Here is a 57671-nt window from a genome sequence, read left to right on the forward strand (position 1 = left end):
GGGTAGGGGGTAGGGTGGGTCGCGAGTGGGTTTGGTCTGCTGGGGTGTGGGAGTTCTGGAGGGTTGGTTGGGACGACGTGTCGTCGCCCCGCAGTTGGGTTCGCGGTTAGGGTCGCAGATAGACGTAGCCGTCGCGCTGCAATTGGCCGATGCGGGCGACGCCGCCTTGGCTGACTTCGACGAAGCCGGGCAGTAGATCATCGATCTCCATGTTGTAGATCTGGAGTGTGTTGCCGCACATCTCGAAGGCGACGCCCTGTTCGAGTAGCGCGGCGACTCCGGAGCGCACGCGATCGGTGGCCTCGATCTCATCGAGGGCACTGACGGCCGGGCCATGGGCGACGAGCACCATGTTGACGTGCTCGGGGCCGCCGAGGCCATCGATATGGTTCTGCATGTTGTTGAGCACGAAGGCGGCGCGCTCGGGCTCCGAGAGATGGTAGACGACGTCGATGGGCTCCGCCGTGGAGGCCAGGGCGGTTGCGCCGAGGCTCAAGGAGAACAGGATGGCGAACGGGTTGACTGGCATGATGTGATCCTCGCTTTGGGTTCGGGTGTCCAGCATCGAGGTGCTGGCTTCTTGGCTTCTTGGCTTCTTGGCTTCGTGGTCGCGTCACGTCCCAGCGTCTTCGCTGGTGGGGTTCGTGCTGTCCGGCTCGGGACGTCAGACGGTCCCGAGCCGTGCGCGTCTCACAGTTCTTGCGATGCGAAATCCGCAAGCCGTGAGCGCTCGCCACGCAGCAGGGTGATGTGCCCGCTGTGTGGCCAGTTCTTGAACCGATCCACCACATAGGTCAAGCCGGAGGTCGTCTCGGTCAAGTAGGGGGTGTCGATCTGGCTGATATTGCCGAGACAGACGAACTTCGTGCCCGGTCCGGAGCGTGTGATGAGGGTCTTCATCTGTTTCGCCGTGAGGTTCTGTGCCTCATCGAGAATGATGTACTTGTTGAGGAAGGTGCGCCCGCGCATGAAGTTCAACGATGAGATGCGGATGCGGTTGCGGATCAGATCATTGGTCGCGGCGCGGGCCCATTCGCCCCCATCCGGCTTGGTGAGCACCTCGAGGTTGTCCATCAGCGCCCCCATCCAGGGCGTCATTTTTTCCTCTTCGGTGCCGGGCAGGAAGCCGATGTCCTCGCCGACCGGGACCGTCACGCGGGTCATGATGATCTCGCGATAGAGATTGCGGTCGAGCACCTGAGCAAGCCCGGCCGCGAGCGCGAGCAGCGTCTTGCCGGTCCCGGCGGCCCCGAGCAGGGTCACGAAATCCAGCTCTGGATCCATCAGCATGTTGAGGGCGAAATTCTGCTCGCGATTGCGGGCGCTGATCCCCCAGACCCCATTGCGGGCGGGTCGATAGTCGTCGACCAATTCGATGATGGCTTCGGTCTCGGTCTGCTTCTCCCGCACGATCGCCTCAAAGGCGCCGTCCTCACCGAGAAAGACGCATTGGGCTGGATACCAGTCGGCGATGTCGGGTCCCTCGATCCGATAGAGGGTGCGACCTTCCTCCTTCCAGGCATCGAGTGACTTGTCGTGGTGGCTCCAGAAGTCCTCCGGCAATTCCTGCATGCCGGTGTAGAGCAGGGTGACATCGTCGAGCACCTGATCGTTGGAATAGTCCTCGGCCGGGATCCCGAGCACCGCCGCCTTGATGCGCAGGTTGATGTCCTTGGAGACCAGGATCACCTGGCGGTCGGGACGCCGCTCGCGCAGGGCTTGCGCGGTGCCGAGGATGTGGTTGTCCGAGACGGTGCCGGGCAGGGAGGGCGGCAGCTTCAGATCGAGTGTCTCGGTCTGGAAGTAGAGCCGACCGGTGGAGGGCAACTGGATGCCCCCGCCGCTTGCCGAGATGGGGCCGATGCGCAGCCCCGCATCGATCTCGGACTTATCCGCGCCGGTCATGAGTTGATCGAGGAAGCGGCTGACCTGGCGCACATTGCGCGCCACCTCCGAGAGGCCCTTCTTTCCGTGGTCGAGTTCCTCGAGCACCATCATGGGTAAGAAGATGTCGTGCTCTTGGAAGCGAAAAATCGCCGTCGGATCGTGCATCAGCACGTTGGTATCCAGGACGAAGAGGCAGGTTTGGTCGTTTTGGCGCGTGATCATCCGCACTCCTGACAGTGGTGATGCCGAGCGAGTCACGCCGTCCCTGGGCGGCCTCGAGAGCGCGGGGAGGTGGGTGTCAGGGTGCCGGTGTCCGAGCGTGGTGGCGCACGCGACACCGGGCTGACCCGCAATGGTGGCACCACTCAGCCGGTCGCGAGCGCGCGTGCCGCGCTCAAGACCTCGGCTACGTGATCCTTGACCTTCACCCCACGCCATTGCGCGCGCAACACCCCCTCGGCATCGATCAGGAAGGTGCTGCGCTCGACTCCGAGGCTTTCTTTACCATACATCTTCTTGAGCTTGATGACGTCAAAGGCTTGGCACAAGGCCTCATCGGTGTCGGATACGAGATCGAACGGGAAGGCCTGCTTGGTCTTGAAGTTCTCCTGCGCCTTCACGCCATCGCGCGAGGCACCCAGGATTTGGGTGTGCGCGGCGGCGAACTCCGCGGCGGCATCGCGAAAATCCTGGCCTTCCTGTGTGCAGCCGGGGGTGCTGGCCTTGGGATAGAAGTAGAGCACGAGATGTTGTCCCCGGTAGTCGGAGAGTTTCACCGTCTTGCCGCCGGTGACGGGGAGTTCAAGATCTGGAATGGGTTCGCCGATTGCGACGCTCATGATGGGGCCTCCAAGGTCGAGTCTAGGATCGAGGATCGTTCTGCTTGGATCGATTTGGAGGCGAGTGCGGGCGATTCATAGCCGTTGATGAGCCGGCAGCCGTTGGGTTGCCCCGTCCGTCTCCCGGCCTGGGCCCATGACCAGGGACGACTAGCCCTTGATGGGTTCGAGCACGGCGTCGAGGTTCAGGCCGTCGCAGTAGTCCATGAACTCCTCGCGCAGTCCGGCGATGTGCATATCGGCGGGGATGCCTACGGTCATGTGGACCGAGAACATGGTGGTGCCGGTATGCGCGGCGGCATAGGTCGAGGTCGCCATGTCCTCGATATTGATCTTGCGATCGGAGAAGAAGCCGGCGAGGTTGTTGACGATGCCGGGATGATCCATCGACACCACATCGACGGCATAGGGCAGCAGCGGGCGTCCGGTGGCGCGCTCGCCCGTGCGCTTGGAGATGATCGTCATGCCGAGTTGGCGCTCGAGTTCGGGCAGGGCATTTTCGATCTTGGCCAGCGTGTTCCACTTGCCTTCGACCAAAAGGATCGCCGCGAACTCGCCACCGAGCACGGTCATGCGGCTGTCCTCGATATTGCAGCCATGCTCGAGCACCGTCTTGGAGATCTGATTCACAATCCCCGGTTGGTCCTCGCCCAATGCCGAAATCACCAGGAAGGTCTTCTGTTTGCTTTTTTCCATGCCAGCGAATCGCGCCTTGTGATGAGCCAACCTGAGTGTAGCATGCGTGCTCGCGCGACTGCAGTGGGCCGGGACGCTCGGCCATCCAAAGTCGAAGCGGCTGCCAGCCGTTTGAACCGACTCGGTGGGCGTTCGCCTCAGGCGTCATCCGCACGCGCGGGCCGTTCATCCGCCGTGGACGCCGGCTGGAGCGGGTACCAGGTGTCGTCGCGCGCCGCGGGCAGGAGGTCACGACGCAGTTGCTTCAAGGCCTCGGCGGTCTTGCCGGTTCCGCCCGCGCCGAACGGGTTCTCCTGATCGAGCACGTCACCGAGTTCGGCATCGATCTGATCCGGGTCCTCGCCGGCCTCCATGCGACGGATCGCCTCGGCCATGCCATCGCCGAGTTTCAACCCGGTGCTTTCGAACAGCTTGCGCATGGTCTTCGCCGCTTGTTTGGGGTCGTCCTGATCGAGATGCTCCAACTCTCCCGCCAGCGAGGCGAAGGCGTTCATCAACTTCGTCTCGTCGAACCCAGGCGGCAGACCATCCTCATCCGTTGCTTCCGTGTCCGCTGCGCCTCCCCGTCGGATCGCGAACAGGCTCGCCTGACGGTCGAGTTGCGGGCGCTGGCAGCGCGGGCAGGACGGTTGCGTGACGGTATCGACCCGCCGCGAGAAGAAGTTGAAGATGGCATGACAGTCGGGACAATAAAATTCGTAGACAGGCATCTTGTCGTCTCCAGGCACGGCTTCGGGGAGATTCTACACCCGATATCGGATGCTGCGGTTGGCTCACCTCGACCCTGGATCCAGGGGTTGCCAATGCCCTGCGTCCACGCCAAGGATCTTGACTGGCGGTGTTGCTGGAGGCGGCTAGTGAGACGTCTTCACGGTGGCCTTCGAGGCTGTGGAGCGATCGACCTCGGTGGTCGTTCCCGGTAGCGCTTGTCATCAAAGCTTCACTAGTTGATCTGATCAACCAGATATAGACTGTCGGGCCGGGTGAATGAGGAACCGATGTCCGACTCGAGGTCGGGGGAGCGCAGATGAGTATTCGTGTTGGGATCAACGGCTTTGGACGGATGGGCAGGCTCAGCCTGCGCGCCGCGTGGGACCGGAGTGAGCGCGCCGAGCGGTTGGTGTTCACGCACGTCAATGAGATCGCCTGTGATGCGGCGGGGTCGGCGCATCTGTTGCAGTTCGACTCGGTGCACGGGCGCTGGGGGCATGAGTGTGCCGGTGCCGGGGAGCGGATGCGGGTCGATGGGGAAAGCATCGGCTACAGCCGTCACGCCGGGATCGACGACACCGATTGGTCGGACTGTCAGATCGTCATCGAGGCCACGGGTAAGCATCACAAGACCCCGGAACGGCTCCAGGCCTACTTTGCGCAGGGGGTCGAGAAGGTGGTGGTCGCCGCGCCCACCGCTGGGGCCCTGGATCTTGTCTATGGCGTCAATCACGATCGCTATGATCCGACGCGGCATCATCTGGTCACGGCCGCCTCCTGTACCACCAACTGTCTGGCCCCGGTGGTGAAGGTCATGCACGAGCAGGTTGGCATCCGGCATGGCTCGATGACGACGATCCATAACATCACCAACACCCAACGGATCGTCGACCTAGGGCACAAGGATCTGCGCCGCGCGCGGGCCTGTGGTGAGTCCTTGATCCCGACGACGACGGGTTCGGCGAAGGCCATCACCAAGATCTTCCCGGAGTTGACCGGCAAGTTGAACGGCCACGCCGTGCGTGTCCCGCTGCTGAATGCCTCGCTGACCGATTTCGTCTTCGAGGCGGCGCGCGCGGTGACGGCCGAGGAGATCAATGCCTGTTTCAAGGCGGCGGCCGCGGGCGAGCTCAAGGGTATCCTGGGGTATGAGGAACGCCCCCTGGTGTCGGTGGATTATCGCGATGATCCGCGCTCGTCCATCATCGATGCCCTCTCGACCATGGTTGTTGCCGACACCCAGGTGAAAATCTATGCCTGGTACGACAATGAATGGGGCTATGTGAATCGCCTGATCGACATCGTCGAGATGCTCGCCCGCTCGCTCGAGCGCTGACCGTCCAGATGAACGCGGCCGCACGCAATTATCTGACCGTCACCGGCGGTTACTGGGCCTTCACCATCACCGATGGGGCGATCCGGATGCTGGTGGTGCTCTATTTCCACCAGCTTGGTTATTCGCCCTTCGAGGTGGCGATGCTGTTCCTCTTCTACGAGGTGTTCGGCATCGTCACCAACCTGGTGGGAGGCTGGCTCGGTGCCCGCATTGGTCTGAATCTGACCATGCATCTGGGCATGGGGCTGCAGATCATCGCCCTGCTGATGCTGACCGTTCCCGATGTCTGGCTGACGGTGGTCTATGTGATGGCCGCGCAGGCGCTCTCGGGCATCGCCAAGGATCTGAACAAGATGTCGGCGAAGGCGACGGTGAAGACGCTCACGCGCGCGGACGGGGCGGGGGAGGATCATTCCAAGCTGTTCAAATATGTGGCGATCCTGACCGGCTCGAAGAACGCGCTCAAGGGCGCCGGGTTCTTCGTCGGCGCCCTGCTGTTGCAGGTGGTGGGCTTCCGGGGGGCGCTGCTGGCGCTGGCGGGTCTGCTGCTGGTGGTGCTGATCGTCACCGCCTGGCTGCTGCCCTCCGGGGTGGGCAAGATGAAGCAGAAGGCGACGTTCACCCAGGTCTTCTCCAACACCCCCGAGATCAACTGGCTCGCGGCCGCGCGCTTTTTTCTGTTCGGGGCGCGCGATGTCTGGTTCGTCGTCGCGCTGCCGGTGTTTCTCTACTCGGTCCTGGGCTGGTCCTACACGCAGGTGGGCAGTTTCCTGGCGCTGTGGGTGATCGGCTATGGCCTGGTCCAGGCGCTCGCGCCACGGTTGGCGCGCCGGCGCCAGCGGGAGGCGGGCCGAGGGCCGGGTGGCGCGAGCGCGCGTCGTTGGGCGCTGGTGTTGATGCTGATTCCGGCCGGTATCGCGCTGGCGTTGATCGAAGGGCCGGCGCTGGGGTGGACCCCGGGCCCGATCCTGATCGTTGGCCTGATCCTCTTCGGCATCGCCTTCGCCATCAACTCGGCGGTGCATTCCTACCTGGTGCTGGCCTACTCCGACTTCGAGAAGGTCTCGATGACCGTCGGCTTCTATTACATGGCCAACGCGGGCGGGCGCTTGCTCGGGACGGTGTTCTCCGGGCTCATCTATCAGACGCAGGGACTCGAAGGCTGTCTCTGGTGGTCGAGCGGGTTCGTGCTGGCGGCTTATCTGCTGTCGCTGCGACTGCCGGAGGTGAGCGGATCGCCGCCGTTGGGTGCGGCCCCCGTGCGCGACGGCGGCTGACGCGGATCGTCAGCCCACTGGGGTCGGGTTGCCGGCGCGGTGCGGACTCAGCCCGCCTTGGAACCACCGAGACAGGGTGGTGAGTCCGGGATGGTGCCGCCCTTGGCGAACCACTCCTCGGGTGTCCAGGTATGGAGCGCCAAGGCATGCAGACCGGCTGAGAATTCGTCGTGCAGAATCTGATTGAGGCGGCGGTGACGGGCAATGAGGGATTGGTCCTGGAAGGATTCGCTGACCACCAGCACCTTAAAGTGTGATTCGGCCCCGGCGGGCACCGCGTGCATGTGGCTTTCGTCGACGACCTCCAGGTGTAGGGGGGCGCATTGGGTGTGCAGGGTTGTTTCGATCCGGTCTTTGCGGCTCATCTCAAGAGGTCTCATGTGGGCGGCCCGCGGGGGGCGGATGAGTCTGATTTAGGGTTGCGGTGGCCGGCACGCAAGTCCGATGGCGTCTCGATGGAGCGACGGACGTGAGGGTCTCGGCGCGTGCGTGAACAGGACGCGCGTGAGTTGACGGCCGCTTGGCGGATAGTCCGTTCGCTGCCACACTGTCGGCGCCATCCTGCACGAGGTGTCAAACGATGACTCCAGCAATGACCCAGCTTGCGCTTGAGCGGGAATCCCCACCACTGTATCAGGACGCGCGCGGGATCATCCGCGTCGGGGAAACCCGAGTGACCTTGGACAATGTCATCAGGCTCTTTGAGCAAGGCGCAACCGCCGAGGAGATCGCCATGCGGTTCGATGTCCTGGATCTCCACGACATTTACGCGACCCTGGGGTATTACCTCGGTCATCGCCAGCAGGTGCAAGCCTATCTGTACCGCCAGGAGCAACACGCGCTGGCGGCGCGGCGCGAGGCCGAGTCGCGATCACCCACCACCGAGATCCGCGAGCGCTTGAACCGCCAGCGGACACGTGATGATGCTCCGCTTGCTGGCTGATGAAAACCTCGACGGGAACATCGTGCGCGGCCTCCTGAGGCGTGTGCAGGGTGTCGATGTCGTTCGGGTGCAGGACGTTGGGCTGTCCGGTGCCGATGACCCGGCGGGCTTGCCATCCGATGCGATCTTGTTGGGCTGAAGCCCGACCCACTCTTGGGATGCGGTTTCCTGGAAATCGCCCTAGGCGCCTGAGGGCGAGAGGCGTTCGGCGAGTGTCTCGTGGCCGGCGGCGCGCGCGTGCTCGGCAGGTGTGAGCCCATCGAAGTCCTTGAGGGTGCGGTCGGCTCCCTGTTGCAGTAGCAGCTCGACGGTCTCGACATGGCCCTTGCCGGCGGCCCAGCCGAGCGCCGTCCATCCCTTGGTGGCCTCTTGATGATCGATCATGGCGCCGTGCTCAAGGAGGGTCGCGACGATGGCGGCATGATTGTTCGACGCGGCCAACATCATGGCTGTGTAGCCGCCGTTGTCCTGGGCATCGATCGCGGCGCCGGCGTCGAGCAGACGCGCCACGACTGGTGCATGTCCTTGGAGCGCGGCCTTCATCAAGGGTGTCCAGTCGCAGCTGTCGCGGACATTGACCTGGGTATTGGGTTTCAGCAGCGCGTTTAAGGCCGTGAGATCACCGCGCTCAGCGATCTCGAGCAGGGCCTCAGTGTGTTCTTCCGAAGAACCAGAGGGTTGACAGGCGCTGAGCAGCAGAGTCAACACGGGAATAAGGAGCAGCAGGGTTTTGTTCATGATCCTGCATTGTCCGGTTGACTCGGATCCTTGCCAATGCGAATCAACAATCGTGCCGCGCGATCGGGGGTCCGCGGAGTACATCCGCTCGGGCGTGGACTGCCGCGGTTGGGTGAGGTCTTGGTGGCTGCGCGCTGGTCGAGGAGACGCTTGCGGCGGTCACAGGAAGGTCACGTCGACCTGGAACAGACGTTCGACCTCGGCGATGCGCGCCTTGTCCTGGAGGAAGAGGATGAGATGGTCCTCGGGCTCGATGACGGTGTCATGGTGCGCCATCAGTACCTGCTCGCCGCGCACGATGGCCCCGATGTTGGCCCCCTTGGGGAGGTTGATGCGCTCGATGCTGCGGCCGATGACCTTACTGGATTTGGCATCGCCGTGCGCGATCGCCTCAATGGCCTCTGCCGCCCCGCGTCGCAGCGAATGAACCATCACCACATCGCCGCGGCGGATGTGCTTGAGTAAGCTCCCGATGGTGGCCTGCTGCGGGGAGATGGCGATGTCGATGGCACCGGATTGCACCAGATCGACATAGGACGGGCGGTTGATCAGGGCCATGACCTTGTTTGCGCCAAGCCGTTTGGCCAGCATGGCGGAGAGGATGTTGGCCTCGTCGTCGTCGGTGACCGCGCAGAAGACATCCGTGTTCTCGATATTCTCTTCGCGCAATAGGTCGCGGTCCGCGGCATCGCCGTGCAGCACGATCGTCTTCTCAAGGTTCTCCGCGATCCGTTTGCAGCGGGCCAGATCACGCTCGATGATCTTGACCCGATAGCGCTGTTCCAAGGCGCCCGCGAGCCGGGTGCCGATGTTGCCTCCGCCGGCGAGGATGATGCGTTTGTAGGGGCGGTCGAGCCGTCTGAGTTCGCCCATGACGGCGCGGATGTGCTTGGGCGCGGCGACGAAGAAGATCTCATCATCGGCCTCGATCACGGTGTCGCCGCGGGGTTCGATCGCGCGGTCCTGGCGATAGATGGCCGCGACCCGCGCCTCCACATTGGGCATGTGGACGTTGAGCGTGCGGAGCTCGTGCCCTACCAGCATTCCACCATAATAGGCCCTGACCGCGACCAAACGGATGCGCCCACCGGCGAAATCCAGCACCTGGAGGGTTCCGGGATTCTCGATCAGGCGCAGGATGTAGTCCGTGACCAAGGCCTCGGGGCTGATCGGCACATCGATCGGGAGGGCATCGGTTCCGAACAGCTTGGGTTGGTCGAGAAAACTCTGCGCCCGCACCCGGGCGATCTTGGTCGGGGTATGAAAGAGGGTATAGGCGACCTGGCAGGCGACCATATTGGTCTCGTCGCTGTTGGTCACCGCGATGATCATATCGGCGTCCTCCGCGCCGGCGCGCTGCAGCACATCGGGATGGGCGCCGTGGCCGTCGATGGTGCGCAGGTCGAAGCGGTCCTGCAGTTCGCGCAGGAGTTCAGGATTGTGGTCGACGACGGTGATGTCGTTGGATTCGCTGACGAGGTTGGCCGCGACCGATGTGCCGACCTGCCCGGCGCCGAGGATGATGATCTTCATGGGATGGGCGCCATCGCCTTCAGCGCCGTTCCTTGATCTCGATGCCGAGCGATCTGAGCTTGCGATAGAGATGGGTGCGTTCCATGCCGGCCTCCTTCGCCATTTTGCTCACGTTGCCCACGTGCTTCTCGAGTTGATAGTCGAGATACGCCTTCTCGAATTGTTCACGAGCCTGGCGCAGCGGCTGATCGAACGACACCAGACCATCGAGGGGCTGTCCTAGGGAGGGCGGCGGGGCACCGAGTGCCATCTCGACTTCTTGCTGGCTGATCTCGTCGCCCGCGCCCAGGATCAGCACCCGCTGCACCAGGTTCTTCAACTCTCGAACATTGCCCGGCCAACTGTAGTTGCGCAGATAGTTCTGTGCGCCGACGCTGAAGCGTCGGTAGGGCAGGCGCTCGTGGGTGGCGAAATAATCCAAGTAGAAGTTCAGCAGGTCGGTGACGTCCTCGGCATGTTCGCGCAAGGGCGGGATGTTCAGTGGCACGACATTGAGATGGTAGAAGAGGTCCTCGCGAAAGCGCCCGGCGCGCACCTCGTCCTCGAGGTTGCGTTGGGACACGGCGACGATGCGCACGTCGATGCGCACCGGCTCGCTCCCGCCGACCCGAATGAATGACCCGGTATCGAGCGCGCCGAGGAGTTTCGCCTGCGCCTCCAATTCCATGTCGGCGACCTCATCGAGGAGCAGCGTGCCACCCGCGGCCTTTTCCAGACTGCCATAGTGGGTGTGCTCGCCGTCCTCGGTCCCGAACAGCTCACGCGCGGCATGACTGCCCGCGAGGGTCGAGACGCTGAGGTCCACGAAGGGGCGCTCGCGCCGCGCGCTTTGTGAGTGTAGATAGCGGGCGAAGGTCTCGCGTCCGCTGCCGGCCTCGCCGGTGATCAGCACCCAGGTGTCGTGTTGGGCGATGCGCTTGACCTGTTCGCGCAGCCGTTGCAGGGTCGCACTGCGCCCGACCGGCTCACTGACCTGAGGGGTGCGGCGACGCAGACCGATGTTCTCTTTCTGGAGTTTGTCTGCTTCCAGGGCGCGCTCGATGGTGAGCAGGAGCTTTGCCATCGACAGCGGTTTCTCAAGGAAATCGTAGGCGCCGAGTCGGGTCGCCTCCACCGCGGTCTCAACGGTACCATGTCCGGACATCATGATGACGGGGCAGGGGAGGCCGTCTTCCTCCTCCGACCACTCGCGCAGCAGGGTGATGCCATCGAGATCAGGCATCCAGATGTCGAGGAGGATGAGGTCGGGCCGGCGGTCACGCAGCGCGTGGCGCGCGGTCTCGCCGTTCTGCGCGCTGACGACGGTGTAGCCTTCATCCTCCAGGATCTCCTGGACCAGTCCTCTGATGTCAGGCTCGTCGTCGACCACCAAGACGTGTGTTGCGCTCATAGCTTATTCGTCCTGTCCTCGGGTGTCGGCCACGGGCCGCGTCTCCTGCCGAATCGGCAGATGGATTCGGATCATGGCGCCATGGCCGGTGTTCTCGACCTTGATCAGACCGCGATGCTCCTCGACGATCTTCTTCACGATCGCCAGCCCCAGACCGGTGCCCTTCGCCTTGGTCGTGACATAGGGCTCGAACAGGCGCTCGAGCAGCCGTTCCTCGAATCCCGGCCCATTATCGCGCACCCGCAATTCGACCCAGTTGCGCCCGGTCTCGTTCGCCATCACCTCGGTTGTGACGGCGATCGTGGCATCGGCACGACCGTCGAGGGCCTCCTGGGCATTCTTAATCAGATTATGCACCACCTGGCGCAACCGCAATGGGTCACCACTCACTTGCACGCCAGCGGCCCCCAAGGTGCTCTGGATCGCGCCGGCACCGGCACTGCGATAGAGATCGAGAACCTCTTGCACGAGTCGGTCCAACTCGAGGGGTTCGGCGTGCATGCGAGGGGCCCGGGCATAATCGGAGAAATCATTGACCATCGATTTCATCGCCTCGACCTGTTGCACAATGGTCCGGGTCGAGCGGTCGATCACCTTCGCGTCGGTCTCGTCGGCCTTGGCGAGCAATTTGTGGCGCAGTCGCTCGGCGGACAGTTGGATCGGGGTCAAGGGGTTTTTGATCTCGTGGGCGAGGCGGCGCGCGACCTCGCCCCAAGCGGCATTGCGTTGGGCCGTGATGAGCGAGGTGATGTCGTCGAAGACCACGACATGGCCGCGTTGGTCGTTCTCCGGGAGCGGCAGCGGGCTGCCGCGACACATCAGGGTCTGACGGGTCTCGCCGCGATCGAGTTCCACCTCGGCGCGCCAATCCTGGGCGGCCGCAAGATGGCGGCGCACGGTGTCGGTCCAGGGGGCCAGCCAGGGTAGTTCGCGCTCGATGCGGGCCAATTCTGGTTGCTCGTCTCCCGCATAGGGCAGCGTCAGGATCTGGCGCGCGGCGGGGTTGGCGGTGCGCAAGCATTGCTCGGCGTCGAAGGCGACGACGCCGGAGGAGAGTCGCCCGAGCACCGTCTCCAGATAGTTACGCTGGGCTTCGACCTCCTGTTGACTGCGCGCCGCGGCATCACGCGCGCTGGCGATGCGGCGGGTCATGGCGTTGAAGGAGGCCACCAGGAAGGCCAATTCGTCGTCCTGCTTGGGCAGCGGGAGCTGTTGTTCGTAGTCGCCGTCGGCGATTGCCCGCGTCCCGCGTGCGATGTCCGCCACCGGGGCGACCAGACGCCGTGAGGTGTGGAAGGCCGCGATCACCGCCGCCATCACCCCGAACAGCAGCACCAGCGAGAGCGTGAGCGAGAAGCTGAATTTCAGGGATTGGCGCAGATAGGCCAGTTCGGTGTAGCGGTTGTAGGCGTCCTCGAGCCGTTCGGACAACTCGGTGATGCGCGCCGAGGTCGGGAAGATCGCCTGCATCTGCATGCCCCGTCCGCGTGGGTCCATGACCAGCACGCGGATGACTAACTCACCGCCGAGTTCGCTCTCGATGCCCACATAGTTGTTGCCGGCCCGGACCCCCTGTTGGATCTCGCGCTCGGCCTGATTGGGAACGAGTTTCGTGGGGTCTTCGTTGGCATTGCCGAGCACCTGGCCGTTCTGTCCGTAGACGGTCAATTCGATCGCGCCGGCTTGGCGTCTGAGCGCATTGAGACTGAGCGCGATGGCGGTCGAGGAGCGGTCCTCGATGCCCGCGAGCAATTGTTCGGTGTAGCGCGAGAGCACCCGCTGATTGAGATCGAGCGAGGCCTGGTTCAGGACCAGTGCGTCCTGCATGGCCTGACCGATCTCGACGTCGAACCAACTGTCGATGCCGCGCAGCAGGAAACCGAGTGAAAAATAATAGACCACGCCGACTGGCAAGAGCGAAATCATCACAAATAACAGTAGGATGCGACCGGTTAGGCGTGATCCGGCCACCTGCTGGCGATAGCGGCGCGCCAGCTTCACGATGTTCACTGCCACGAGGATGGCGAGGATGGAGAGCCCGGCGAAGACCACTGAGAGCAGGGGCACGAAGGCGCGGCTCAGGGTCTCGGAATTCTCCACGGCATCGCGCATCAGCACGAGGACGACAAACAACGCCAGGATCAGCACCGCAACCGGCAGGGCCCCGAGTCCACGCAGACGGCTCATGGTCGTAACGGCCACTTCGTCCACCCGCTGGTGAGTTTCCACGACGGTTTCAGATAGGCAATGGGTCGCAACGGCAGCGGCAAGGCCTCGATATCAAGGGAGGCGCGGAGCTGCAATTCATAATCCGTGTCCGGATCCAGGCTGCTGGCGCTCAACAGATTCAGATGCTTGATCTCCCCGAGCGCGCGAATGGCGGCGTCGCGACTGACGAAGCTGCGACCCTCGCTGCTCGGCAGGCGATAGACCTCGTAGCGTTCCGAGAGCGGCTTGTAGCGAATGGCATAGCGCAGTTGAAGGTCGAGCAGACTGTCCTCCCACAGCCAGGCCCCGGCGCGACGCACTTGGACGTGCAAGAGGATGGTCAGCGGGACGCCATTTTCGAGGGCCTCGAGGGCTTCGGTGCCGAAGTTCGTCTCCAGCGCGGCGTTCATGACGAGGATGCCGCTGACCAGACGGGTGTCGACCTCCTCCACCTTGATGCTGCCCTTCTGGGCCAGCGCCGGCGTGGTCAGTCCCAGCAGGACCACCGCGCTCAGCATGAGCCGCAGGTGTTGCCAGCAGCGGAGGCTCCGTGCACTGATCATGACGCGACTTTGTCGATGAGTGCGAAATAGAAACCGTCGTTCGCCCCCGCCGCGGGCAGGAGTTGGCGACCGACCGTCCGGGCGATGCCCCAGGAGGCGTGGATGGGTCGTTCCCGGGCGTCCGTGTGTGCGGCGAGAAAGGCGCTGACGCGCGCCTCGTTCTCGTGCGCGAGCAGTGAGCAGGTCGTGTAGAGCAGCCGTCCGCCCGGTGCGAGCAGTGGCCAGGTGGCGCGCAGGATCTGGTCTTGGAGCGCGCTGAGCGCGGCGATGTCGGCATCGCGGCGCAACCATTTGATATCGGGGTGACGACGGATCACCCCGGTCGCGGAGCAGGGCACGTCGAGCAGGATGCGCTCGAAGGGGGGGGCGGCCCAGTCTCCCTCGGGTTGCGCGGCATCGGCGAGGATCACCTCGGCGCGCAATCCGAGGCGACTGAAGGTGTCGTGCAGCGATTGCAGCCGTTGCGGGGAATGGTCGATGGCCACCAACTCGAGCCGATTCGCGGCACGCTCCAGGATGCTCGCCGCTTTCCCCCCGGGGGCCGCGCAGGCATCGAGGACGCGCGTGCCGGGCGCGGCATCGAGCAGCTCGGCGGCCCGTTGCGCGCCCCCATCCTGCACGGACACCAGACCACGATCGAAGCCGGGTAGCGCCGAGGTGGGGCAGGGGCGTGCGAGTGTCAGTCCCTGAGGACAATCGGGGATCGGGTGGGCCGGCAGACCGGCCGTGGCCAGCAGCGCCTGATAGGCCTCACGATCCGTGCGCAGCGGGTTCACTCGCAGGCTCATGGGTGCCCGCCCGTTGCTGATCCGCACCAACTCCTGCCAGTGTTCGGGCCAGTCCTGGCGCAGCCGCGCGAGCAGCCACTCGGGGAACAGCCATTGCACCGCCGGCTCACGCGCGACCGCGGCGAGGAGGGGCTCGCGTTCGCGCAGAAAGCGACGCAAGAGGGCGTTCACGAGCGCGGCCTGGTGCGGTTTGCCGATCAGACGACTCGCCTCGACGGTGGCGGCGACCGCGGCATGCGCGGGCGTGTCCATCGCAATGAGTTGATAGAGACCGACCAGAATGAGGCACTCGAGGATCTGATCGCCAGGCTTCACGGGATGCTTCAGCAGTCGCGCGACCAACGCCTCAAGCTGTGGCAGCGTGCGCACGGATCCGTAGACCATCTCGTGGGTCAGGGCGCGATCGGCTGGGTTCGGATCGCCGATCCCGCTGGTCTCGAGCACGCGCGTCAGGGATTGGCCCTGGCCACGCACGGCATGCAGTGCTCGCGCCGCGGTGGCGCGCGGTGTGGCACCGATCGGGTGGCGCGTCGCTGGCCTGTTCCGCGTCCGGGCCTCAGCCAAGCCGGGCGCCATCCAGTGAGCGGGCATTGAGGAAATCCGCCGCGCTCATCACGCGTTTGCCCGTGGGTTGCAGACGCAGCACGCGCAGTGTGCCGTGCGTGGTGGCGACCTCGATGCCGGCCTTGCCGAACCCGACGACGGTTCCAGGCGGGGCATCTGGCGGTTGCTCGGGTTCGGGGACGGCCTCCCAGATGCGCAGGGTTTCGGCCCCCAGTCGTGTCTCGGCGACGGGCCAGGGATTGAAGGCCCGCACCGCGCGCGCGATCTGTTCGGCGGGCTGGGCCCAGTCGATGCGCGCCTCGTCCTTGGTGAGTTTGTGGGCATAGGTGATCTGATCCGAGCAATCCTGGTCCGTGGGACACTGGGGTTCGGCACGGGCCGATCCATCGAGGATGCCGGGTAAGGCGGCGAGCAGTGCGTCCGCGCCGAGGATGGCGAGTCGATCGTGTAGGGTGGCGGCGGTGTCCCGCGGCGCGATCGGCGTGCCGCGGCGATGATAGACGGGACCGGTGTCGAGGCCGGCCTCCATCTGCATGATGCAGACACCGGTTTCCTGATCGTCGGCGAGGATGGCACGTTGGATCGGCGCCGCCCCACGCCATCGTGGCAGCAGGGAGGCGTGTACATTGACACAACCGCAACGGGGGGCCGCGAGCACCGCGACGGGGAGCAGCAGACCATAGGCGACGACAATCATCAGGTCGGCCGCGAAGGCCTCCAGTTCTCGAACGGCCGCGGGGTCCTGCTTCAGTCGCACCGGTTGTCTGATGGCGAGCCCGGCATCCTGAGCCAGCCGTTTGACAGGGCTCGCTTGCGGTTGACGACCCCGGCCGGCCGGGCGGTCCGGCTGGGTGTAGACGGCCAGGATCTCCAGCGGGAAGGCGTCCGCGGCCGCGAGCAGGGCGCGCAGGCTGGGGACCGCGAATTCAGGGGTCCCCGCGAACAGAATACGCACGGGCGTCATGGCCGGTCAGCGGCGAGCGCGCCAGGGGCGCCCATCAGGCCACCCCGCGCCGCGGCTCGGCACTCTGGGCGCCGTGGCGTTGCTCCTTTTCGAGCTTGCGGCGAATGCGATGCCGTTTCAGCATCGAGATGTGGTCGACGAACAGCTTGCCGTCGAGGTGATCGATTTCATGCTGGATGCAGACAGCAAGGAGGCCGTCGGCGTCGAGCGTGAAGGGTTGGCCCTCCCGGTCGAGCGCCTGGACGCGCACGCGCTCGGCGCGGCGGACGGTCTCGAAGAAGCCGGGAACCGAGAGACAGCCCTCGTCCATCTCCTCCTCGCCGTCGCGGCTGAGGATTGCGGGGTTAATGAAGCAGAGCGGTGTGTCGTGGTGCTCCGAGACATCGATGACGACCACGCGCAGCGGGACGTTGACCTGGATCGCGGCGAGGCCGATGCCAGGCGCGGCATACATGGTCTCGAGCATGTCGTCGACGAGGCGTTGTACCTCCGCGTTGACCTGCTTGACCGCGGCGGCCTGACGTCGCAGACGGGGGTCGGGAAAGGTGAGGATATCGAGTTTGGCCATGGGTGTACGGAACGCTCCTGACGGGCGGTCGAGACGCGGACTCGGTCCGATCCGGGTGGCCGACTGGGGCGGCGACCCTGCGCCCATGTGGAAGAATGCCGATCGCATGCGCTAGTATCGGCTATGACTGTGAATCTTACACCTTGAATCGGGGCGGGTGAATCCCGTTTCGAGCCTCCGGGAGCCCTGATGCGCGCCTTCTGCCTTCGTTTGGCCCTGCCGGTCGTATTCATCTCGATTGGATCCCTGCTGACGGGCACGGTGGCCGCGATCGACCTGGCCGAACAGGCGCCCGAGGTCTATGAGGTGCGTCCCGGCGACACCCTCTGGTCCATCGCGGGACGGTTTCTCCGCGACCCCTGGCGCTGGCCCGAGGTCTGGGAGGCGAACGACGCGGTGGGCGACCCCAATCTGATCTATCCGGGGGAGCGCTTGCGCTTGACCCAGGTGGGCGGTGAGCCACGGGTCCGGCGTGACTGGACGCAGGGGGGTGGGGATGGGATGCGGACGGTGCGGCTCCATCCGCGGGTGCGCACCAGTGCCCTGGATGCACCGGTTCCGACCATCCCGGTCGCCTCGATCGCGCCCTTTCTGAGCCAGCCCTGGGTAGCGGATTCCGATGACATCAAGCGCGTGCCCTATGTTGTTGGATTTCCCGATGATCGCACCATCGCCGGCCCCTATGACGCGGTGTTCGTCCGGCGCATTCCCACGACCCAGGTGGTCGAGTTCGAGATCCTGCGCCCGGGTGACCCGTTACGCGATCCCGATAACAACCGCATCCTGGGGTATGAGGCCACCTTCATCGCCAACGCCGTATTGGAGCGCACGGGCGATCCCGCGATCCTGCGGGTGACGAGCGCGGAGCGCGAGGTTGCGATCGGTGATCGGGTCATCCCCGCCTCGCTCGAGGCACCGCTGGAGAACTTCCTCCCCCGGCCGGGGCCGGCGGGCACGCGTGGACGCATCATCTCGGTGATGAACGGGGTCACGCAGATTGGTCAATATGACATCGTCGTCCTCAATCTTGGCCAGCGCGACCGCCTGGTCGCGGGCAGTGTCTTTGAAATCTTCCGTGGCGGGGAGCGGACACGCGACGAAGTGCGCGATGGCACCGCGAGTTGGAATTGGCGCGAGCAGAGCCCGCTGGATGGGGCTTTCTGGATGGGCGAGGACTGGTCCTTTGCCGGCTGGTTGCGCGATGCGCCCGATCCCAACACGCCCTTACCCCTGCATGCCGAATTGGAGCATGATCGCACTACCTATGTTCGTCCCTTTCAGCGGGCTGGGATCCTGATGGTGTTTCGCACCTTCGAGCGGGTGAGTTTCGCGCTGGTCCTGAATGCGCGCACCGCGATTCGCGTTGGCGATCAGGTCGAGCCACCCGAGTCCTGAGCGTGACGGACCAGGGCGAGCCGAGGGCGCGGGTGGTCGGGTGGACATGAGCGACACCGCGCCTGTCATTGCCGACTGGGTCGCGCTCATGGCCGCCCCTGGGGTCGGGCCGCGCACCGCCGCTGGCTTGCTCGAACGGTTCGGATCACCCGCCGTGATCCTGGCCGCGGCGCGTGATGAACTGCGGCATGCCGGGCTGCGGCCCGAGGCGATCGAGGCGATCAAGCAACCGAATGGCGCGGTGATCGAGCAGGTCTTGTCCTGGCTCGAGCAACCCGGGGCCCATGCCATCGTGCGTTCCGACCCGCGCTATCCGCCCCGCCTCGGGGAGATCCCGGATGCGCCCATGCTGCTGTACGTGCGCGGTGATCCGAGTCTGTTGGCGGAGCCCCAGATCGCGATCGTGGGCACTCGCAATCCGACCCCCAATGGGATCGAAACGACCCATGACTTCGCGCAACGCTTGACCGCGGACGGGTTGCTCATCACCAGTGGCCTGGCGCTCGGGGTCGATGGCGCCGCGCATGAAGGGGCGCTCGCGGTGGGTCGCACCATCGCGGTGCTCGGGACCGGGCCGGATCTCGTCTATCCCGCGGTGCATCGCCATTTGGCACGGCGGATCGCCGACCAGGGCGCGCTGGTCAGTGAATATTTGCCCGGCCAGGGCCCCCTGGCGCGCCACTTTCCACGACGCAATCGCATCATCAGTGGTCTCAGTGTCGGTGTCCTGGTCACGGAGGCGGCCTTGAAAAGCGGCTCCTTGATCACGGCGCGTTATGCGTTGGAGCAGGGGCGGGAGGTGTTCGCCGTGCCCGGCTCGATTCGCAACCCCATGGCACGGGGGTGTCATGCGCTGATTCGCGATGGCGCGCGACTCGTCGAGGAGCCTAGTGAGTTGGTGGCCGAGTTGGCGCCGCTGTTGCGTGATCTGCTGGAGCGCAACGACTCCCCCCCAGCAGCCCCAGCGGCCCCCGCGGCGGCCGCTGGAACCCCCTCCGGCGCTCCCTCCGGAGCTGGTTTGGACGCGGACTATCTCGCCCTGCTCGAGGCCATGGGTTTCGATCCGGTTGCGCCGGACGAGTTGATCCTGCGCAGCGGACGCAGTGCCCGAGAGGTTTCGTCCATGTTATTGGTATTGGAACTCGGGGGTCATGTATCATCGCTGCCTGGGGGGCGTTTTTGCCGTCTTCGCGCGTGATCGGTCGTTGCCGCGATCATCACGGGGCGTTCGGATGTCGTGCATGCCCGTTCCCGTTGGCCCTTGGGCTGACATCGCCCACGAGGTTGTTGATGTTCGAAAACATGGTCGATGTATTGATTTACCTCTATGAGAACTACATGGATGGTGAGGTTCGGCCACCCTCGGATCAGGGTGAGCTGGAGGATGAGCTGACTCAGGCTGGGTTTACGCCCAGCGAGATTGAGAAGGCCTTCCGGTGGCTCGATGAACTCGCCGAGGGCGCCGAGCGGCCGCATTATCACGACCATGCCATTGGTTCGATCCGGGTATACAGTCCGCTCGAGTGCCGCAAACTCGACGTCGACGCGCGCGGGTTGCTGCTGTTCTTGGAGCAGACCGGGATTCTCGATCCGGTCAGTCGCGAGTTGGTCATCGACCGTGTGCTCGCGATCGACGACGGCCTCGTCAGCCTTGATGAGGTGAAGTGGGTGGTGCTGCTGGTGCTGATGAATCGCCCCGGGCGGGAGGATGCCTTCTCGCAGATGGAAGAACTCGTCTACAACCCGGAGCCGCCCGCCCTGCACTGATCGCGCTGCGTGCGGCCCCGGCCCTCGCGAGGCGCGGAGGCGACCTCGACCTGGATCGCCGACGGGGGCGATGGTTCGCGTCATCCGATGCGTGCGGCAAAGCCTCCCCAGCCGTGTGCGGGTTTGCGGCTGGGCGTGGCTGGATCCATCACGCTGGCCTGGTATGACGACAGCATACCGCGCAGTCGGCCCCTCTGCATTGCCCGCCCGACCGTCTGATCCAACGGCCCGCGGCCGTGACCCGATGAACCGAACGCTTGGTCATCGCAGACCAGACGCGTGTTCACACACTCTTCTCGCGCAGGAACTCGGCGCGCTGCTGCCTATCCGATCGATGAGGTGTCCGCGGCGGTCCTGCTCGCGCACCGCTCAAGTGGTTTGTCTTGGGCACGTCCGCGTGAGCACAACCGCCAGGATCGCGGCGCAGGCGACTGCCCGCCTGCTCCTCGGTCAAGACCGCGGCATGTCAGTGCTTGACTCGCCGCCGCGCAGTGGGTTTACCTAGATCAACGCTATCCGTTCGCCGACACATTATGAATCTCGTCATCGTTGAATCTCCGGCCAAGGCCAAGACCATCGAGAAGTATCTCGGACCTGATTTCGAGGTCATCGCGTCCTATGGCCATGTGCGCGACCTCGTGCCCAAGGAGGGCGCGGTCGATCCCGAGCATGGTTTCGCGATGAAATATCAGATCATCGACCGCAACGAGAAACACGTTCAAGCGATCGCGAAAAAGCTCAAGGGTGCCGATTCGCTCTATCTGGCGACCGACCCGGATCGCGAGGGGGAGGCCATCTCTTGGCATCTCTACGAGCTCTTGAAGAGCCGGCGTCAACTCGGTCAGCGGCCTGTCTATCGGGTCGTTTTCAACGAGATCACCAAACGTGCGGTGCAGGAGGCGATCGCCAACCCCCGCGAGCTGTCCTACGATCTGGTCAATGCGCAGCAAGCCCGACGGGCGCTCGACTACCTGGTCGGGTTCAATCTGTCGCCACTGCTGTGGAAGAAGATCCGGCGGGGGCTCTCCGCGGGCCGGGTGCAGAGTCCCGCGTTGCGTCTGATCTGTGAGCGAGAAGCGGAGATCGAGGCCTTCGTCCAGCGCGAGTATTGGAGCATCGAGGCCGATATCGAGAAGGCGGAGCGACGCTTTAGCGCGCGGCTGGTGACGTTCGCGGGCACCAAGATCGAACAGTTCAGCGTGACCGATGCCGCCCGCGCCGAGCATGTTCAGCAGGTGCTCGAGCAGTCCGCTGCCGGTTTCTTGCGGGTCGAGGAGGTCGAGCGCAAACAGCGCAAGCGCAATCCGGCGCCGCCCTTCATCACCTCGACCTTGCAGCAAGAGGCGGCCCGTAAGCTCGGGTTCACGGCACAGCGCACCATGCGCGTTGCCCAGCAGCTGTACGAGGGCGTCGATGTCGGCAGTGGCCCAATCGGACTCATCACCTACATGCGAACCGATTCGGTGAATCTCGCCCAAGAGGCCCTCGCCGAGATCCGGGCCTTTGTCGAGGAACGCTATGGTGCCGATCACCTTCCGCCTCAGCCGCGCGTCTACAAGACCAAGGCAAAGAATGCCCAGGAGGCGCACGAGGCGATCCGCCCGACCTCGGTCTACCAGGTGCCGGCACAGATCCGCGCCCAGCTCAGTGCGGATCAGTTCAAGCTCTACGAGCTCATCTGGAAGCGGACCCTGGCCTCGCAAATGACCCATGCCCTGATCAATCAGGTGGCGATTACCCTGAGCGCGGGCGCGGAGCATCTGTTTCGTGCAACCGGTTCGACGGTCGCCGAGCCGGGGTTCATGCGGATCTATCTAGAAGGCCGTGATGATGCCCAGAGTGCCGACGATGACGAGGAACGGATGCTCCCGGATCTGGCCGTCGGCGAGCGTGTCACGCTCCTGGCGATCCGTCCCGAACAGCATTTCACCGAGCCACCACCCCGTTACTCCGAGGCGTCGCTGGTGAAGGCGCTCGAGGAGTTCGGGATTGGGCGGCCATCGACCTATGCCTCGATCATCTCGACCCTGCAGGATCGTGAATATGTCGTGCTCGACACCAAGCGCTTCGTGCCGACGGATGTGGGGCGGGTGGTCAACCGCTTCTTGACCGACTATTTCACCTCCTATGTCGATTACGATTTCACGGCGCGGCTCGAGGACGAACTCGATGCGGTGTCACGCGGCGAGGGGGATTGGATTCCATTGCTCGAACAGTTCTGGAAGCCATTCAAGGAGCGTGTCGATCACACCGAGGTGTCGGTCAAACGCAGTGATGTGACCCAGGAACCCATCGACGAGGCGTGCCCGAAGTGCGGGGGGCAGTTGTCGATCCGTCTCGGTCGCAATGGGCGCTTCATCGGTTGCACCCACTATCCGGAGTGCGATTACACCCGGGATCTCAATCCGGACAAGGCCGAGGCCGAGGCGCCGGAGGTGATCGAGGGACGTGCCTGTCCGCAGTGTGGAGCGGCACTCGAGATCAAGCGCGGACGCTATGGGAAGTTCATCGGTTGCAGTGCGTATCCGACCTGCAAGCACATCGAGCCCCTAGAGAAACCGCAAGATACGGGCGTGACCTGTCCGAAGTGCACTAAGGGAACCTTGCAGAAGAAGAAGTCACGCAAAGGCAAGATCTTCTATTCTTGTTCGACCTATCCGAAGTGCGACTATGCGGTCTGGGACGAACCGATTGCCGAGCCCTGTCCACGCTGTGGTTGGGCGGTCTTGACGCTCAAGACGACCAAGACCAAGGGAAGTTCGAAGGTGTGTCCTCAAAAGGAGTGCGGCTTTCGCGAAAGTCTCGACGAGCCATCACCGCAAGAGACCGCCACCTCGGCGTGATGGATTCATCCTCCGGTGGCGGACATGAAGCGGATGACCTTCTCGGGACGATCCTTGAACTCGTGACGCTCCGGTTTGAGTGCAATGGCTCGTTTGAGATGGTCGAGCAGATCCGCGTCGCTGATGCCGTCACGCAATAAGGGCCTTAGGGCGTAGCTGTTCTCCTGACCGAGACAGAGATACAGGGTACCGTCGACGGTGAGTCGCACGCGGTTGCAGGTCTCGCAGAAGTGCTGTGAGATCGGCGTGATAAAACCGATGCGGGTGTCGGTGCCGGCGACGCGATCATAGCGCGCCGGTCCCCCGCCCGGCAGGATGTCGGGGATGAGTTCGACCTGGCGCGCGAGGCGGCGGCGCACCTGCCCGAGGTCCACATACTGATCTTGCGCGGCGCGACCCGTGGTGCCCATGGGCATCGTCTCGATCAGCCGCAGGGTGAAGCCGTGTTCGGTACAGTAGGCGAGGATCGCTTCGATCTCGTCCTCGTTGACCCCGCGCATCACCACCGTGTTGACCCGAATCGGTGCAAAACCCACCACCTTGGCCGCGGCGATGCCGGCGAGGACCTTCGCTAGATCACCACCGGTGATGGATCGGAAGACCTCGGGGCGCAGGCTGTCGAGGCTGACGTTTAAGCGCTTGACCCCGGCCCGATGAAGGGGTTCGGCCAGTTCCGCCATGCGCGTACAGTTGCTCGAGATCGAGAGATCGTCCAGACCGGGGAGGGCGGAGAGGCGTGCCGCCAGCTCCGGGAGATGACGTCGGACCAGGGGTTCGCCACCCGTGATCCGCACATGGCGAACCCCCATCAGGGTAAAGGCGCCGATGATCCGCTGGATCTCATCGAAGGTGAGCCAATGCTCGGGCACTTCGAAGCCCTTAAATCCCTTTGGCAGACAGTAATCACATCTGAGATCGCAGCGATCCGTCACGGAGAGCCGCAGATAGGCAATGCGCCGACCGAAGGGGTCAATTAGGTTGTGCTCACGCATGGGCTGATCCGATGAACCAGGTGATCGATCGAGGCCGCGATGTGGGTGACCAGCGTCCGCGCCATGTCAGTGCGTGTGGCGGCGGTCAAGTTGCCGTCAGTCGCTGCTCGGCCTCGCGGTATTTCGCGGCGGTGCGCGCAATGATGTCATCAGGAAGCATGGGGGCCGGCGGCCGCTTATCCCAGTCGAGCGTCTCAAGATGATCGCGCACGTACTGCTTGTCGAAGCTCGGTGGACTCATCCCGGGGCGATAGTGATCCGCCGGCCAGAAGCGGGAGGAATCCGGCGTGAGCAGTTCGTCGATGAGGACCAGTGCTCCGGCGTCGTCCACGCCGAACTCCATCTTGGTGTCGGCGATGATGATCCCCCGCGTGAGGGCATAGGCCGCACTCTCGCGATAGATGCTCAGGCTCATGTCGCGGACCTGAGCCGCGAGGTCAGCCCCCATCAATTCGACGGTGTGTGCGAACTCGACATTCTCATCGTGTCCGCCCACTTCAGCTTTTGTCGATGGGGTGTAAATGGGTTCGGGCAGCCGGTCGGCCTGCCGCAGACCAGGGGGTAAGGGGATCCCGCAGATCGCTCCGGTGCGCTGATACTCGGACCAGCCCGAACCGATCAGATAGCCACGCACGATGGCCTCGACGGGTAGTGGACGGAGGCGGCGCACGATCATGGCGCGATCGCCAAGGGCGGCGAGGACCGAGGGATCGTGGATGAATGCGGCGACGGGGGTGTCGCAGAGATGATTGGCAATCAGGTGGGCCGTGCGGGCGAACCAGAACCGCGAGAGTCGGGTCAAGACCTCGCCCTTGCCGGGAATCGGCTGGGGTAGGACGACATCGAATGCGGAGAGCCGGTCGCTGGCAACGATCAACAGATGCTCGGAATCGATCTCATAGAGATCGCGCACCTTGCCGCGTCCGAGCAGGCGCAGGCTGTCGATGTGGGATTGGTGAAGTGCGCTCATGGTGCTGGTCCCTGGTTCATCAATCGCAGAGTATACCCAAGGGCGTTGGCGCGTCGCCTGTCCTGTGATGGGGCCCTGGCGTCGGCCGTTCGATCCCAGGAACCCATGCCCGTGCGGTTGCGGGTCGGCCAGCGGTCGCGGGGGACGCCGTGAATCCATCCCTGGAGGCTTCACGGCGGCATCCGTGCCGCCGAGACCCCCCCCCCCCGCGACCGCTGGCCGACCCGCAACCAGCCGATCATCGAAAGTCTTTTGGGGATGGTTTCGATGGTTGGGTGCGAATGGCTAGGATCGTCATGACCTCTGCGCGGAGACCGAGCGATGCGAGCCTTCCATTCACTGCTGTGTGGGATATGCTGTCTTTTATCGAGCTTTTGGAGTGTTCAGGCGATGAGTCGAAACGTGATCAAGACCGATCAGGCGCCCGCGGCGATCGGAACCTATTCCCAGGCCGTGCGGGTCGGCGAAACCGTCTATCTGTCGGGTCAGATCCCACTTGTGCCGGAAACCATGGAGTTGGTCTCGGGGGATATGGAGGCGGAGATCCGCCGTGTTTTCGAGAATCTGCGTGCCGTGGCCCATGCCGCGAACGGCAGCCTGGCCGATGTCGTCAAACTCAATGTTTTTTTGACCGATCTGTCGTTTTTCCCCTTGGTCAACGAGGTGATGGCGGAGTATTTCGAGGAGCCCTATCCAGCACGCGCGGCCATTGGTGTGGCGTCCCTGCCGAAAGGTGCGCGGGTCGAAATGGATGCCATTATGGTTCTCGGTGATTGACTGGCGGTCGTGCCCCTGCCCTTCGGTGGGGCGGCGTGGCCCGGTCCACACCGCAAGGCTCGCCCCGGGTGAATTGATTTACGGCATGAGTCCTTTAGTATAGAGCGCCGCTGAATTCAAATTCGAGGTTGTTCATGCGACGTGCTTCCGCGATGACTCCGCTAGGGCTCTGGATGCTGATGGCCGGGATGCTGCTCACCGTTGGCTGTAGTTCGCAATCGACACGGCCCGGTGAGGTCACGGATCGTTCGAGCTATCGTGGGAGTTACCCTGTCATTCCGGCCTCCGCGACGGCCTCGTTCACGGTGGTTCAGGGGGATTTCGCGGGGTCTTCAGGGGTCGAGCCCTTCATGCGCAGGATGCAAGCACAGGGCTTCACGCCTGCTCAGGTCGCGGCGATCCTCTCCGGTGCCAAGCGCGAACAATGGATCATTGATGCCATGAACCGCCAAGCGCCGCGCCCGAGTACCGGACCCACCGGGGCCTGGATCCGCTATCGTGCCAAGTTCCTGACCGAGGCAAACATCACCAACGGCGTGCGCTTTTGGCGCGAGAACCAGGCGGCGCTCGAGCGCGCGCAGGCGCGCTACGGGGTTCCCCCGGAGTACGTCGTTGCCATCATCGGAGTCGAGACCCGCTACGGGGGCTATCTGGGGCGGACGCGGATCATCGATGCCCTGTCGACGCTCGCGTTCGCTTACCCACGACGGTCTGACTATTTCACCGATGAATTGGAGTCCTTTCTGATCATGACCCGCGATGAGGGGATCGATCCCTTCTCGCCGCGCGGCTCCTTCGCGGGCGCAATGGGCTTGGGCCAGTTCATGCCGAGCAGCTTCCGTGACTATGCGGTCGATTTCGATGGGGATGGCGACCGGGATCTCTGGAATCCGACCGACGCGATTGGCAGTGTGGCAAACTATTTCAAGGCGCATGGCTGGCAGGCGCGCCAGCCGGTGGTGGTGCGCGCTCAGGTGGGTTCCGGTGGGGTCGGTGCCCTTAAGGTGGGCTTCGATACCCGCTATGGCGTCCGGGAACTGCAGAACCTCGGGATCACGCCAACCGGGTCACTGGGGAACGCAAACCAGGCGAGCCTGATCCGTCTGGATATGGGCAGCGGCTACGAGTATTGGCTGGGCCTGCAAAATTTCTACACCATCACCCGTTACAACCACAGCAGCTACTACGCCATGGCGGTCCATCAGCTGGCGCAAGCCATCAAGTCGCGCCACCAGGGCACGGGGGCGACGCGGGTGTCGCAACAGCTCGAGGAACTGAACGAGATCCCGCTCTAGTCCCGTCCGCGCACCGCGGTTCGATCACGTCGTTCGGCCGTGAGCCGTCCCCAACAGGGGCTCGATTGCATCGGCGTCGAGCAACTCCAGCGCGTCGGGCCACGCATCGCCGCGCGACTTGCCAAGCTCGGGATCCGCACGGTTCAAGACCTGCTTTTCCACGTGCCGCACCGGTATCAGGACCGTACGCGACGGCGAGCCCTCAGTGAGCTCGCGCCTGGCGAGGAGGTGCTGATCGAAGGTGAGATCGAGCGGGTCGAGGGTGCGCTCGGGCGGCGGCCGTCACTGAAGGTGTGGCTGCGTGATAGCTCGGGAGGCGGGCTACTGCTGCGCTTCTTCCACTACGGCCGTGCGCAGCGCGAGGCCTTTCAGCCCGGGGTGCGGTTGCGTTGCTACGGTGAGGTGCGCCAGGGGCCGGCATCCTTGGAGATGGTCCATCCTGAATACCGCGTGCTGATGGATGGCCTGGCGCCGCTCGAGCAACGCTTGACGCCGATCTACCCCTCGACTGAAGGGCTCCAACAATCCTCGTGGCGCGCCTTGACCGATCAGGCGCTGACGATGCTCGCCGCGAGCCCCCTGCATGAGGGGCTTCCAGCGGAGATCCTGCGGCCCTTGGGCCTGCCATCACTGCGCGACGCACTGGTCTATCTGCATCGCCCCCCGCTCGATGCGGTCCTGGTGGATCTGAGCGAAGGCCGCCACCCGGCGTTTCAGCGTCTTGCCTTCGAGGAGTTGGTCGCCCACCAACTCAGCCTCCGGCGTCTGCGTTTGGCTCAGCAGTGTGTGGTCGCTCCCGTGCTGGCTGGGACGGGTGCCTTGCAACAGCGCTTGCGCGCAGCCTTGCCGTTTCGATTGACCGCGGCGCAAGAGCGTGTGGTCGCTGAGATTGCCACCGATCTCGGTCGAACCCGACCGATGCAGCGGTTGTTGCAAGGCGATGTCGGCGCGGGCAAGACGCTGGTCGCGGCACTCGCCGCCCTGCAAGCGATCGAGTCTGGGGCTCAGGTCGCCCTCATGGCCCCGACCGAACTGCTCTCGGAGCAACATCGACGCGGCTTCGAGATGTGGCTGACCCCGCTCGGGGTCGAGCCCCTGTGGTTGGTCGGGCGCCACAAGGGGCGTGAGCGCGCAGCCTTATTGGAGGCCGTCGCCTCGGGCCGGGGACGGCTGGTGATGGGCACGCATGCGCTCTTTCAGGATGACGTGGTCTTCGCGTCGCTTGGCCTGGTGATCATCGACGAACAACATCGTTTCGGTGTGCATCAACGCCTGCGGTTGCGAGCCAAGGGGAGCGGCGCGAACTCGGCACCGCATCAGTTGATCATGACAGCGACGCCGATTCCGCGCTCGTTGGCGATGACCCTCTATGCCGATCTCGATCTCTCTGTGATCGATGAATTGCCGCCTGGGCGCACCCCGATCGTCACGGCGGCGGTGCCCGATACGCGGCGTGACGAGGTCATCACCCGGGTGCGCCGCGCCTGTGAGGGAGGTCGTCAGGCCTATTGGGTCTGTACCCTGATCGAGGAGTCGGAGGTGTTGGAGTGCCAGGCGGCCGAGGAGACGGCGCGGCAACTCGCCGAACAGCTTCCGGAGGTGCGTCTTGGCTTGGTGCATGGACGCATCAAGGGACCTGAGCGCGAAGCCGTGATGGGGGCCTTTGCCGCCGGCGAGCTTGACCTCCTAGTCGCGACCACGGTCATCGAGGTCGGGGTCGATGTGCCGAATGCCAGCCTCATGATCATCGAGAATCCGGAGCGCTTGGGGCTTGCGCAACTCCATCAGCTCCGGGGGCGGGTCGGGAGAGGATCCGTGCAGAGTCACTGTGTGTTGCTGTTCCATCCGCCCTTGTCCCCGGCGGCACGCGCGCGACTCGGCATCATCCGATCCGCCGAGAGTGGGTTCGAGATTGCGGAGCGTGACCTGGAGATGCGTGGCGCGGGCGAGGTCCTCGGGACCCGACAGACGGGCGCGATCCAGTTTCGCGTGGCCGATCCCGTGCGTGATCAGGCCTTGGTTGCCGCGGCGCAGCAGGCGGCCGACCTGATCATCGAACAGCATCCGGATCGTGTCGCGCCCCTGGTGCAGCGCTGGCTGGGGCGTCGCGAACACTTCATCAGCGTTTGATCCCGGTTGGCCTGCCCTAATCATGGTGATGGACTCAGGTCATGGATGAGCCGGTGCCTGTGGGGCAGCGTTCGCGCCCGCTCCGTTGCTTTCGTGTTCCCGGACAGGGCCGGGTTGCGGGCGCGGATGCCGAAGGTGGCCAGTGATCTCCTTGCGGGCGGTGTGTTCGTTCGGACCGCGTTGTCTGTTCGTGGTGCCTGAGCAGTCCTTGAATAAAATGATTTAGCGATGAGATCGAGGAGGTGTTCCGATGGGAGAGCGGCATGCACAACAGGACATCTGGGTCTTCGTGACCCTGTGTCTGGGATTTGCCCTATCGTTCGTGGTTTCAGTGGTCCCCCACTACAACGGCTCATACCGTTTGGAGCCACTGCTCTTGGCGGCCTGGTTGTTGCCCTATGGGATTTTGGCCGTGCTGGTGTATTTCATGCGGGGACCCGTGCGCTGGCGGGCCGTTGCGGTCGTGATTCTGCTTCAAGTGTGCGCGACCTGGCTGCAGCGGGGGGTGTTCGACCCGCAAGGTGGAGCACTTGCTTACGGTATCGCGCTCTTGACCGCGATCGGCTTGCTCCTGATGGTGCCACAACTGCTCGGGCGCTGGGATGAAGGGCCACTTGCGCCGCTGTTTCGGCGCTACCTTCGCGCTTCTTGAATGACTCGAAGCGGGATCCCTGATCCCGTTTCCGTCAGACCAATCGGTAGCGGTCCTTCATCTCCAGATAGACCAGGTTCGACACCCGACGAATCGCATTCCCACGCCCGCTGATCCAGCGACTGTACTCGGTGGTTCGGCTCGGACGCTCGATCACTCCGATCATGGTGTAGGCATGCATGCGTCCACGGCGATCCGGAATCTCGATGATGCCCATGTCGCCGCAGAGCATGGCGGTTGATCCGGTTTTGTTGTAGACACGGGCGGCTTCGGGCAGACCCGCGACGCCACCAGACAGACGATTGCCACTCGGCAGGCCCATCAGGCGTCGTTGCTCCTGACTATTGGGCATGCGGTTGTTCCAGACCGAGAAGAGAAAACGGCTGTAGTCGTGGGCCGACGCTAGGTTGCGGTACGTGCGACCGGTCTCGGGGATCTTCTCAACGATCCGCGTTTCTTTGAAGACACCGGGCGCGCGTTGCTTCAAGACGGCCTCGACGTCCGCGGGGCCACGACGCGACTGACGTTCGCTGACCAGGTCGATGATTCGATTGGTGGCGGGATTGTTGCTGCGCTGAATCATCCGTTCCATGGTCCGACGCACGTCGTCGGAGTAGCCGAGGCGACCACGGGAGCGTTCCATCTCGAAAAAATAGGCCTGTGCCACGAAGGGCTTGATCATGCTAGCGGCTTGCCGCGGGATGCCTTCGTTGATGGACACCAGCTTTTGCCGCGCCGTGAAATCGTAGACGGACCAGGAGGTCTTCTCGTTGGGCTGGATCAATCCTTGTCGACGCATCCCCTTAACCAGATCCACGACCTTGCGCTGCAAGGATGATCCAGTCGAAGCCGCCTCGGCAAAGGTTGGGGTTCCGAGCAAAAGTCCTGCCGAGGTCGCGGCGAGCACCGCAAGAAACGAGCGACGATCCGGGCAGAAGACATGCTCGTCATCGGGGGTGGCGTTGACGCGGAAGTCGTGGGACTGATTCATAGTGGTCTCTCTTACATCCCGATCCAGTCAGAGCGGCGCTGATTGTGTCCGGCTGATGATGGCCGGCGGGGGCATCTGCGCGGAGAAACCCAGGTTGTGGGCGCGAAACGGCGACATCACAGGACGGCGGGCGCCCCGCAAAACCCAAAAATCAGCACGGTTGGATGGGGTGTAAGGATAGGCGGCCCGGCGGCGATTGGCAAGGTTCAGTGGTATAAAAAGGATCGTGGAGTCAGCGGGATTGCGCGACTTATTGAAGCCTGTTGGAACAAGCGCGCGGGGTCCTGCGCGCTCGCTCCGGTGTGGGCACGATCTGGTGATCGCCTCGGTCGATCGCCCGGTGTGCCGAGGGTCTACTGCACGCTGCCGAAGGATTTGTCGACGGCCCCGGAGGGCGCGGCGAGACCGGCGAAGCGGCACCCCTGCGCGACCGGTCCCCCGGGCAGGATTCCATAGAGGTATTTTAATCCACCACGCTCGTGGAACTGCTCTTCGAGTGCGTCATGCAGTTCGCGCACGTTTGGTTTGGCCTTGCGGTCGAACAAGGACTGTAATGCCTTGATCAGCATCCAATGATCATCGGTCAGCTCGATCTTGTCGGCGTGAGCCGCGGCGATGGCCTGCTCACGTGACCAGCCTTCGGGGGCATCCGGAAAATCGCTGTCGCGAATGATGGAATGTGGATTCATGATCTCAGCCATGCTCTGAGCCATGTGTCATCTCCTCCTCTACTCGAGTGATGTATCAGACCCGCGGTCTGATTGCGGTGTAGCCCGCTGCGCAATCGGCCCACGCCGGTATCGTGCGTGAGTCCGCTCCTGTTGCTCTCCTCAGTGCGAGTGTCGAACCTGCGGCGGCACACGTCAACCTTCCGGTCTTGCTGCATGCCTGGGTTCGGGAGCCTGGCCCGACCAGGTGGCGGTCCAGAAGGCTTCCGACGCTGGTTTGCCGATGAAATAGCCTTGTAAGAGATCACAGCCATGCTCGCGCAGAAAGCGGCTTTGGCCTTCGGTTTCGATCCCCTCGGCCACCACGCGCAATCCCAAGATATGCGCCAAGGCAATGGTTGCCACGCTGATCGCCGCATCATTGTCGTCGAATTCGATGTCGCGAACGAACTCACGGTCGAGCTTCAGCACCATGATCGGGAGGCGTTTCAGATAGGCCAGGGAGGAATAACCGGTGCCAAAATCGTCGATGGCCAGGGAGACGCCCAGATCGCGCAAGGACTGCAGTTTGACGATGGCCAGCTCGGGGCGATCCATCGCGGTCGATTCGGTGATCTCTAACTCTAGTTCATCCTCGCCCAAGCCATGCCGATGCAGGATCTCGGCGACCTTCTCGACCAGTGTGGGATCGGAAAGCTGGCTCGCGGAGAGGTTTACGGCCATCCGTTTCGGCCCGACCCCGTGTGCCTTCCAGCGCGCGAAGCATTGGCAGGCCTCCTCGATGACCCACTGACCGATGATCTGGATCAGGCCCGTCTGCTCGGCAATCGGGATGAAGTGGATCGGTGGGATCAATCCGCGCTCGGGGTGGCGCCAACGGATCAGGGCCTCCATCGCCTCGGGAGGTGAGTTGGGGGCCTGGTGAGGCTTGATTTGTGGTTGGTAGTGCAGTTCGAATTGGTGCTCGTCGATCGCGATGCGCAGTTCGCACTCGAGCCTGAGGCGTTCGGCCGCGGCGACATTGAGTTCCTCGGTAAAGAACTGGGCGTTATGACGGCCCAGTTCCTTCGCGTGATACATGGCCGCGTCGGCGTTGCGCATCAACACCCCGGCATCCGCCCCATCGCCAGGGTAGACACTGATCCCGATGCTCGGGCTGGAGTGGAGGCGTTGTCCGTTGATCTCATAAGATGTAGCGAGGAGGGTGAGAATCTTGGACGCGAGTGGCGAGGCCTCATTGGGGAAATGCAACCCGGTCAGGACGACAACGAATTCATCACCGCCCTGACGCGCGACGATATCGCTTTCACGCACCGCGGCCCGCAGTCGCTTGGCGACCTCGATGAGCAATAGATCACCGACCTGATGACCCAGGGTATCGTTGATCACCTTGAAGTGGTCGAGGTCGATCAGAAGCACGGCGAGATGATGGCCGTCCTGATGCGCGGACATGATCGCCTGGGAGAGACGAATCTGGAGGTTGTAGCGGTTGAACAGGCCGGTCAGGCTGTCGTGATGTGCGAGATGCTCGATGCGTTGTTCCGCCGCCTTGCGCTCGCTGATGTCGGTGAAGCTGGCGATGTAATGGGTGATGTCTCCATCGCGGTTGCGGATTGTCGAGATCGCCGCCCATTTGGGTGTTTCGTTGCCGTCGCGGTCATGGTCCCAAAGCTCGCCTTGCCAATAGCCGGACTCGTCGAGCGCTTCCCATAACGCTTGATAGGTCGTGGGCGCGGTCCGTTCACTCGACAGCATGCTCGGGGTCTGGCCTTGGATCTCAGCAAGTGTGTAACCGGTCTGCCGGGTGAAGGCGGGATTGATCGCCACAATGCGCTGGTCCGCGTCGGTGACGAGGATTGCCTCGCCGCTGTGCTCGAACATGTTGGCATAGAGTTGTAGGGTCTCCATGGCACGATGCAATTCGCTAATATCCTGGACGGTGCCATAGGAGCGCAGTGGCGTGCCATCCGGTGCATAGTCGCTCTGGCCGTGTTCCTGGAGATATTTGATCCGCCCGTCGTCGCATCGCAGTCGATGCTGGATGCTGTAGGGCTGACCACTGGCGAGCGAGTCGCGATAGGCTTGATCGACGCGTGCCCGGTCATCCGGATGCACGGCCTCGAGAAAGGCTTGATAGCTCGCGGCGAAGCGTCGCGGATCGATCTCGAAGATCTGAAAGACCTCCTCCGACCAGTCCAGGCGATTGGCGCGCAGATCAAGGCTCCAGTGGCCGAGTCGTGCGATGCGTTGGGCTTCACGCAAGCGCGTGAGCGACTGCTCCAAGGCAGATTCGGCGCGCACGAACCGGCGTCCCAAGAAGTCTGCCGCGAGTGCCGCAAGCAGCGCGAGCACCACGAAGGTGAGCAGGGTCGTGCGTTGCGCTTGGTAGAGCGGGGCCAGGGCTTCCTCGACATCGATCTTGACCACCATGCCCCATTGGAGGGCGGGTAGATAACGCCAGTCCGCCGCCACCGTGACGCCACTGTAGTCGGCCACGATGCCGCTGCCATGCTGTCCGGACAAGGCCGCGCGCATCGGTTGGGCGGTCTGCTCGAACGGCACCAGACGCGTGAAGGCCGCACCAGGCAGGCGTTCGAGTTCGATGGTATAGCGGGTCTGCTCCGCCTCGCGCATCGCCATGACGGTCTCGCCGGTCAGGCCTAGGCCGGTGCGATCGGCGACAACCGGCATCAAGGCCGCGAGGTTCACCTGTAGGGCGATGGCGCCAATGGGACGACGCTCCAAGAACAGCGGGGCGACGACGAACGCAGCGGTTTCTTCGCCCGAGGGCGCATAGGGTGCGAAGGGGGTGAGATCCGTCTGCAAGAAGGCCATGGCTTTGTCAAAACCGATGGCCAGCATGCTGTCACGGTAGGGCCCCGTCATGAGATTGGTCCCGAGATCGGATTCTTCGCGCAGAGAAAACAGGACGTTGCCCGCGGGATCGATCAAGAGAATGTCATGATAGTGCTTGCTCTCTCCCAGCCCGCCGAAGCGGGTGCGCAAACCCGCGACCACCTCCGGATCGAGCGGATGGGTGCCGGTCTGGTGGGCGGATATGAGATCTTCAAGGTTCGTGCGAATCCCCTCCTGTCTCGCGAGTGACTCGGCATCGGCGAGCCGTTCGTTGATGTAGACGTCGATCTGATCGGCTTTTTTATCGCCGATCCTGGTGATGCTCTGGAGCACGATCCTGGTGAGCGCATGCTCGAAGCTCAACAGATTAAACCAGGAGAGTCCGGCCAGCGGCAGCACGGAGACGATCAGGAAGCCAAAGGCGAGGTGCCGGCCGGTGTGCCGCGGTTTCATGGAGTGGGGTTCGCGGTGATGGCCGCATTGTGCATGGTCGCGGCGACGGTGGCGACGAGCGCAAGCCACTCGTCGCGTGAGCGCAGCGGGGGGAAGGGGAGCGGGCGCACCAGTCCCGCGGAGAGTTCGGCGGCGTCGAATTGACCATCGGCGCGGGCCTGTCCGACGTAGACTCGGCGCCAGGCGTGGCGCGTCCCGGCGTCGAGTACCAGGATCCCCGACGGCCCCGCCACACTCATGCGTGTGATGGTGCGATTGATCTGCCGTGGGTTGTCCGTGCCGGCCTCCGCGACGGCCGCGGCCCACAGCTTGACCCCCTGATAGCTCGCAACGAGCGGGTCACTGGTGGTGCGATCCGGGCCATAACGCTGCTGGAAGGCGGCGACGAAAGCGCGATTGGCCTCACTGGGAAGACTCTGGAAATAGCCCCAAACGGCGAAGTGCAGTGGATGGGGCGGTAGGTGCTTCATCGCCCGGAGTTCAGGTTCGGCAACGCTGAAGGAGACGACTGGGATTTGCGTCAATCCGGCCTGCGAGAGGGCGTCGAAGAAGGACCGGTTGGCGATGCCGTTCAAGGTATTGAATACGACATCCGGCATTTGCTCACCAAGGTCCGTCATGATCGCGGAAAAATCCCCCTCGTTCATCGAGACATAGTGCTCGGCGACGACCGTTCCATCGACCATATTCGTCAGATCACGGATGAACTGGTTGGCCAGTCGCGGAAAGATGTAATCGGATCCCACCAGATAGACGCGCGTGCCGAAGCGGTCCAGCGCCCAGCGTGCGCCCGGAATGATCTGCTGATTCGGCGCCGCGCCGAGATAGAGAATTCTGGGGGACTGTTCGAGCCCCTCGTACTGCAGCGGATAGAACATCAGATGCTGGTGCGCCTCGACCACGGGCTTCAGGGCACGGCGGCAACTCGAGGTCCAGCAAGCGAACAGGGCGCTGACCTTCTCCTCGGTGATGAGCCGCTCGGCGGCGGCGGCGGCGAGGGTCCAATCGGAGCGACTGTCGATCAGAATCAGCTCGAGGGGGCGTCCGAGCAGGCCACCCGCGCTGTTGAGTTCGTCGATCGCAAGGCGCAGGGCATCGACCAAGCCTCGTTCACTTTCGGCCATCGCGCCCGATAAGGCATGCACGACCCCAATCCGAATCGGGGCCGGTGTGACCGGGGCACGCGGACCGAGCAGGGACAGACTCGCGAACCCCACGCCGATCAGCGCGAGGAGTAGCAGGCCGAACCTGAAGGTGCGTGCCATCGTTGTCGATTCATCCATGCCGGACTGTCTCCAGCGCCACCTGTAAAGCGGTTCGACGCGATGGGCAGTCGGCCGAACCAAGGTGTTGCGGTCGTCCCGCCATCCCGCCGGCGACCGCGACGGTCGTCGCGGTCACGTCAGTGCTCAGTATAGACGCGGGCAGGATGCGAAAACGTGACCATGGACAGACAATGGGTCGGCTATGGAGTGCGGACGCGCCGTGAAGAGGTCAGGCCGCGCCGGTGGAGATGCGCGGCGTTGCGCACACCCGATCGCGCGCCGGCTCCAGTTCCTCGTCACCACCCGCGAGGATGCGGCGCTTGCCATCGAGCAGGAAGGTGATGGCCCGTTGCAGATCAGCGAGGGTGACGACTTGCTCGGCACCGCTGCGTAAGGCCGCGTAGGAGGCGGCAAGCAGGATGGCGTTTTGGATGTCGCCACCCGCGGCTCCATCCGAGTCGCGGGCGAGGAGGTCGAAGTCGACGTCCGCGGCCAATGGCAATTGCGAGGGTACATGACAGCGCCAAATGGCGGCACGCTGCGGGGCGGCCGGCAGCTTGAATTGGATGTGGGCGAGCATCCGGCGCAGAAAGGCATTGTCGTAATTGCGCACCAGGTTGGACGCGAAGATGACGGTGCCCTCGAAGTTGTCCAGTTCGATGAGGGTGGTGCTGCGGGCGACATTGATGCTGTTGTCGGCCGATTGCGAGATCTCGACCAAGCGTTTGCCGAGGATCGAGTCGGCCTCGTCAAAGAAGAGCAGGGCGCCGGTCTCGCGCGCCTTGGCGAACGCGGCCTTGATGTTTTTCGGCGTCTCACCGACGTATTTCGACTCCAGTTCGGCATAGCTGATGCGCAGGATCTTCTTCGCCAGCAGATCGGCGATCGCGTCGGCGGCGAGGGTCTTGCCGGTGCCCGGGGGGCCGTAGAAGTTCAAGGCAACCCGTCGTCCGGTGCGGGCCACCGCGGACAGGCCCCAGGTGGAGTAGATCAAGTCCTGTGACACCATCACATTCGTCGCCTCGCGAATCCGTTCGAGCGTGTCCTGGTCAAGAATGAGTTGCGACAAGGTGTGACGTGGCTCGACCGGTTCGATGCCCTCGAGTCGGGACGTGTCGGCGTCGTCCGGCTCCTCGGGCGATCTGGTGTCCGCGCTCGCTCCCTGATGCTGCGTGATGTCCGAGCTGGCGACACGCTCGAGGCTGGTGCGTGCTGGATTGAAGTCCACCCGAACCCGTGGCTTGTTCAGCAGCCCGGGAAAGCGCGAACGATCGAGGAGTTGCGCGAGCCCTTTGAGGAAGGCCGTTGATGCGGCGGCCTCCACCTCCACCGAGGTGTCCTGTCCTTGCTCGAGGCAACGTGGACAATAGAACAAGGGCGCGCCGACGACCTCGATATAAAAGTGTCCGAGATTGCTCTTCTTGCCATGGTGTGAGAGGACCAGTTCACAGGCGTGGATCGGACAGGTCGGCGTCTTGCGCAGGAGCGACATGGCGGGGAATTCCTTGCAGGCTAGACTCCGTGCATGCCGCGCACCTTGCGCCACCAGCGGTGGCGTTCGATCGCGCGTGCGTGCAAGCGGCCCGTTGCTCGGGTCATGAGGGTCAAAACAGGAGGTTCAGCATGCCGAGGGCGACCACCAAGAATAGCACCGTCATGATGCCGCCAGCCCGCATGAAGTCCACCACGCGATAGTTGCCCGGCCCCATCAGCAGGGCGTTCACTTGATGGGTTGGGATCAGGAAGGAGTTCGAGGTCGCGATGGCGACGGTGAGCGCAAACACCGCCGGGTTGGCGCCGACGCCAAGCGCCATGTTCACCGCGAGCGGGACCAAGAGGACGGTCGCACCGACATTGGACATGACCAGGGTGAAGAGGGTGGCGAGGACAGCCAGTGCGGACTGTACGACCCAGATTGGCACCTCGCCCAGCACGCTCAGCGTCTGTTGCGCAATCCAGGCGGCGGTGCCGCTGGACTCGACGGCGAGACCCAACGGGATGAGCGAGGCCAGCAGGAAGACGGTTTTCCAACTGACCGCCTGATAGGCTTCGTCGATCGAGAGCACGCGGGCCAGGATCATTCCTAGGGCGCCGGTCAGCAGGGCGATCGAGAGGCGTAGATCGGTGAAGAGCACCAGGGCCAGGGCAATGAGGAAGAAGATCAGGGCGGCGGGAACCTTATGCGGGCGCAACTCTTCGTGCGGGTACTCGGTCGTGACGACGACAAAGTTGCGGTCCTTGCTGATGCGATGAAGATCGGCCCAGGTGGTATGCACCACGAGCGCATCACCGGCCTGCAATGGGGTATTGCGCACGCCACCGGTGGTGAAGGTGATGTGGGTCTCGCCACGATTGATGGCCAGCAGCGAGAGGCCATAGGTTTTGCGCATCCAGACATCGCGGGCGGTCTTGCCGATGAGGTTGGAACCCGGTGGGATGACGATCTCCGCGATCCCTGCTTTAGCGCTGGACATGGCCTCGGAGAAGAGATCGAGTTCGGGCTTCGCCGTGATGTCATTGGCCGCGAAGAAGCGTTCGAGTGCAGCGCGGGCGCCGAGGATGCCGAGCGTGGTGCCGGGCGCGATCCCAACGGAGCGATCGACGCCGTCGGCCCCCATGCGCAGCCCATCGCCCTTCTCGAAGGCCACCACGCGCACTCTCCAGGTTTGCTCCAACTCATCCACGCGCATGCCGACGAGCGCGCTGTGTGGCTCGACCCGGGCCTCGCGGATCGCGAACGAACTGAGTCCATAGGTCTCGGCGAAGTATTGGCTGGCGTCGCTGCCCGTGAGTTTGTCGTTGCCGCGCGCTGGCAGGACGAAACGCCCCGCGATCACGAAGTAGAGAATGCCCGTCAGCAGCAGGGCCGTCCCGATCGGGGTCACGTCGAAGAGGTTGAAGAGTTCCATCGGCGCCGTGCCGGCGGGCAGGGCCTGGTTCGAGGTTTGGATGAGGTCGTTCAACAGGATCAAGGGACTTGATCCGACCATGGTAATGGTTCCGCCGAGGATGGCGCAGAAGCCCATGGGCATCAGAAGGCGCGACATCGGCAGACCGGTGCGCGCGGAGATGCGACTGACGACCGGGAGGAACAGGGCGGCGGCCCCAACGTTCTGCATGAAGCTCGAAATCACCCCAACGGTTCCAGAGATCAAGGGGATGACGCGTTTCTCGGTGGTTCCACCCAGGCGCATGATGAAAACAGCGACCTTCGACATGATGCCGGTCTTATCCAGGCCCGCGCCGATGATCATCACCGCGATGATGGAGATCACGGCATTACTCGCGAAACCGTCGAAGAGGTGTTCGATCGGGACCAGGGCCGTCTCGAGCCCCATCCAGGGGGTGACGAGACTGGAGAGTCCGAGCAGGACCATGATGCTGATGGCCGCGACATCGACCGACACGATCTCGAACGCAAACAGATAGATGGTGAGCAGCAGAAAGCCCATGACCCAGGCGATCTCGACCGAGGGCACGATCAAGGCGAGCGCGATGCCGCAGAGCGTGAAGAAGACGGCGGCGAGAACCGGTGTCAACAAGGAGCGCGCGGCGGGAGGCATGTGCGGTGTCCTCTAGGGTCTCTGCGATGTGGCGCGGGGAGCAGGTCTGGCGACTGTGCCCGCATCAGGTTGACCAGACATGATACTGAAATGAACCGTTTTGGTCCTTCCGTTTGTGCGGCCGCCGATGCGCCCGGTGCTGGCGAGCCGCGGAGGCCGCGCCTGATGTGATAGCCCTGAGCGTGCCACGCTGCTAGTCTTCTGGTTCGAATGGCGAAGACCTCATTGCCCTCAACCGGGAGCGGAGCCCTACATCCATGATCGATTCGACTCAGCGGCTGGTGAGGCACAGGCGTCAGATCACAATCTGCGCCGGCGCGGCCTGGGTCGCGACCGTCTCGGCGACGTCACAGGTCGAGGTGAGCGCGGAGCTGGAACTCTTGATGTCGCAGTTCGGTTTCGAGGTCCAGGGCATGGAACAGACCGAGGCGATGTGGGCACGCATCGAAGGTTCTGATTTGGTGACGCGCTTGCGCGTGCTGCTCGATGAGTTTGATCATGTCATCGTGCAGGACGGTGCGGGCGGAGTCGATCGCGTGATCATTCTTGGTGAAAAAGTCGCGGTGGTCGCACCACCCATGGTGGCCGAGACGCCGGGCTTCGACCTGCCCGATGATGATGTGCTTGATCAGGTCACCGGTGAGTTGGGTGATGCCATCATCTTGCAAACGCAACGCCAAGGTCACTCCCATCTCGTGAGCCTGATCTTGGAGGGCAACAACGGTCAGCGGATCCCACAGACCCTGTTGATCGATACCGGTTCCGACCATGTCGTCCTGCCGAATTCTTTGATTGCGAGTTTGGGGCTGTCACCGAATGATCTCAGACCACAAACCGTACAGACTGCCAACGGAACAGTGGATGCCCGTATCGGAACCTTGCAGGGGTTGTTCCTCGATTCGAACAACCGGGTCGAAGGGGTTTCGGTTGCCTTCATCGATGACACGCGACTCGGCGGGAACGCGCTGTTGGGGATGAGCTTACTGGGGCGGTTCTTGGTCACGATCGACGACGAAAAGAGTCAGGTGACCCTTGCATCACCCTGAGCGCGACCGGAGCGAGGGATGGAGACGGGGTCTGGGGTTGGATAGGGGCGCGCCGGTTCGCAATGACTGACGCAATGCAGGTTGTGGCGATCGATACGAACCTCTTGTTCACCTTGATCTTCGGTGTGGAACTGGTCGCGCAGGCGGTGACGGTCGGACATCTGCTCTTGAGCCGGCGCGACGTGCCCTCGACCGTCGGCTGGGCCGGGTTGGTGCTATTGGCGCCCTTGGTTGGGATGGCCCTCTATTGGCTGTTCGGCATCAATCGCATCACCCGCAAGGCGCATCGACTCCGGCCCGAAACCTCCGAGGCCAGCGAGCGGTCCGAACTTGCCGACGAGCGCAGAGCGCACGGTCTCTTGCAGCGAGACTTTCCCGACCTGGTGCGTCTGGGCCATCTTGGCGATGCCCTGGTCGGTCTGCCCTTGGTCGCTGGGAATCGGGTCGCGCCCTTGATCGATGGCGATCAGGCGTATCCCAGGATGTTGGAGGCGATCGAGGACGCGAGGGTCAGCGTCGGCCTTTCGACCTATATCTTCGACAACGACGCGGCCGGTGTGCTGTTCGTGGATGCCCTGGAGCGCGCGCACCGCCGTGGTGTCGCCGTGCGGGTCTTGATCGATGGCGTTGGACAGCGTTACAGCCGGCCACCGATGCCACGGCTCTTGAGACGGCGCGGCATTCCCAGTGCCGTGTTCCTGGCGTCGGTGTTGCCGATTCGCAGCCAATATCTGAATCTCAGGAATCATCGCAAGATTCTCGTCGTGGATGGCCGCGTTGGCTTGACCGGTGGGCTGAACATCCGGGCAGGTTGTCTCTTGCACACGCATCCTCGCCACCCGATCCAGGATCTGCATCTGTGCGTCGAGGGTCCTGTGGTGCGCTTTCTGGTCGAGGCTTTTGCCTTGGATTGGACCTTTACGACGGGGGAGCGACTCGGCGGGACTGACTGGTATCCGGTTCTCGACGAATGTGGGACGACGCTCGCGCGCGGTGTTCCAGATGGCCCAGATGAGGATTTCGATATCATTCGTCGGATGATCCTGGGCGCACTGACCACGGCGCGTCAGTGCGTGCGGATCGTCTCTCCCTACTTTCTGCCGGATCAAACCCTGATCACGGCGCTGAACGTGACCGCGCTGCGGGGTGTCGACGTCCAAATCCTGATCCCCGAGCGGAATAATCTCAGGCTCGTGCAATGGGCGGCGCAGGCGCAGGTCGAGCAATTGCTCGAGTCGCATTGTCGGATCTGGTTGTCGCCGCCACCCTTTGATCACACCAAGCTGATGCTGGTCGATGATGCCTGGGTCTTCATGGGATCAGCCAATTGGGATCCGCGCAGTTTGCGGCTCAATTTCGAATACAACATCGAGTGCTATGACCGTGTGCTGGCGCATCGGCTGCACGCACTCGTCGACGATAAGATCGCCCGTGGGCGGGAACTCCTCGCTTCCACGCTGGCCGGGCGCTCGATCCCGATCCGTCTGCGTGACGGTCTGGCCCGGCTGTCATCGCCCTATCTGTGAGCGGCGGGCACCATCGCAAGGCCGTGTGGCCAAGCGGGGGTCCGTTGGTGTCGCGCCGCTTCGGGACACCCCCATCGGGTGTGTCTGGGGCGTTGCCCGATGGCACCGCCCCAGGCGCCGCGCGACTAGAGGCGGGCGAGCAGTTCGCGTTTCTTTTCAGCGAACTCATCCTCGGTCAGCACGCCCTTCGCCTTGAGGTCGGCGAGCCGTTCGATCGCGGCAAAGACATCGCCTCGGTCGGGGTGACTCGGCGGCGGATTCGCCCACTGTGCCGTGGATGCGGGCTCCGGTGCGGGCGTGGTGACGGGTTGCCCTTGGCGCATGACCACCGGCAGGCGGGTGAGATCGACCGTCCCGAATTGACTGGAAAAGGTGATCGAACCGCCTGGACCTTGCTGTTGGGAAAAGCCGCCGATCTGGTGATCCTCTGTGTCGTAGACCCAGACATTGCCGCCGGTATCGACTGCCAGGCGGCGCGCATGGGCGAAATAGGCGTATTTCACCGAATCTTGACTGCCGGTTGCGCTGGGTTGACCCAGTTCTGCCGGCCACCAATGATCCTCCGGATCGGGGGTGAAGAGATCCGAACCGGCGCCGCCGAACCCGCCGCTGCGTTGCCGTTGCGTCGTGGCACCACCCTGGCTCTGCGATTGGAAGCTCCCGCTTTGCAGCAGCCCGGGTTGATTGACCAGCAGTGTGGACAACTCCTCGCATAGGCCCTGGACTCGGGCATTCAGGGAGTGGTTGAACATGTCGCCCAGCATCAACATCCCACCCCGCATCCATTGTCCGGAGCCGCCGAATTCGGGGTGGTTGAACTGGGCCATCGAACCGTTGCCGTTGTATACAGCGAACAGCATGTGGGTGACGGCGTCGGGACGAAAGCCGTGGCGATTGGCGATATCATCGACGATCTGTTGACCAAAGGGCGTCAGGTCTTGCATGGTGTCGGCTCCAGATTGTTAGCCTGTCCGTGATCGGACTGGTACGGCCATGCGGATCGAGATGAGGCATGACGGTTGGGTTGAAGGCCCCGGAACGAGGACTCCGGGACGAGGACATCGCTCAGTGGCCTGGTGCGCGACGGGATCGGGTGCGAGCGCCGAGTGGCTCACAGTGCCGGCCGTGCGCCTGGCGATCCCGAGCATGGCCGTGCGATTAGATGATGACGGTGGCGTCCTCTTCATCGTCCGGATCGAGCGCGTCGCGGTACTGCTCGACGAGCGCCGCCGCGGCCTCGGGTTGGCCGAAACAGGCGATATGATACAAGGCCTCGCCCTCGGTGATCAGCGGGAGATTGGTCCGGCCAATGACGACCCCGCTCACCGGCGACTGAATCCGTTCGTCCACCGGGCGGAAGGGGTCGGTGATAATCCCGAGGGTATCGCCCTTGTTCACCTGTGCCCCGAGCGGAGTGAGAGAGAGCAGGATGCCACTCTGCTGGGCGCGGATCCAGACGCTGGAGCGGGCAACCACTGGGTCATTCTGCATCGCGCGGCGTGGGCTGGAAGCACGGATCATGCCCAAGTGGCGCATCACACCGAGGATTCCACGCAGACCCGCGCGCACCGCGAACTCATCGAAACGCAATGCCTCTCCAGCTTCATAGAGCAGCAGGGGGATCGCGCGCGCGGCGGCCTCGGCGCGCAGCGAACCGGGCCGGACCTCGGCATCGAGGATCACGGGTGCCCCGAAGGCCTTGGCCAGATCGGGGATCGTTTCGCAGGCACTCAAGGTGGCGCGGATCTGCGGCAGATTCTCGCGGTGAATCGCCCCCGTGTGCAGATCGATCCCGTGCGTCGAACCCTCGACCACCTCGGTCATGAGCGTGGCGGCGAGACGCGCGGCGAGCGAGCCCTTGCCCGAACCGGGGAAACTGCGGTTGAGGTCACGCCGATCAGGAAGATAGCGGGACTGGCGGACGTAGCCGTAGACATTGACCACCGGAACCGTGAGCAGGGTGCCCCGCATGCGGTTGAGTGACTTTTGCTGGCGCAGCCGCCGCAGGATCTCCACGCCGTTGATCTCGTCGCCATGGATGGCCGCCGTAATGAACAACCGCGGCCCCGGCTGGCGTGCGTGGATGACATGGACCGGCATGAACACCGGGGTGGTGGTATAGAGATTCGCGAGCGGGATATCGATGCGAACGCGGGTGCCCGGTGGCACCTCACGGCCGGCGATCTGGATGGAGTGAGCGGTCATCGACACACGTCTATGGCAAACGATCGCCGCATCTTGTCATGAAATCGTCCGCGCGCACAGATCTCGCTCCGGCCTTGCCGCCCGCTGTCGAGGGGGCGCGACGGGGGCCTGGATTGGTGCGGTCATCATGGCCGTGAGGGCTTAACCCTGACCGCGTGTGCGCGTCTTTCCGAGTGCCGCGTTCTTCTCGATGAAGGCGATCATCTGACCGGCAATGTCCTTGCCGGTTGCCCGCTCGATTCCCTCGAGGCCGGGCGAGGAGTTGACCTCCATCACCACCGGCCCGTGATTGGAGCGCAGGATGTCGACACCGGCCACGTTCAAGCCAATGATCTTCGCGGCGCGCACCGCGGTGGAGCGCTCTTCCGGGGTGATGCGAATCAGCGAGGCACTGCCGCCACGGTGGAGATTGGAGCGGAACTCCCCGGCCTTTGCCTGGCGTTTCATGGCCGCGACGACACGATCGCCAATGACGAAACAGCGGATATCCGCACCGTTGGCTTCGCGAATGTATTCCTGCACCAGGATATTGACCTTCAGCCCCATGAAGGCCTCGATGACGCTCTCCGCGGCCTGCTGGGTCTCGGCCAACACCACGCCGATGCCTTGCGTTCCCTCCAAGAGTTTGATGACCAGTGGCGGACCACCCACCATCTTGATGAGATCATCGACATCGTCTGGAGCGTGCGCGAATCCGGTGATGGGCAGGCCAATCCCCTTGCGCGACAGCAGTTGCAGCGAGCGCAGTTTGTCGCGCGCTCGTGCAATCGCGACGGATTCGTTCAGCGGGTAGACCCCCAACATCTCGAATTGGCGCAGCACGGCATTGCCATAGAAGGTCACGGAGGCACCGATGCGCGGGATCACGGCATCGAACCCGCGCAACTGGTCGCCACGATAGTGAATGGACGGCGCGTGCGAGGTGATGTTCATGTAGCAGCGCAGAACGTCGACGACCTTTGCCTCGTGCCCGCGTAAGCGCGTTGCCTCGACGAGTCGCCGGGTCGAGTAGAGGTTCGGGTTGCGCGAAAGGATGGCAATCTTCATGAGGGTTCCGAGGTCACCAAGGTCACAATCACCAGGATCACCACGCCCACACTGATGGCGCTATCGGCGACATTGAACGATGGCCAGGGATTGAACAGCGCCAGCGGGATGATGGGGAGAGAGACCTGGATGAAATCGACAACATGCCCCCAAAGGATGCGGTCGATGAGATTCCCGAGCGCGCCTCCGATCAACAGGGACAGACCGAGCGCCAAGGCCGCATGGCCCCGGTTCAGTCGCAGCAACCAGACCAATAGGATTAGGGTGACGACCAGCGCAACGCCGGCCAGGAACCAGCGCTGCCAACCACCGGCATCGGCGAGCACGCTGAAGGCCGCCCCGGTGTTAAACACGAGGGTCAGGTTGAGATTCGGAATGAGTTCGACCACCTCGAATGGTCGCAACGTCATCAGCACCCACCACTTGCTCGCCTGATCAAGGAGCAGGATGAGCAGCGAGAGCCAGAGCCAATGTCGCATCGCCCCCAGTCCGTGAGGACGCAACGTGGCCCTGGCTTCGAGGCGATCGCCGCCGTTGGTCACGCCCCGTTGGTCAGGCATAGCGGCGCGTCTCGCCGGTGCCGGCCACGTTCTCGACACAGCGTCCGCACAACTCAGGGTGTGTGCTGTCGTGCCCGACATCGGCCCGGTGATGCCAACAGCGCACGCACTTGGTGTGCGTCGAAGCACTCACCCGCACCGCGAGTTCTGACAGGTCGGTGGCGGAAGCGTCGCTCGGTCGTTCGCTCGCGGGATGCAACCGCACCTCGGACACGATCAGGGCAAAGCGCAGTTCCGGACCGAGACGGGCCAGTTCCTGGTGCAGCGTCTCGTCGCAATAGAGATCGAGCTCCGCATCCAGTGACGAGCCGATCAGACCAGCCTTGCGCGCGCCTTCCAGCGCGGGTCCGATGGCCAGTCGGGTGGCGATGAGGCGCTCCCAGAAGGCGCGGTCTAGGGAGTCACCGTCGGCGAGCGAGGCGAGTCCCTCGTACCAGGTGGTGACAAAGACCGTCGCGGCCCGCTGTCCCGGCAGGTGTTGCCAGATCTCCTCGGCGGTGAAGCTGAGGATCGGGGCGAGCCAGCGGCACATGGCTTCGGCGATGTGATACATCGCCGTTTGGCAGGAGCGGCGCGGCAGGCTGTCCGCTGGCGTGGTGTATTGACGGTCCTTGATGATGTCGAGATAGAAGGAGCCCATGTCGACAACACAGAATTGCTGGATCTTCTGGTAGATGAGATGGAATTGGTAGTCGCGGTAGGCCGCGATGATCTCGTCCTGGAGCCGTTGGGCGCGGTCGACGGCCCAGCGGTCGAGCGCGATCAGATCGGCGTGCGCGACCTGGTCGGTCGCGGGATCGAACCCACTCAAATTGGCCAGCAGGAACCGTGCGGTGTTGCGGATGCGCCGATAGGCATCGGCGGTTCGCTTGAGGATCTCATCGCTCACGGCCATCTCGGCACGGTAATCGGTTGCCGCGACCCAGAGACGAATGATGTCGGCGCCGAGCGTCTTCATCACCTCTTGTGGTTTGACCACGTTGCCCTTCGACTTCGACATCTTCTCGCCCTTGGCATCGACCGTGAAACCGTGGGTGAGGACTTCGCGATAGGGCGCGCGGGTGTGCATCGCCACCGAGGTCATGAGCGAACTCTGAAACCAGCCGCGGTGTTGATCCGAGCCTTCCAGATAGAGATCGGCGGGGGCGCGCAACCCTGTGCGCTGCTCGAGCACGCACGCGTGCGTGACGCCCGAGTCGAACCAGACATCGAGGGTGTCCAGCACCTTGTCGTACTCGCTGCTCTCCGCTGCGTCGAGCAATTCGCTGGGCGCGAGGGCGAACCAGGCCTCGATGCCCTCTTGGGTCACGCGCCGCGCAACGGTTTCGATCAACTCCGGCGTGCGCGGATGCAACGCGCCCGAGGTCTTGTGGACGAACAGCGGAATGGGCACGCCCCAAGTCCGCTGTCGCGAGATACACCAGTCTGGTCGGCTCTGGACCATGCCCGCAATGCGACTCTGGCCCCAATCGGGCATCCAGCGCACCGTGCCGATCTCGCGCAGGGCCGCCGCGCGCAGACCCTGCCGGTCCATACTGATGAACCACTGTGGCGTCGCCCGGAAGATGATCGGCGTTCGGTGCCGCCAGCAATGGGGGTAACTATGGGTGAAGCGGGTGGCCAGCAGGAGTGCGCCGGCGGCCTTTAAGGTTTCGACCACGCGCTCGTTGGCTTCGGCGACATGTTCGCCGCCGAACAGTGGGGTCTCGGGGAGGAATCGTCCATCCCCGCCAACCGGGTTGTCCACGGGTAAGTGATAGCGTTGACCGACGATGTAGTCCTCCAATCCATGCCCGGGCGCAGTGTGGACCGCACCGGTTCCGGCATCGAGGGTCACATGTTCGCCGAGGATCACGGGGACCGTGCGGTCGTAGAATGGATGTTGCAGCATCAGTCCTTCGAAGTCGCTGCCGCGGCCATCACCCAGCACCCGATACTGGGTGATGCCCCAGCGGTCCATGGTGTCCTTGAGCAAGCCTTCGGCAACGATGAGTCGCTCGGGCCCTTGGGCGGCTTCGACCGCGACGATGACGTACTCCAATTCTGGATTCAGCGCGACCGCCTGGTTCGCCGGGAGCGTCCAGGGCGTGGTGGTCCAGATGACGAGCGATGCTGGACCGGTGCCACAGTCGCTCGGTGCGCCATGACAGCGGGCCGCCAATCGATCCGGTTCGATCACGGCGAAGCGGACATCGATGGCGATCGATTCCTTATCGGCGTATTCCACCTCGGCCTCGGCCAGCGCCGAGCCGCAGTCCACGCACCAGTGCACTGGCTTAAAGCCCTTTTGCACATGCCCATTGGCGATGATCCGACCGAGGGCGCGAATGATCTCCGCCTCGAAGGCGAAGTCCATCGTCAGATACGGGTTTGCCCAATCACCGACGACACCGAGACGCTGGAAGTCGGCGCGCTGGCCCGCAACCTGCTTGGCGGCATAATCTCGACAAGCGCGCCGAAAGTCCGCGGCGCTGATCTTCTGCCCGGGTTTTCCGCGCTTTTTCTCGACCTGTAATTCGATCGGTAGACCGTGACAATCCCACCCCGGCACATAGGGCGCATCATAGCCGTCAAGCGTCCGGGCCTTCACGATGATGTCCTTCAGGACCTTGTTGACGGCATGACCGATGTGGATCTCACCGTTTGCGTAGGGAGGGCCATCGTGGAGGATAAAGGTGTCGGCACCGACACGGGCTTCGCGAATCAGGGCATAGAGCCCCATTGATTCCCAGCGCGCGAGCATCTCGGGTTCACGCTGGGCGAGATTGGCCTTCATCGGGAAGCCCGTCTTGGGGAGGTTCAAGGTCGCTTTGTAGTCGGTCACGTCGCTGATTCTCGGTACGGCGAAAGGAGGCACGCCGTGCGGGTTTGACTCCGGGGCGTAAGGGTCACGGGTTGCGAGCAAGGGGGCCCGCGCGCTGCCGTGCAGGGTGCATGGGTGTGATTGTGGCCTGACGGCGGCAAAGAGGCAAAGGCCATCGGGCGGGCGGCGGCCCGGTTGGTTTGGCTGCGGCTTTTCCCGAGTCAGGCCCCGGGCGTCTGCGGAGCGGGTCGAGGATACTCAGCGCCGCGCAGATAATCGCGCGCGGCGTGGGCATCGATCTGGATCTGTTCCTTGAGCGCAGCGAAGGACTCGAAGCGTTTCTCCTCGCGCAGCTTGAGGCAAAACTCGACCTCGAGATGTCGGCCGTAGATGTCCGCGTCGAAATCGAAGAGATGCACCTCGAGCCGATAGTCACTGCCCTTCACCGTGGGTCGGGTGCCCACATTGGCAACGCCCGGCAGTGGTTCCAGCCCCAGTCCGTGGACCAGGACGGCATAGACGCCGCGCAGTGGCGTCACCCGTCGCCGCAGGTCGATGTTGGCCGTGGGGAAGCCGATCCCACGTCCGCGCTTGGCCCCATGCGCGACGCGGCCCTGCATGCGATAGGGTCGTCCGAGGAGGTGTCGGGCGTACTCGAGATCACCCCGCCCGAGTGCCTCGCGCACCCGTGTGCTGCTGACCCGCTCGGTGCCATGCGTGATGGTATGCAGGTCCGCGACCTCAAAACCCTCCCCGCTCGCGCTTGCCTGCCCCATCGTTTGCAACAGCGCGAAGTCGCCCGCGCGACCGCGGCCGAAGCGAAAATCGTCTCCGACCAGCAGAAAGCGCACCCCGAGTCCGTCGCGCAACAATCGTTGGACGAAGATGGGCGCCTCCATGTCGGCCAACCGTGGACCGAATTCCAGCACCATGACACGCTCGATCCCACAATCGGCGATCGCCGCGAGCTTCTCGCGCAGTCGTGTCAGCCGTGGTGGCGCGGACTCCGGCGCGAAGAACTCCATGGGTTGTGGTTCGAAGGTGATGACGGTCGCCGGTAGACCAAGAGCCTGGCCCTGGTCGAGCAAACGTTGAAACACCGCCCGATGTCCGAGGTGCACGCCATCGAAATTGCCAATCGTTGCGACGCAGCCTCGGTCACTGGGGCGCAGGTTGTGTAAGCCTCGAATCAGCCGCATTGCCGTGCCGAACTGGATGAAAGAGCCGCAGTATACGCGAGCCGGCAGGTGCCTCGAACCATCGGATCGACGCCGTGCGCTAGTCGCTCATCCTGACGTGGCGGGGGCGAACCCCCAAGATCACGAGCGTCCACAGGTAGACGGCGCCGGCGGCCACGATCAATAGCAGGAGCCGGATGATCCGTTCGCCGAGTCCCATCGCGATCCAGTCGGAGAGTGCACCGGCGCCGAGGATGATGACAGCGCCCATCAGCAGGTTGGCGGCGAGCCCCTTGAGGATCAGGGCGGTCCAACCGCGACGGGGCTTCAGCACCCCCTCTTTGAGCAGACCCAGGAGGAGCAGTGCCGCATTGCAGATGGCGGCGACGGTGGTGGCGAGCGCGAGCCCGGCATGTCCGAGCGTGAACATCAATGCAAGACTGCAGACCAGGTTGACGATGAGTGCGATCATGGCGATGCGCACGGGCGCCCTCATGTCTTGGCGGGCGTAGTAGCCCGGCACCAAGACCTTGATACCCATGAAGGCGACGAGGCCGATGGCATAGGCCATTAAACTCTGGCGTGCCATCACGACATCGTGGGCACCGAATTCGCCCGAATGGAAGAGCGTCACGATCAGGGGGCCAGCCAGCAGCATCAGGCCGACTGCCGCGGGTAGGCCCAGTAGCAAGACCCAGCGTAGCGCCCAATCCAGGGTGTTGGAAAAGGCGCCGGGATCCGCCGCCGCGTGCCGCTGTGACAGACGCGGCAAGATCACGGTGCCCAGGGCCACGGCGAGAATGCCGAGCGGGAACTCCATCAGGCGATCGGAGTAATAGAGCCAGGAGATGCTGCCGGTAACCAGGAAGGATGCGAGCAGCGTGTCCAGCAGCAGACTGAGCTGGCCGGCCGAGGCGCCGAACAGGGCCGGAAGCATCAGCCGCATGGTCCTGCGGACACCTGGATCTCGGGGTGCGAGACGCGGCCGGGGAAGCAGGTTGAGCCGAGCGAGAAAGGGCAATTGCAAGGCGAGCTGGGCGATGCCTGCGATCAGGACGCCCCAAGCGAGTGCCACGATGGGCTGTGCCATCTGAGGTGCTAGGTAGATGGCGCAAAGAATGAGCGAGATGTTGAGCAGGACGGGGGTGAAGGCAGGGATGCCGAAGCGCTCATAGGTGTTCAGAATGCCTCCGGCAAACGCCGTGAGCGAGATGAAGAGCAGATAGGGGAAGGTGAGCCGCAGCATGTCGGAGGCGAGCAGCAGTTGCGCGGGGTCATTGATGAAGCCGGGCGCGAAGAGCAGGATGACGAGCGGCGCGGCGAGCACGCCCATGACCGTGGCCACCAACAAGACGGCGCCAAGGGTGCCCGCCATCGCATCGACAAATTCCTTGAGTGCCGCGAACCCGCGTTGCTCTTTGTACTCGTTCAGAACGGGGACGAAGGCCATGGAGAACGCGCCTTCGGCGAACAGGCGGCGCATGAAATTCGGGATCTTGAAGGCGACGAAGAAGGCGTCGGTCCCCGCGTCCGCGCCGAAGAGACGGGCGATGACGAGATCACGGATGAAGCCAAGGACACGCGAGAGGGCGGTATTGCTTCCGACTTTGGCAAGGGATGCGGCGAGTGAGGCCACGGCGGCTTAGACTCCAGTGAGGGCGGTGATGATTCCAGCGCGAACATGCATCCAGTTGTTCTGCCTAGGCATTGACAGCGTCAACGGCGGCGTAGACAATGTCTGGTCTTGTCGATTCGAACTGTATCCTTTCTGTTCCGCCGGATTCTAGGAGATCCCTTTGGCCAATTCACCACAAGCTCGCAAGCGCGCCCGCCAGGCCGAGACTCGACGTCAGCGCAACGCTGCCCAGCGCAGCACGCTGCGCACCTTCGTGAAGAAGGTTGTGAAAGCGATCCAAGCGGGTGACAAGGACGCGGCGATCCAGGCGTTTAAGGAAGCTGTGCCGCGTATCGATCGCGCCGCGCACAAGGGTCTGATTCATGCCAACAAGGCTGCGCGCCACAAGAGTCGTTTGAACGCGCACATCAAAGGCATGAGTTGAGCGAACCGCCAGATCGCGCGTCAAGTGACCTCCAAAAACCGGCCGAACAGGCCGGTTTTTTTTGGGGGGGTCTTGGTGTCTGGACTGACATCCCCCCGCGACATCCCCGCGCGACGGAACGGGTCAGGCGCCGCGCGGGTGCCGATACGCGAGCGCCAGCAGCAGCGCGCCGATGAGGATCATGGGTGTCGAGAGCAATTGGCCCATGGTGAGCCAACCGAATGCCAAGTAGCCGAGATGCGCATCCGGCATGCGGACGAACTCGACGCTGAATCGGGCGAGACCATAACCGAGCAAAAAGAGACCGGAGACGGCCATGGTTGGTCGTGGTTTGCTCGCGTAAATCCAGAGTACGAGAAAGAGCGCGAGTCCCTCGAGTGCGGCCTGATAGAGTTGCGAGGCATGCACGGCGGGACTCCAGAGCGTCGCCTGGGGGAGGTCGGCGCATTGCGCTGGAAATTCCTGGCAGGGTAGGCGCATGCCCCAGGGCAGATCGGTGCGCCGTCCCCACAGCTCGCCATTGATGAAGTTTCCGATGCGCCCCGCGAACAGCCCGAGTGGGACCAGGGGGGCGAGGAAGTCACCGACTTCGAAGAAGCGCATCCGCTGGCGCCGCGCGAACAAGCCAATGGCGATCAAAACCCCAATCAAGCCCCCATGGAAGGACATTCCGCCCTCCCAAACCTTTAGCATATTCAGGGGGTTGGCGATCAGTTGATCGAACCCGTAGAACAGCATATAACCCAGTCGCCCGCCGACGATGGTCCCGATGACGCCGTAGAAGATGAGATCGTCCACCATCTCCGCGCTCCAGCCCGCGTGGGCATCGGTGCGGACATGCGCGGCTCGCCAGCGCCCGAGGATCCAGGCCAGCGCGAAACCGACCAGGTACATGAGCCCATACCAATGGATATGCAGTGGCCCAAGACTGAGGGCGACGGGATCGATGTCGGGATAGGTCAGCATGGGGGACAGTATAACCCAGCACACCTGGGTGGTGCGCCGGATGCGGCGGAGCGGGACCGGCGGAGGGTCCCGAGAGGGCAGTCGCGTCAGTGTGCCGCGACGTCAGCAAGCCACTTGCCTAGCGGGTCAACCGCAATCAGACCCGCTGGGCGTGCCGGCGGCGCGCGGCCAGGATCACGCCAAGCAGCGCGGAGCCGAAGAGCCAGCCGGCGGCTGGAATCGGGACTGCCGTAATGCGGATGCCCATGTCGCTGAAGTCGAAATCAGGACCGCCTGCACCATCGTCGAGCCAGAGAATCAGCGAACCACCCTCTTCGATCGTCGCGAAGAAATTCACGGATGAGGTTGCCGTGTTGATCGCATTCGTGGTGTTGGTGATGGATCCGCTAATGTCTCTTGGCTTATCGCTGCTGTTCGCATTGGTCAAGAACCGAAATCCAAAATCGGTGACTGGGCTGCTTGCGACGATTCCACCGGCCTCGATTTGAGTCGCGGTCGTGCTGCTGAAGTCACGGTTGGCGAAGATCGTGGTCCAGCCTCCCGCGCCGTCGGTGAATTGGAAGAGATTGTTCCAAGATGCCTGTTTACCGAGATACTCGAACGACCAGCCGCCGCTCGGCTGCGCCCCGGTCCAATTGACGTTGGCACCAACCCAGCCGTTACTGAAATTCCAGGCCGGCGAGTCTGGGATGTTCGAGACCGTGGCTCCCGCTTCGAGTTGCAGGTTGAGTTGGCCGTTCTGGACCGAGCCAAAGGTTTGTGTCGCATTGGTGGTGTCCAACACGAAGGCCGCCGATGCATTGAAGGCAAGCGTCAGACCGGCGATTGCGAGCACAGCTGGTGCTGTTCGGTTATTCATGGCTGACCTCGTCGGGTGCGGTTGGGGATGCCCTCCATCCTGTCGAACGATCGCGCGCACCGCGGATGCGCCTGGTTGCAGATGCTATCGACTAGGAGATCGCAGTGGCGAGTGGAGGGGATGAACTGGCATCAAGTTTAAATCATTTAGCAAAATTGGGGCCAATTTTCTGCTGTCGTGCGAGGCGAGTTGATCGGCGAGTCGGTCAGCATCCGGCCGGCCGCTCATGAGGCGGTGACTGATCACCTCAGGGCACCTGGATCGTCTCGGCAAGGCCTCGTTAGCCACCTGGAAGGAATCTGTGCCATGCACATTATGTCTTATTTTGACAATTTTTGTACACGTGTGAAGGGCTCGTATAACGGATCAGATGGCACTGTCCGCATCCTGATCGTCGACCGGCGGTGGCCGTCCTTGGCCAAGCGTCCGATGTGGGTCTGGGTGACTCCTCAGCTGGCCGCTTTTAGGGCCGCGTGCGCCGCGGCGAGACGCGCGACCGGAACGCGCGGACCCGAGCAACTCACATAGTCGAGTCCAGCCTCATGACAGAAGGCGATCGAGTCGGGATGGCCGCCGTGTTCGCCGCAGATGCCGACATGCAGATCCGGCTTGACCGAGCGGCCCCAATCAACGGCGAGCTGCATGAGCTTGCCGACGCCTTTGCGATCCAAGACCTCGAAGGGATTGTCCTGCAGAATGCCCGATTGGTTGTAGAGAGGCAGGAACTTGTTCTCCGCGTCCTCGCGTGAGAAGGAAAAGGCCGCCTGCGTCAGATCGTTGGTGCCGAAGGAGAAGAACTCCGCCTCCTCCGCCAGTGATTCGGCGCGCATACAGGCTCGCACCACCTCAATCATGGTGCCGAACTTGAACATCACGGGTTGTCCATAGGCGGCCGTGACCTCGGCGTGGATCTGATCGACATAGCCCTTGACCATCCGCAGTTCCTGAGCGGTGCAGACCTGCGGCACCTTGATCTGGGGATGAACCTCGATCCCGGCCTTGGCGCACTCGGCGGCGGCCTCGAGGATCGCGCGGATCTGCATCTGATAGATCTCGGGGAAGGTGATACCAAGGCGCACGCCGCGATGTCCGAGCATGGGGTTGGTTTCGTAGAGTGCGCGCACCTTCCTCAGCATCGCTTCTTTCTTGGCGATCGCATCCTCGACGATCGTCGGGTCCATCATGCGACGCAGTGCATCGACGTCGTGACGGACATGGTCCGGCGAGTGCAAGAGCCCCATGGCTCCGGCGAGGACCGTCATGCCGCGGGTGGTGCCGGCGAGCACGCGCAGATCGGTGAGTTCGCGCTCAAGCACATGCTCGTCGGGCAGGAACTCATGGATGGGCGGGTCGAGCAACCGGATGGTGACGGGATTCGGCGCCATCACTTCGAATAAGTCGCGGAAGTCCTTGCGCTGCAAGGGCAGGAGCTTATCGAGCGCGGCCTGGCGTTGCTCGGGGGTCTCGGCGACGATCATCTCGATCACCACCGGGAGGCGCTCGACGTCGTTGAACATCCGCTCGGTTCGCGCCAGGCCGATCCCGACCGCACCATACTTGCGGGCGGCGCGCGCGTCCTCGGGGGTGTCCGCATTGGCCATGACCTTGAGGCGCGCCTGCTCGTCCGCCCATGCGAGCAGGACATCGAGTTCCGGCGTGAAGTCCGGTTCGACTGTCGGAATGGCGCCGAGATAGACCTTCCCCGAGGTGCCGTCGATGGTGATGACATCGCCCTCTTTAAAGCTGGTCAGGCCGACCCGCGCTTCACGCCGATTGACGTCGACGCTGATTCCTTCCGCGCCGGCGACGCAGGGCTTGCCCATACCACGCGCCACCACGGCGGCATGGGAGGTCTTTCCGCCACGGGAGGTGAGGATCCCCTCGGCGGCAAAGAAGCCATGGATGTCCTCCGGCTTGGTCTCCTCGCGCACCAGGATCACCTTTTGCCCGAGTTCATGCCCGAGGGTCTCGGCACGATCGGCGTCGAAGACGGCGATGCCCGCCGCCGCGCCGGGCGAGGCCGGGAGACCCGTAGCCACTGCATCGGCCTTAATCGTGGGGTCAAGCCGAGGGAACAGCATCTGCTCGAGCAGGTCGGGTTGAATCCGCAGTAACGCCTCCTCCTTGCTGATCAGGCCCTCGCGTTCCATCTCGACCGAGGTGCGGACCATGGCCACTGCGTTCATCTTTCCGTTGCGTGTCTGCAAGCAGAAGAGTTGACCCCGCTCGATGGTGAACTCGAAATCCTGCACCTCACGGTAATGGGTTTCCAGTTTCTCACGCAGCACATCGAGTTGTGCCGCCATCTCCGGCATCTCGACACGCAAGCGATCGATGGGTTTGGGCGTGCGAATCCCGGCGACGACGTCTTCGCCCTGGGCATTGACCAGGTATTCGCCGTAGAGCTTGTTCTCCCCGGAGCCGGGGTTGCGGGTAAAGGCCACCCCGGTCGCCGAATCATCTCCACGGTTACCAAAGACCATGGTGACGACATTCACGGCGGTTCCATTGGCCATGTCCGGCGTGATGTGGAACTGCTTGCGGTAGTCGACCGCGCGTTTGCCGCCCCAACTGTTGAACACGGCCTTGATGGCGATTTCCAACTGCTCGTAGGGGTCGCTCGGGAAGGGGCGCCCCGTGTGGGTCTCGACGACCTTCAGGAAGCGCTCGCTGACCTCCTTGAGGTCGTGCGCGCTGAGGTCGACGTCTTGTTTGGCATGTGCCGCGTTCTTGACCGCATCGAGTTCCTCATCAAACGCCTTGTCTGGCACGCCGAGGGCAACCTTGCCGAAGAGCTGGATAAAGCGACGATAGGCGTCGTAACCGAAGCGCGAATCGCCGGTCGAGCGGATCTCGCCTTGCAGGGTTACGGCATTGAGCCCCAGGTTGAGGATCGTGTCCATCATGCCGGGCATGGACATGGCCGAGCCGGAACGAACCGAGACCAACAATGGGTTCTCGGGGTCCCCGAAGCCCTTTCCGGTTTTCTGCTCAACGGCGCGCATCTGTTCACGGACCGCGTCCATCAGACCGTCCGGCAAGGCCCGGTTGGGAGCGTCGAGGTATTCGAGGCAAGCCGCGGTGGAAATGACGAAGCCAGGCGGCACGTTGAGACCCATCTGCGTCATCTCGCAGAGGTTGGCCCCTTTGCCGCCGAGTAATTTCTTGTCTTTGCCGTTGCCTTCCTCGAATGCGAAGACGTGCTTGGTTGTCGTTGACATGAGTCTGAACTGCCTCTCTCGTTCCAATCGTTATGGGAAAACCGTTGCGTGAGCGTGGGGGGACGGTCCACCTCCGGCCCGTGCTATTGTCGCAAAGGTTGGCCTGTTGGTCGGGATGAATTTCACACCGATGTTCGTGTGGATTCCGGTAGGGCTGAAGTCCTATTCAATATTCAAAATTCCAATCGTGTCCGACCCCATTGGAAAGAATGCGAACCCACTTCGCCGGCTCCGGTGGGGCGGGTGCGTCGCCCAAGAGCAGATGAATGGTGCCACGTCGGTGGAACCAGGTTGTCACCTGACTGGGGTCGGCAAGGCTGATCCGACGCTCGGCGCGCGCGAGTAGGCTCATGTAATCATCACGTTGCACGGACCCAGACAGCTGACTCAGGATCTGCTGGAGCGGGCCTGGGAGGAGCACGAAGAGGCCGGTGTCCGGAGCCTGTGCAAGGGTTCGTTGCACGATGCGGCGTGTGCGGGGATCGAGGAGGGTCGTGGCAAGCACCGGGGCGCGATCGGGGTAGCGTGCGCGCACCCGAGCGAGTGCCTGATCCGTGAGGCGGTCCAACCGCCGTTGA

The 57671-nt window shown here is 63.5% G+C and carries 48 protein-coding genes (1 of these 48 running past the window's edge); 15 read left to right on the top strand and 33 right to left on the bottom strand.

Annotated elements, in window-relative coordinates; translation table 11 throughout:
* Nucleotides 1-106: 106 nt before the first annotated feature.
* The 5 genes from CKO25_RS14710 to CKO25_RS14730 all read right to left on the bottom strand — a co-directional run bounded on the left by CKO25_RS14710 (nucleotide 107) and on the right by CKO25_RS14730 (nucleotide 4132).
* Complete coding sequence (locus CKO25_RS14710) at nucleotides 107-529, bottom strand: DsrE family protein (RefSeq protein ID WP_200388707.1); 423 nt, start codon at nucleotides 527-529, stop codon at nucleotides 107-109.
* A gap of 161 nt (nucleotides 530-690) precedes the next feature.
* Nucleotides 691-2109 (bottom strand): PhoH family protein, encoded by a 1419-nt coding sequence (locus CKO25_RS14715; RefSeq protein ID WP_200388708.1) that lies wholly within the window; start codon nucleotides 2107-2109, stop codon nucleotides 691-693.
* Nucleotides 2110-2252: 143 nt separating this feature from the next.
* Nucleotides 2253-2726 (bottom strand): peroxiredoxin, encoded by a 474-nt coding sequence (locus CKO25_RS14720; RefSeq protein ID WP_200388709.1) that lies wholly within the window; start codon nucleotides 2724-2726, stop codon nucleotides 2253-2255.
* 150 nt (nucleotides 2727-2876) lie between these two features.
* Nucleotides 2877-3422, bottom strand: a complete 546-nt coding sequence (locus CKO25_RS14725) for a glycine cleavage system transcriptional repressor (protein WP_200388710.1) — start codon at nucleotides 3420-3422, stop codon at nucleotides 2877-2879.
* Nucleotides 3423-3559: 137 nt separating this feature from the next.
* A complete protein-coding gene (locus CKO25_RS14730; protein WP_200388711.1) occupies nucleotides 3560-4132 on the bottom strand; it encodes an FmdB family zinc ribbon protein in 573 nt (190 codons plus the stop codon).
* A gap of 317 nt (nucleotides 4133-4449) precedes the next feature.
* Between CKO25_RS14730 and CKO25_RS14735 the strand changes: the two genes are divergently transcribed.
* Both CKO25_RS14735 and arsJ read left to right on the top strand, forming a co-directional pair.
* Nucleotides 4450-5469 (top strand): ArsJ-associated glyceraldehyde-3-phosphate dehydrogenase, encoded by a 1020-nt coding sequence (locus tag CKO25_RS14735; RefSeq protein ID WP_200388712.1) that lies wholly within the window; start codon nucleotides 4450-4452, stop codon nucleotides 5467-5469.
* An 8-nt stretch (nucleotides 5470-5477) separates the two neighbouring features.
* Nucleotides 5478-6746, top strand: coding sequence for an organoarsenical effux MFS transporter ArsJ (arsJ, locus tag CKO25_RS14740; RefSeq protein ID WP_200388713.1), 1269 nt, complete (start codon nucleotides 5478-5480; stop codon nucleotides 6744-6746).
* Between the two features lie 47 nt (nucleotides 6747-6793).
* On the opposite strand, the gene CKO25_RS14745 is transcribed toward arsJ, so the two are convergent.
* Nucleotides 6794-7111, bottom strand: a complete 318-nt coding sequence (locus CKO25_RS14745) for a BolA family protein (RefSeq protein WP_200388714.1) — start codon at nucleotides 7109-7111, stop codon at nucleotides 6794-6796.
* 215 nt (nucleotides 7112-7326) lie between these two features.
* Between CKO25_RS14745 and CKO25_RS14750 the strand changes: the two genes are divergently transcribed.
* Entirely contained in the window at nucleotides 7327-7689 is a 363-nt protein-coding gene (locus tag CKO25_RS14750; RefSeq protein WP_200388715.1) for a DUF433 domain-containing protein, read from the top strand.
* Complete coding sequence (locus CKO25_RS14755) at nucleotides 7679-7828, top strand: DUF5615 family PIN-like protein (protein WP_200388716.1); 150 nt, start codon at nucleotides 7679-7681, stop codon at nucleotides 7826-7828. Before CKO25_RS14750 ends, CKO25_RS14755 begins: the two co-directional genes overlap by 11 nt.
* A 41-nt stretch (nucleotides 7829-7869) precedes the next feature.
* Here CKO25_RS14755 and CKO25_RS14760 read toward each other — a convergent pair whose 3' ends face one another.
* From CKO25_RS14760 to def, 8 genes are all read right to left on the bottom strand, one after another.
* Nucleotides 7870-8427 carry an ankyrin repeat domain-containing protein gene (locus tag CKO25_RS14760; RefSeq protein ID WP_200388717.1) on the bottom strand — a complete coding sequence of 186 codons (558 nt, stop codon included), beginning with the start codon at nucleotides 8425-8427 and terminating at the stop codon, nucleotides 7870-7872.
* 159 nt (nucleotides 8428-8586) lie between these two features.
* Entirely contained in the window at nucleotides 8587-9960 is a 1374-nt protein-coding gene (trkA, locus tag CKO25_RS14765) for a Trk system potassium transporter TrkA (protein WP_200388718.1), read from the bottom strand.
* Between the two features lie 19 nt (nucleotides 9961-9979).
* Nucleotides 9980-11350, bottom strand: coding sequence for a sigma-54-dependent transcriptional regulator (locus CKO25_RS14770; protein ID WP_200388719.1), 1371 nt, complete (start codon nucleotides 11348-11350; stop codon nucleotides 9980-9982).
* Between the two features lie 3 nt (nucleotides 11351-11353).
* Complete coding sequence (locus CKO25_RS14775) at nucleotides 11354-13537, bottom strand: sensor histidine kinase (protein ID WP_207162321.1); 2184 nt, start codon at nucleotides 13535-13537, stop codon at nucleotides 11354-11356.
* Nucleotides 13534-14121 (bottom strand): DUF4390 domain-containing protein, encoded by a 588-nt coding sequence (locus CKO25_RS14780; RefSeq protein WP_200388720.1) that lies wholly within the window; start codon nucleotides 14119-14121, stop codon nucleotides 13534-13536. The genes CKO25_RS14775 and CKO25_RS14780 overlap by 4 nt, the downstream gene beginning before the upstream one ends.
* Complete coding sequence (gene rsmB / locus CKO25_RS14785; protein WP_200388721.1) at nucleotides 14118-15500, bottom strand: 16S rRNA (cytosine(967)-C(5))-methyltransferase RsmB; 1383 nt, start codon at nucleotides 15498-15500, stop codon at nucleotides 14118-14120. The genes CKO25_RS14780 and rsmB overlap by 4 nt, the downstream gene beginning before the upstream one ends.
* Nucleotides 15466-16437: a methionyl-tRNA formyltransferase gene (fmt, locus tag CKO25_RS14790; protein ID WP_200388722.1), complete on the bottom strand. Its 972-nt coding sequence runs from the start codon at nucleotides 16435-16437 to the stop codon at nucleotides 15466-15468. The genes rsmB and fmt overlap by 35 nt, the downstream gene beginning before the upstream one ends.
* 34 nt (nucleotides 16438-16471) lie before the next feature.
* A complete protein-coding gene (def, locus tag CKO25_RS14795) occupies nucleotides 16472-17005 on the bottom strand; it encodes a peptide deformylase (protein WP_200388723.1) in 534 nt (177 codons plus the stop codon).
* A 189-nt stretch (nucleotides 17006-17194) separates the two neighbouring features.
* On the opposite strand from def, the gene CKO25_RS14800 reads away from it, so the two are divergent.
* From CKO25_RS14800 to topA, 4 genes are all read left to right on the top strand, one after another.
* Complete coding sequence (locus CKO25_RS14800; protein WP_200388724.1) at nucleotides 17195-18400, top strand: LysM peptidoglycan-binding domain-containing protein; 1206 nt, start codon at nucleotides 17195-17197, stop codon at nucleotides 18398-18400.
* A gap of 46 nt (nucleotides 18401-18446) precedes the next feature.
* A complete protein-coding gene (gene dprA, locus CKO25_RS14805; RefSeq protein ID WP_200388725.1) occupies nucleotides 18447-19598 on the top strand; it encodes a DNA-processing protein DprA in 1152 nt (383 codons plus the stop codon).
* 92 nt (nucleotides 19599-19690) lie between these two features.
* Nucleotides 19691-20167, top strand: coding sequence for a Smg family protein (locus CKO25_RS14810; protein ID WP_200388726.1), 477 nt, complete (start codon nucleotides 19691-19693; stop codon nucleotides 20165-20167).
* 533 nt (nucleotides 20168-20700) lie between these two features.
* Nucleotides 20701-23010, top strand: a complete 2310-nt coding sequence (topA, locus tag CKO25_RS14815) for a type I DNA topoisomerase (protein ID WP_200388727.1) — start codon at nucleotides 20701-20703, stop codon at nucleotides 23008-23010.
* Nucleotides 23011-23015: 5 nt separating this feature from the next.
* On the opposite strand, the gene moaA is transcribed toward topA, so the two are convergent.
* Together moaA and CKO25_RS14825 are read right to left on the bottom strand one after the other, a co-directional pair.
* On the bottom strand, nucleotides 23016-24002 hold the full coding sequence (moaA, locus tag CKO25_RS14820; RefSeq protein WP_200388728.1) for a GTP 3',8-cyclase MoaA: 987 nt from the start codon (nucleotides 24000-24002) through the stop codon (nucleotides 23016-23018).
* Nucleotides 24003-24087: 85 nt separating this feature from the next.
* On the bottom strand, nucleotides 24088-24972 hold the full coding sequence (locus CKO25_RS14825) for a phosphoribosylaminoimidazolesuccinocarboxamide synthase (protein WP_200388729.1): 885 nt from the start codon (nucleotides 24970-24972) through the stop codon (nucleotides 24088-24090).
* Nucleotides 24973-25362: 390 nt separating this feature from the next.
* Here CKO25_RS14825 and ridA point away from each other — a divergent pair, with 390 nt between their 5' ends.
* From ridA to CKO25_RS14845, 4 genes are all read left to right on the top strand, one after another.
* Nucleotides 25363-25749, top strand: a complete 387-nt coding sequence (gene ridA, locus CKO25_RS14830) for a deaminase RidA (RefSeq protein ID WP_200388730.1) — start codon at nucleotides 25363-25365, stop codon at nucleotides 25747-25749.
* Nucleotides 25750-25883: 134 nt separating this feature from the next.
* The gene (gene mltB / locus CKO25_RS14835) at nucleotides 25884-27044 is read left to right on the top strand and encodes a lytic murein transglycosylase B (RefSeq protein ID WP_242467639.1); all 1161 of its coding nucleotides are present in this window, start codon (nucleotides 25884-25886) and stop codon (nucleotides 27042-27044) included.
* Nucleotides 27045-27083: 39 nt separating this feature from the next.
* A complete protein-coding gene (gene recG, locus CKO25_RS14840; protein ID WP_200388731.1) occupies nucleotides 27084-29174 on the top strand; it encodes an ATP-dependent DNA helicase RecG in 2091 nt (696 codons plus the stop codon).
* A gap of 250 nt (nucleotides 29175-29424) precedes the next feature.
* Nucleotides 29425-29826, top strand: a complete 402-nt coding sequence (locus CKO25_RS14845) for a hypothetical protein (protein ID WP_200388732.1) — start codon at nucleotides 29425-29427, stop codon at nucleotides 29824-29826.
* Nucleotides 29827-29860: 34 nt separating this feature from the next.
* On the opposite strand, the gene CKO25_RS14850 is transcribed toward CKO25_RS14845, so the two are convergent.
* From CKO25_RS14850 to CKO25_RS14875, 6 genes are all read right to left on the bottom strand, one after another.
* On the bottom strand, nucleotides 29861-30817 hold the full coding sequence (locus tag CKO25_RS14850; RefSeq protein ID WP_200388733.1) for a serine hydrolase: 957 nt from the start codon (nucleotides 30815-30817) through the stop codon (nucleotides 29861-29863).
* A 353-nt stretch (nucleotides 30818-31170) separates the two neighbouring features.
* The gene (locus CKO25_RS14855) at nucleotides 31171-31530 is read right to left on the bottom strand and encodes a TusE/DsrC/DsvC family sulfur relay protein (RefSeq protein WP_200388734.1); all 360 of its coding nucleotides are present in this window, start codon (nucleotides 31528-31530) and stop codon (nucleotides 31171-31173) included.
* 150 nt (nucleotides 31531-31680) lie between these two features.
* Nucleotides 31681-34794 carry a bifunctional diguanylate cyclase/phosphodiesterase gene (locus CKO25_RS14860; protein ID WP_200388735.1) on the bottom strand — a complete coding sequence of 1038 codons (3114 nt, stop codon included), beginning with the start codon at nucleotides 34792-34794 and terminating at the stop codon, nucleotides 31681-31683.
* Entirely contained in the window at nucleotides 34791-36077 is a 1287-nt protein-coding gene (locus CKO25_RS14865; protein WP_242467640.1) for an urea ABC transporter substrate-binding protein, read from the bottom strand. The genes CKO25_RS14860 and CKO25_RS14865 overlap by 4 nt, the downstream gene beginning before the upstream one ends.
* A 211-nt stretch (nucleotides 36078-36288) precedes the next feature.
* Nucleotides 36289-37551: an ATP-binding protein gene (locus CKO25_RS14870; RefSeq protein ID WP_200388736.1), complete on the bottom strand. Its 1263-nt coding sequence runs from the start codon at nucleotides 37549-37551 to the stop codon at nucleotides 36289-36291.
* 112 nt (nucleotides 37552-37663) lie between these two features.
* Nucleotides 37664-39622 carry an SLC13 family permease gene (locus CKO25_RS14875; protein ID WP_200388737.1) on the bottom strand — a complete coding sequence of 653 codons (1959 nt, stop codon included), beginning with the start codon at nucleotides 39620-39622 and terminating at the stop codon, nucleotides 37664-37666.
* Between the two features lie 257 nt (nucleotides 39623-39879).
* Here CKO25_RS14875 and CKO25_RS14880 point away from each other — a divergent pair, with 257 nt between their 5' ends.
* Both CKO25_RS14880 and cls read left to right on the top strand, forming a co-directional pair.
* A complete protein-coding gene (locus CKO25_RS14880) occupies nucleotides 39880-40668 on the top strand; it encodes a retropepsin-like aspartic protease family protein (RefSeq protein WP_200388738.1) in 789 nt (262 codons plus the stop codon).
* 62 nt (nucleotides 40669-40730) lie between these two features.
* Nucleotides 40731-42194 (top strand): cardiolipin synthase, encoded by a 1464-nt coding sequence (cls, locus tag CKO25_RS14885; RefSeq protein WP_242467641.1) that lies wholly within the window; start codon nucleotides 40731-40733, stop codon nucleotides 42192-42194.
* A 125-nt stretch (nucleotides 42195-42319) separates the two neighbouring features.
* On the opposite strand, the gene CKO25_RS14890 is transcribed toward cls, so the two are convergent.
* The 7 genes from CKO25_RS14890 to murJ all read right to left on the bottom strand — a co-directional run bounded on the left by CKO25_RS14890 (nucleotide 42320) and on the right by murJ (nucleotide 51623).
* Nucleotides 42320-43138, bottom strand: a complete 819-nt coding sequence (locus CKO25_RS14890) for an SHOCT domain-containing protein (RefSeq protein ID WP_200388739.1) — start codon at nucleotides 43136-43138, stop codon at nucleotides 42320-42322.
* Between the two features lie 214 nt (nucleotides 43139-43352).
* Nucleotides 43353-44399, bottom strand: a complete 1047-nt coding sequence (locus CKO25_RS14895; protein WP_200388740.1) for a succinylglutamate desuccinylase/aspartoacylase family protein — start codon at nucleotides 44397-44399, stop codon at nucleotides 43353-43355.
* Nucleotides 44400-44540: 141 nt separating this feature from the next.
* A complete protein-coding gene (gene rimK, locus CKO25_RS14900; RefSeq protein WP_200388741.1) occupies nucleotides 44541-45446 on the bottom strand; it encodes a 30S ribosomal protein S6--L-glutamate ligase in 906 nt (301 codons plus the stop codon).
* Nucleotides 45443-46006 (bottom strand): signal peptidase II, encoded by a 564-nt coding sequence (gene lspA, locus CKO25_RS14905; protein WP_371829721.1) that lies wholly within the window; start codon nucleotides 46004-46006, stop codon nucleotides 45443-45445. The genes rimK and lspA overlap by 4 nt, the downstream gene beginning before the upstream one ends.
* Nucleotides 45999-48830, bottom strand: a complete 2832-nt coding sequence (ileS, locus tag CKO25_RS14910; RefSeq protein ID WP_200388742.1) for an isoleucine--tRNA ligase — start codon at nucleotides 48828-48830, stop codon at nucleotides 45999-46001. Before ileS ends, lspA begins: the two co-directional genes overlap by 8 nt.
* Before the next feature lie 200 nt (nucleotides 48831-49030).
* On the bottom strand, nucleotides 49031-50008 hold the full coding sequence (gene ribF / locus CKO25_RS14915) for a bifunctional riboflavin kinase/FAD synthetase (protein ID WP_200388743.1): 978 nt from the start codon (nucleotides 50006-50008) through the stop codon (nucleotides 49031-49033).
* A 79-nt stretch (nucleotides 50009-50087) separates the two neighbouring features.
* Nucleotides 50088-51623 (bottom strand): murein biosynthesis integral membrane protein MurJ, encoded by a 1536-nt coding sequence (gene murJ, locus CKO25_RS14920; protein WP_200388744.1) that lies wholly within the window; start codon nucleotides 51621-51623, stop codon nucleotides 50088-50090.
* A gap of 160 nt (nucleotides 51624-51783) precedes the next feature.
* On the opposite strand from murJ, the gene rpsT reads away from it, so the two are divergent.
* Nucleotides 51784-52047 carry a 30S ribosomal protein S20 gene (rpsT, locus tag CKO25_RS14925; RefSeq protein WP_200388745.1) on the top strand — a complete coding sequence of 88 codons (264 nt, stop codon included), beginning with the start codon at nucleotides 51784-51786 and terminating at the stop codon, nucleotides 52045-52047.
* A 123-nt stretch (nucleotides 52048-52170) separates the two neighbouring features.
* Here rpsT and lgt read toward each other — a convergent pair whose 3' ends face one another.
* The 4 genes from lgt to CKO25_RS14945 form a co-directional block, all read right to left on the bottom strand.
* Nucleotides 52171-53013: a prolipoprotein diacylglyceryl transferase gene (lgt, locus tag CKO25_RS14930; RefSeq protein WP_200388746.1), complete on the bottom strand. Its 843-nt coding sequence runs from the start codon at nucleotides 53011-53013 to the stop codon at nucleotides 52171-52173.
* A 136-nt stretch (nucleotides 53014-53149) separates the two neighbouring features.
* Nucleotides 53150-53872 (bottom strand): VPLPA-CTERM sorting domain-containing protein, encoded by a 723-nt coding sequence (locus tag CKO25_RS14935; RefSeq protein ID WP_200388747.1) that lies wholly within the window; start codon nucleotides 53870-53872, stop codon nucleotides 53150-53152.
* 449 nt (nucleotides 53873-54321) lie between these two features.
* Nucleotides 54322-57093, bottom strand: a complete 2772-nt coding sequence (gene ppdK, locus CKO25_RS14940) for a pyruvate, phosphate dikinase (RefSeq protein WP_200388748.1) — start codon at nucleotides 57091-57093, stop codon at nucleotides 54322-54324.
* Between the two features lie 166 nt (nucleotides 57094-57259).
* Nucleotides 57260-57671: the 3' end of a RyR domain-containing protein gene (locus CKO25_RS14945; RefSeq protein ID WP_338115142.1), read on the bottom strand. The gene runs 1463 nt beyond the window's last position; 412 of the gene's 1875 nt are visible here — the last part of the coding sequence; its start codon lies off the right edge, out of view; the stop codon is at nucleotides 57260-57262.

This window comes from Thiocapsa imhoffii, assembly GCF_016583985.1.
In the GTDB taxonomy this organism is placed as follows: domain Bacteria; phylum Pseudomonadota; class Gammaproteobacteria; order Chromatiales; family Chromatiaceae; genus Thiocapsa; species Thiocapsa imhoffii.

Excerpts from the sequence above, each read along its gene's own strand:
- lspA (WP_371829721.1), bottom strand. The coding sequence starts at position 46,006 with ATGCCTGACCAACGGGGCGTGACCAACGGCGGCGATCGCCTCGAAGCC.
- CKO25_RS14895 (WP_200388740.1), bottom strand. The coding sequence starts at position 44,399 with ATGACCGCTCACTCCATCCAGATCGCCGGCCGTGAGGTGCCACCGGGC.
- CKO25_RS14860 (WP_200388735.1), bottom strand. The coding sequence starts at position 34,794 with ATGAAACCGCGGCACACCGGCCGGCACCTCGCCTTTGGCTTCCTGATC.
- CKO25_RS14880 (WP_200388738.1), top strand. The coding sequence starts at position 39,880 with ATGATCGATTCGACTCAGCGGCTGGTGAGGCACAGGCGTCAGATCACA.
- def (WP_200388723.1), bottom strand. The coding sequence starts at position 17,005 with ATGGCCAAACTCGATATCCTCACCTTTCCCGACCCCCGTCTGCGACGT.
- CKO25_RS14770 (WP_200388719.1), bottom strand. The coding sequence starts at position 11,350 with ATGAGCGCAACACACGTCTTGGTGGTCGACGACGAGCCTGACATCAGA.
- CKO25_RS14935 (WP_200388747.1), bottom strand. The coding sequence starts at position 53,872 with ATGAATAACCGAACAGCACCAGCTGTGCTCGCAATCGCCGGTCTGACG.
- CKO25_RS14875 (WP_200388737.1), bottom strand. The coding sequence starts at position 39,622 with ATGCCTCCCGCCGCGCGCTCCTTGTTGACACCGGTTCTCGCCGCCGTC.
- CKO25_RS14780 (WP_200388720.1), bottom strand. The coding sequence starts at position 14,121 with ATGATCAGTGCACGGAGCCTCCGCTGCTGGCAACACCTGCGGCTCATG.
- CKO25_RS14865 (WP_242467640.1), bottom strand. The coding sequence starts at position 36,077 with ATGGATGAATCGACAACGATGGCACGCACCTTCAGGTTCGGCCTGCTA.
- CKO25_RS14750 (WP_200388715.1), top strand. The coding sequence starts at position 7,327 with ATGACTCCAGCAATGACCCAGCTTGCGCTTGAGCGGGAATCCCCACCA.
- ridA (WP_200388730.1), top strand. The coding sequence starts at position 25,363 with ATGAGTCGAAACGTGATCAAGACCGATCAGGCGCCCGCGGCGATCGGA.
- dprA (WP_200388725.1), top strand. The coding sequence starts at position 18,447 with ATGAGCGACACCGCGCCTGTCATTGCCGACTGGGTCGCGCTCATGGCC.
- mltB (WP_242467639.1), top strand. The coding sequence starts at position 25,884 with ATGCGACGTGCTTCCGCGATGACTCCGCTAGGGCTCTGGATGCTGATG.
- CKO25_RS14745 (WP_200388714.1), bottom strand. The coding sequence starts at position 7,111 with ATGAGCCGCAAAGACCGGATCGAAACAACCCTGCACACCCAATGCGCC.
- CKO25_RS14845 (WP_200388732.1), top strand. The coding sequence starts at position 29,425 with ATGGGAGAGCGGCATGCACAACAGGACATCTGGGTCTTCGTGACCCTG.
- CKO25_RS14800 (WP_200388724.1), top strand. The coding sequence starts at position 17,195 with ATGCGCGCCTTCTGCCTTCGTTTGGCCCTGCCGGTCGTATTCATCTCG.
- topA (WP_200388727.1), top strand. The coding sequence starts at position 20,701 with ATGAATCTCGTCATCGTTGAATCTCCGGCCAAGGCCAAGACCATCGAG.
- arsJ (WP_200388713.1), top strand. The coding sequence starts at position 5,478 with ATGAACGCGGCCGCACGCAATTATCTGACCGTCACCGGCGGTTACTGG.
- CKO25_RS14715 (WP_200388708.1), bottom strand. The coding sequence starts at position 2,109 with ATGATCACGCGCCAAAACGACCAAACCTGCCTCTTCGTCCTGGATACC.
- CKO25_RS14775 (WP_207162321.1), bottom strand. The coding sequence starts at position 13,537 with ATGAGCCGTCTGCGTGGACTCGGGGCCCTGCCGGTTGCGGTGCTGATC.
- cls (WP_242467641.1), top strand. The coding sequence starts at position 40,731 with ATGACTGACGCAATGCAGGTTGTGGCGATCGATACGAACCTCTTGTTC.
- moaA (WP_200388728.1), bottom strand. The coding sequence starts at position 24,002 with ATGCGTGAGCACAACCTAATTGACCCCTTCGGTCGGCGCATTGCCTAT.
- CKO25_RS14825 (WP_200388729.1), bottom strand. The coding sequence starts at position 24,972 with ATGAGCGCACTTCACCAATCCCACATCGACAGCCTGCGCCTGCTCGGA.
- CKO25_RS14735 (WP_200388712.1), top strand. The coding sequence starts at position 4,450 with ATGAGTATTCGTGTTGGGATCAACGGCTTTGGACGGATGGGCAGGCTC.
- lgt (WP_200388746.1), bottom strand. The coding sequence starts at position 53,013 with ATGCTGACCTATCCCGACATCGATCCCGTCGCCCTCAGTCTTGGGCCA.
- ppdK (WP_200388748.1), bottom strand. The coding sequence starts at position 57,093 with ATGTCAACGACAACCAAGCACGTCTTCGCATTCGAGGAAGGCAACGGC.
- CKO25_RS14850 (WP_200388733.1), bottom strand. The coding sequence starts at position 30,817 with ATGAATCAGTCCCACGACTTCCGCGTCAACGCCACCCCCGATGACGAG.
- ribF (WP_200388743.1), bottom strand. The coding sequence starts at position 50,008 with ATGCGGCTGATTCGAGGCTTACACAACCTGCGCCCCAGTGACCGAGGC.
- rsmB (WP_200388721.1), bottom strand. The coding sequence starts at position 15,500 with ATGCCCGCTCACTGGATGGCGCCCGGCTTGGCTGAGGCCCGGACGCGG.
- trkA (WP_200388718.1), bottom strand. The coding sequence starts at position 9,960 with ATGAAGATCATCATCCTCGGCGCCGGGCAGGTCGGCACATCGGTCGCG.
- CKO25_RS14760 (WP_200388717.1), bottom strand. The coding sequence starts at position 8,427 with ATGAACAAAACCCTGCTGCTCCTTATTCCCGTGTTGACTCTGCTGCTC.
- fmt (WP_200388722.1), bottom strand. The coding sequence starts at position 16,437 with ATGACGCCCGTGCGTATTCTGTTCGCGGGGACCCCTGAATTCGCGGTC.
- CKO25_RS14720 (WP_200388709.1), bottom strand. The coding sequence starts at position 2,726 with ATGAGCGTCGCAATCGGCGAACCCATTCCAGATCTTGAACTCCCCGTC.
- CKO25_RS14810 (WP_200388726.1), top strand. The coding sequence starts at position 19,691 with ATGTTCGAAAACATGGTCGATGTATTGATTTACCTCTATGAGAACTAC.
- CKO25_RS14725 (WP_200388710.1), bottom strand. The coding sequence starts at position 3,422 with ATGGAAAAAAGCAAACAGAAGACCTTCCTGGTGATTTCGGCATTGGGC.
- CKO25_RS14730 (WP_200388711.1), bottom strand. The coding sequence starts at position 4,132 with ATGCCTGTCTACGAATTTTATTGTCCCGACTGTCATGCCATCTTCAAC.
- CKO25_RS14855 (WP_200388734.1), bottom strand. The coding sequence starts at position 31,530 with ATGGCTCAGAGCATGGCTGAGATCATGAATCCACATTCCATCATTCGC.
- CKO25_RS14870 (WP_200388736.1), bottom strand. The coding sequence starts at position 37,551 with ATGTCGCTCCTGCGCAAGACGCCGACCTGTCCGATCCACGCCTGTGAA.
- rimK (WP_200388741.1), bottom strand. The coding sequence starts at position 45,446 with ATGAAGATTGCCATCCTTTCGCGCAACCCGAACCTCTACTCGACCCGG.
- CKO25_RS14710 (WP_200388707.1), bottom strand. The coding sequence starts at position 529 with ATGCCAGTCAACCCGTTCGCCATCCTGTTCTCCTTGAGCCTCGGCGCA.
- CKO25_RS14890 (WP_200388739.1), bottom strand. The coding sequence starts at position 43,138 with ATGCAAGACCTGACGCCCTTTGGTCAACAGATCGTCGATGATATCGCC.